The organism is Streptomyces sp. NPDC045955 (genome assembly GCF_056430805.1).
The window spans coordinates 103,635-153,226 of sequence record NZ_JBWKKY010000017.1 but is presented as its reverse complement, the minus strand read 5'-3'; the positions used below and the strand labels follow the sequence as shown (position 1 = coordinate 153,226).

The 49,592-nt window shown below is 70.9% G+C and carries 46 protein-coding genes, 1 tRNA gene and 4 pseudogenes; 16 read left to right on the top strand and 35 right to left on the bottom strand.

Annotation, left to right across the window (positions count from 1 at the left end; translation table 11 throughout):
• Nucleotides 1–102: 102 nt before the first annotated feature.
• Nucleotides 103–552 (bottom strand): hypothetical protein, encoded by a 450-nt coding sequence (locus tag AC07F0_RS30235; RefSeq protein ID WP_478983194.1) that lies wholly within the window; start codon nucleotides 550–552, stop codon nucleotides 103–105.
• A 531-nt stretch (nucleotides 553–1,083) separates the two neighbouring features.
• Here AC07F0_RS30235 and AC07F0_RS30230 point away from each other — a divergent pair.
• Nucleotides 1,084–1,158, top strand: a tRNA-Leu gene (locus AC07F0_RS30230).
• Nucleotides 1,159–1,203: 45 nt separating this feature from the next.
• Here AC07F0_RS30230 and rdgB read toward each other — a convergent pair.
• From rdgB to AC07F0_RS30210, 4 genes are all read right to left on the bottom strand, one after another.
• On the bottom strand, nucleotides 1,204–1,806 hold the full coding sequence (gene rdgB, locus AC07F0_RS30225) for an RdgB/HAM1 family non-canonical purine NTP pyrophosphatase (protein WP_478983193.1): 603 nt from the start codon (nucleotides 1,804–1,806) through the stop codon (nucleotides 1,204–1,206).
• A gap of 133 nt (nucleotides 1,807–1,939) precedes the next feature.
• Complete coding sequence (locus AC07F0_RS30220; protein ID WP_010039997.1) at nucleotides 1,940–2,338, bottom strand: hypothetical protein; 399 nt, start codon at nucleotides 2,336–2,338, stop codon at nucleotides 1,940–1,942.
• Nucleotides 2,339–2,480: 142 nt separating this feature from the next.
• A complete protein-coding gene (rph, locus tag AC07F0_RS30215) occupies nucleotides 2,481–3,218 on the bottom strand; it encodes a ribonuclease PH (protein WP_478983192.1) in 738 nt (245 codons plus the stop codon).
• Between the two features lie 114 nt (nucleotides 3,219–3,332).
• On the bottom strand, nucleotides 3,333–3,566 hold the full coding sequence (locus AC07F0_RS30210) for a PTS sugar transporter subunit IIB (protein ID WP_020270294.1): 234 nt from the start codon (nucleotides 3,564–3,566) through the stop codon (nucleotides 3,333–3,335).
• A gap of 354 nt (nucleotides 3,567–3,920) precedes the next feature.
• Here AC07F0_RS30210 and AC07F0_RS30205 point away from each other — a divergent pair, with 354 nt between their 5' ends.
• The gene (locus AC07F0_RS30205; protein ID WP_436728326.1) at nucleotides 3,921–5,183 is read left to right on the top strand and encodes a PTS transporter subunit EIIC; all 1,263 of its coding nucleotides are present in this window, start codon (nucleotides 3,921–3,923) and stop codon (nucleotides 5,181–5,183) included.
• A 101-nt stretch (nucleotides 5,184–5,284) separates the two neighbouring features.
• Here AC07F0_RS30205 and AC07F0_RS30200 read toward each other — a convergent pair whose 3' ends face one another.
• Complete coding sequence (locus AC07F0_RS30200) at nucleotides 5,285–6,037, bottom strand: MBL fold metallo-hydrolase (RefSeq protein ID WP_478983191.1); 753 nt, start codon at nucleotides 6,035–6,037, stop codon at nucleotides 5,285–5,287.
• A 212-nt stretch (nucleotides 6,038–6,249) separates the two neighbouring features.
• On the opposite strand from AC07F0_RS30200, the gene AC07F0_RS30195 reads away from it, so the two are divergent.
• Nucleotides 6,250–6,693, top strand: a complete 444-nt coding sequence (locus AC07F0_RS30195; RefSeq protein ID WP_478983190.1) for a type II toxin-antitoxin system PemK/MazF family toxin — start codon at nucleotides 6,250–6,252, stop codon at nucleotides 6,691–6,693.
• A gap of 671 nt (nucleotides 6,694–7,364) precedes the next feature.
• Here AC07F0_RS30195 and AC07F0_RS30190 read toward each other — a convergent pair.
• From AC07F0_RS30190 to AC07F0_RS30150, 9 genes are all read right to left on the bottom strand, one after another.
• The gene (locus tag AC07F0_RS30190; protein WP_478983189.1) at nucleotides 7,365–8,315 is read right to left on the bottom strand and encodes a PLP-dependent cysteine synthase family protein; all 951 of its coding nucleotides are present in this window, start codon (nucleotides 8,313–8,315) and stop codon (nucleotides 7,365–7,367) included.
• A 6-nt stretch (nucleotides 8,316–8,321) separates the two neighbouring features.
• On the bottom strand, nucleotides 8,322–8,600 hold the full coding sequence (locus AC07F0_RS30185) for a MoaD/ThiS family protein (RefSeq protein WP_030241696.1): 279 nt from the start codon (nucleotides 8,598–8,600) through the stop codon (nucleotides 8,322–8,324).
• A 113-nt stretch (nucleotides 8,601–8,713) separates the two neighbouring features.
• Nucleotides 8,714–8,809, bottom strand: a complete 96-nt coding sequence (locus tag AC07F0_RS30180; protein ID WP_020270288.1) for a putative leader peptide — start codon at nucleotides 8,807–8,809, stop codon at nucleotides 8,714–8,716.
• A 108-nt stretch (nucleotides 8,810–8,917) separates the two neighbouring features.
• On the bottom strand, nucleotides 8,918–9,340 hold the full coding sequence (locus tag AC07F0_RS30175) for a M67 family metallopeptidase (protein ID WP_010039980.1): 423 nt from the start codon (nucleotides 9,338–9,340) through the stop codon (nucleotides 8,918–8,920).
• Between the two features lie 134 nt (nucleotides 9,341–9,474).
• Nucleotides 9,475–10,899, bottom strand: coding sequence for an amino acid permease (locus AC07F0_RS30170; protein WP_478983188.1), 1,425 nt, complete (start codon nucleotides 10,897–10,899; stop codon nucleotides 9,475–9,477).
• A 340-nt stretch (nucleotides 10,900–11,239) separates the two neighbouring features.
• Nucleotides 11,240–11,848 carry a DUF2017 domain-containing protein gene (locus AC07F0_RS30165; protein ID WP_478983187.1) on the bottom strand — a complete coding sequence of 203 codons (609 nt, stop codon included), beginning with the start codon at nucleotides 11,846–11,848 and terminating at the stop codon, nucleotides 11,240–11,242.
• Nucleotides 11,849–11,881: 33 nt separating this feature from the next.
• Nucleotides 11,882–12,199, bottom strand: a complete 318-nt coding sequence (gene clpS / locus AC07F0_RS30160; RefSeq protein WP_392045299.1) for an ATP-dependent Clp protease adapter ClpS — start codon at nucleotides 12,197–12,199, stop codon at nucleotides 11,882–11,884.
• 173 nt (nucleotides 12,200–12,372) lie between these two features.
• Entirely contained in the window at nucleotides 12,373–12,558 is a 186-nt protein-coding gene (locus AC07F0_RS30155) for a hypothetical protein (protein ID WP_478983186.1), read from the bottom strand.
• Between the two features lie 9 nt (nucleotides 12,559–12,567).
• The gene (locus AC07F0_RS30150) at nucleotides 12,568–13,350 is read right to left on the bottom strand and encodes a hypothetical protein (protein ID WP_478983185.1); all 783 of its coding nucleotides are present in this window, start codon (nucleotides 13,348–13,350) and stop codon (nucleotides 12,568–12,570) included.
• A 255-nt stretch (nucleotides 13,351–13,605) separates the two neighbouring features.
• Here AC07F0_RS30150 and AC07F0_RS30145 point away from each other — a divergent pair, with 255 nt between their 5' ends.
• Both AC07F0_RS30145 and AC07F0_RS30140 read left to right on the top strand, forming a co-directional pair.
• On the top strand, nucleotides 13,606–14,952 hold the full coding sequence (locus AC07F0_RS30145; protein ID WP_478983184.1) for a nicotinate phosphoribosyltransferase: 1,347 nt from the start codon (nucleotides 13,606–13,608) through the stop codon (nucleotides 14,950–14,952).
• A gap of 115 nt (nucleotides 14,953–15,067) precedes the next feature.
• Nucleotides 15,068–15,658 (top strand): isochorismatase family protein, encoded by a 591-nt coding sequence (locus AC07F0_RS30140; protein WP_436728320.1) that lies wholly within the window; start codon nucleotides 15,068–15,070, stop codon nucleotides 15,656–15,658.
• Nucleotides 15,659–15,702: 44 nt separating this feature from the next.
• Here AC07F0_RS30140 and AC07F0_RS30135 read toward each other — a convergent pair whose 3' ends face one another.
• Together AC07F0_RS30135 and AC07F0_RS30130 are read right to left on the bottom strand one after the other, a co-directional pair.
• Nucleotides 15,703–16,047 carry a hypothetical protein gene (locus AC07F0_RS30135; protein WP_436728319.1) on the bottom strand — a complete coding sequence of 115 codons (345 nt, stop codon included), beginning with the start codon at nucleotides 16,045–16,047 and terminating at the stop codon, nucleotides 15,703–15,705.
• A gap of 134 nt (nucleotides 16,048–16,181) precedes the next feature.
• Nucleotides 16,182–18,539, bottom strand: coding sequence for an immune inhibitor A domain-containing protein (locus AC07F0_RS30130; RefSeq protein WP_478983183.1), 2,358 nt, complete (start codon nucleotides 18,537–18,539; stop codon nucleotides 16,182–16,184).
• Nucleotides 18,540–18,982: 443 nt separating this feature from the next.
• On the opposite strand from AC07F0_RS30130, the gene AC07F0_RS30125 reads away from it, so the two are divergent.
• Nucleotides 18,983–19,255, top strand: coding sequence for a hypothetical protein (locus AC07F0_RS30125; RefSeq protein WP_478983182.1), 273 nt, complete (start codon nucleotides 18,983–18,985; stop codon nucleotides 19,253–19,255).
• A 44-nt stretch (nucleotides 19,256–19,299) separates the two neighbouring features.
• Here AC07F0_RS30125 and AC07F0_RS30120 read toward each other — a convergent pair whose 3' ends face one another.
• Together AC07F0_RS30120 and AC07F0_RS30115 are read right to left on the bottom strand one after the other, a co-directional pair.
• Nucleotides 19,300–19,995 carry an RDD family protein gene (locus AC07F0_RS30120; protein WP_478983181.1) on the bottom strand — a complete coding sequence of 232 codons (696 nt, stop codon included), beginning with the start codon at nucleotides 19,993–19,995 and terminating at the stop codon, nucleotides 19,300–19,302.
• Between the two features lie 118 nt (nucleotides 19,996–20,113).
• Nucleotides 20,114–21,844: an RDD family protein gene (locus tag AC07F0_RS30115; RefSeq protein ID WP_478983180.1), complete on the bottom strand. Its 1,731-nt coding sequence runs from the start codon at nucleotides 21,842–21,844 to the stop codon at nucleotides 20,114–20,116.
• A gap of 242 nt (nucleotides 21,845–22,086) precedes the next feature.
• Between AC07F0_RS30115 and AC07F0_RS30110 the strand changes: the two genes are divergently transcribed.
• Entirely contained in the window at nucleotides 22,087–22,497 is a 411-nt protein-coding gene (locus AC07F0_RS30110; protein WP_478983179.1) for an SsgA family sporulation/cell division regulator, read from the top strand.
• 13 nt (nucleotides 22,498–22,510) lie between these two features.
• Here AC07F0_RS30110 and AC07F0_RS30105 read toward each other — a convergent pair whose 3' ends face one another.
• Nucleotides 22,511–23,932, bottom strand: a complete 1,422-nt coding sequence (locus tag AC07F0_RS30105) for an FAD-binding oxidoreductase (RefSeq protein WP_478983177.1) — start codon at nucleotides 23,930–23,932, stop codon at nucleotides 22,511–22,513.
• Between the two features lie 91 nt (nucleotides 23,933–24,023).
• Between AC07F0_RS30105 and AC07F0_RS30100 the strand changes: the two genes are divergently transcribed.
• Nucleotides 24,024–24,407, top strand: coding sequence for a hypothetical protein (locus AC07F0_RS30100; protein WP_478983176.1), 384 nt, complete (start codon nucleotides 24,024–24,026; stop codon nucleotides 24,405–24,407).
• A gap of 199 nt (nucleotides 24,408–24,606) precedes the next feature.
• Here the strand turns inward: AC07F0_RS30100 and hppD are convergent, their stop codons facing one another.
• Entirely contained in the window at nucleotides 24,607–25,752 is a 1,146-nt protein-coding gene (gene hppD, locus AC07F0_RS30095; RefSeq protein ID WP_478983175.1) for a 4-hydroxyphenylpyruvate dioxygenase, read from the bottom strand.
• A gap of 124 nt (nucleotides 25,753–25,876) precedes the next feature.
• On the opposite strand from hppD, the gene AC07F0_RS30090 reads away from it, so the two are divergent.
• Nucleotides 25,877–26,362 (top strand): Lrp/AsnC family transcriptional regulator, encoded by a 486-nt coding sequence (locus tag AC07F0_RS30090; protein WP_478983174.1) that lies wholly within the window; start codon nucleotides 25,877–25,879, stop codon nucleotides 26,360–26,362.
• On the opposite strand, the pseudogene AC07F0_RS30085 reads toward AC07F0_RS30090, so the two are convergent.
• Nucleotides 26,359–27,634 (bottom strand): annotated as a pseudogene (locus tag AC07F0_RS30085) (RNA-guided endonuclease InsQ/TnpB family protein). The gene AC07F0_RS30090 and the pseudogene AC07F0_RS30085 sit on opposite strands and share 4 nt — an antisense overlap.
• 230 nt (nucleotides 27,635–27,864) lie before the next feature.
• On the opposite strand from AC07F0_RS30085, the gene AC07F0_RS30080 reads away from it, so the two are divergent.
• From AC07F0_RS30080 to AC07F0_RS30055, 6 genes and pseudogenes are all read left to right on the top strand, one after another.
• Nucleotides 27,865–28,512 (top strand): ABC transporter permease, encoded by a 648-nt coding sequence (locus AC07F0_RS30080; protein ID WP_478983173.1) that lies wholly within the window; start codon nucleotides 27,865–27,867, stop codon nucleotides 28,510–28,512.
• The gene (locus AC07F0_RS30075; protein WP_478983172.1) at nucleotides 28,505–29,764 is read left to right on the top strand and encodes a betaine/proline/choline family ABC transporter ATP-binding protein; all 1,260 of its coding nucleotides are present in this window, start codon (nucleotides 28,505–28,507) and stop codon (nucleotides 29,762–29,764) included. Before AC07F0_RS30080 ends, AC07F0_RS30075 begins: the two co-directional genes overlap by 8 nt.
• The gene (locus AC07F0_RS30070; protein WP_478983171.1) at nucleotides 29,761–30,582 is read left to right on the top strand and encodes an ABC transporter permease; all 822 of its coding nucleotides are present in this window, start codon (nucleotides 29,761–29,763) and stop codon (nucleotides 30,580–30,582) included. Before AC07F0_RS30075 ends, AC07F0_RS30070 begins: the two co-directional genes overlap by 4 nt.
• Nucleotides 30,583–30,654: 72 nt before the next feature.
• Nucleotides 30,655–31,344 (top strand): annotated as a pseudogene (locus AC07F0_RS30065) (glycine betaine ABC transporter substrate-binding protein).
• Between the two features lie 68 nt (nucleotides 31,345–31,412).
• The gene (locus tag AC07F0_RS30060; protein WP_478983170.1) at nucleotides 31,413–31,997 is read left to right on the top strand and encodes an ArsR/SmtB family transcription factor; all 585 of its coding nucleotides are present in this window, start codon (nucleotides 31,413–31,415) and stop codon (nucleotides 31,995–31,997) included.
• 1 nt (nucleotide 31,998) lies between these two features.
• Nucleotides 31,999–32,181: a hypothetical protein gene (locus AC07F0_RS30055; protein WP_478983169.1), complete on the top strand. Its 183-nt coding sequence runs from the start codon at nucleotides 31,999–32,001 to the stop codon at nucleotides 32,179–32,181.
• Here AC07F0_RS30055 and AC07F0_RS30050 read toward each other — a convergent pair.
• From AC07F0_RS30050 to AC07F0_RS30035, 4 genes and pseudogenes are all read right to left on the bottom strand, one after another.
• On the bottom strand, nucleotides 32,178–32,969 hold the full coding sequence (locus AC07F0_RS30050; RefSeq protein ID WP_478983168.1) for a S16 family serine protease: 792 nt from the start codon (nucleotides 32,967–32,969) through the stop codon (nucleotides 32,178–32,180). The genes AC07F0_RS30055 and AC07F0_RS30050 overlap by 4 nt on opposite strands.
• A 99-nt stretch (nucleotides 32,970–33,068) precedes the next feature.
• A complete protein-coding gene (locus AC07F0_RS30045; protein WP_436728303.1) occupies nucleotides 33,069–33,710 on the bottom strand; it encodes an IclR family transcriptional regulator in 642 nt (213 codons plus the stop codon).
• A 279-nt stretch (nucleotides 33,711–33,989) separates the two neighbouring features.
• Nucleotides 33,990–35,789 carry a DEAD/DEAH box helicase gene (locus tag AC07F0_RS30040; protein ID WP_478983167.1) on the bottom strand — a complete coding sequence of 600 codons (1,800 nt, stop codon included), beginning with the start codon at nucleotides 35,787–35,789 and terminating at the stop codon, nucleotides 33,990–33,992.
• A 115-nt stretch (nucleotides 35,790–35,904) separates the two neighbouring features.
• A pseudogene (locus AC07F0_RS30035) lies at nucleotides 35,905–36,615 on the bottom strand (MFS transporter); the annotation flags it as partial.
• A gap of 160 nt (nucleotides 36,616–36,775) precedes the next feature.
• Between AC07F0_RS30035 and AC07F0_RS30030 the strand changes: the two are divergent.
• Nucleotides 36,776–37,396: a dihydrofolate reductase family protein gene (locus tag AC07F0_RS30030; protein ID WP_478983165.1), complete on the top strand. Its 621-nt coding sequence runs from the start codon at nucleotides 36,776–36,778 to the stop codon at nucleotides 37,394–37,396.
• Nucleotides 37,397–37,492: 96 nt separating this feature from the next.
• Here the strand turns inward: AC07F0_RS30030 and AC07F0_RS30025 are convergent.
• From AC07F0_RS30025 to AC07F0_RS29985, 9 genes and pseudogenes are all read right to left on the bottom strand, one after another.
• A pseudogene (locus AC07F0_RS30025) lies at nucleotides 37,493–37,624 on the bottom strand (DUF6083 domain-containing protein); the annotation flags it as partial.
• A gap of 170 nt (nucleotides 37,625–37,794) precedes the next feature.
• Nucleotides 37,795–38,961, bottom strand: a complete 1,167-nt coding sequence (locus AC07F0_RS30020; protein WP_478983164.1) for an SUKH-4 family immunity protein — start codon at nucleotides 38,959–38,961, stop codon at nucleotides 37,795–37,797.
• 170 nt (nucleotides 38,962–39,131) lie between these two features.
• Nucleotides 39,132–39,665, bottom strand: coding sequence for an AAA family ATPase (locus tag AC07F0_RS30015; protein ID WP_478983196.1), 534 nt, complete (start codon nucleotides 39,663–39,665; stop codon nucleotides 39,132–39,134).
• Between the two features lie 5 nt (nucleotides 39,666–39,670).
• Nucleotides 39,671–41,980 (bottom strand): xanthine dehydrogenase family protein molybdopterin-binding subunit, encoded by a 2,310-nt coding sequence (locus AC07F0_RS30010; RefSeq protein WP_478983163.1) that lies wholly within the window; start codon nucleotides 41,978–41,980, stop codon nucleotides 39,671–39,673.
• The gene (locus tag AC07F0_RS30005) at nucleotides 41,977–44,820 is read right to left on the bottom strand and encodes a 2Fe-2S iron-sulfur cluster-binding protein (RefSeq protein WP_478983162.1); all 2,844 of its coding nucleotides are present in this window, start codon (nucleotides 44,818–44,820) and stop codon (nucleotides 41,977–41,979) included. Before AC07F0_RS30005 ends, AC07F0_RS30010 begins: the two co-directional genes overlap by 4 nt.
• Nucleotides 44,817–45,710 carry an FAD binding domain-containing protein gene (locus tag AC07F0_RS30000; RefSeq protein ID WP_478983161.1) on the bottom strand — a complete coding sequence of 298 codons (894 nt, stop codon included), beginning with the start codon at nucleotides 45,708–45,710 and terminating at the stop codon, nucleotides 44,817–44,819. Before AC07F0_RS30000 ends, AC07F0_RS30005 begins: the two co-directional genes overlap by 4 nt.
• A 259-nt stretch (nucleotides 45,711–45,969) precedes the next feature.
• On the bottom strand, nucleotides 45,970–47,601 hold the full coding sequence (locus tag AC07F0_RS29995; protein ID WP_478983160.1) for a beta-N-acetylhexosaminidase: 1,632 nt from the start codon (nucleotides 47,599–47,601) through the stop codon (nucleotides 45,970–45,972).
• Nucleotide 47,602: 1 nt separating this feature from the next.
• The gene (locus AC07F0_RS29990; RefSeq protein ID WP_478983159.1) at nucleotides 47,603–48,448 is read right to left on the bottom strand and encodes a carbohydrate ABC transporter permease; all 846 of its coding nucleotides are present in this window, start codon (nucleotides 48,446–48,448) and stop codon (nucleotides 47,603–47,605) included.
• Complete coding sequence (locus AC07F0_RS29985; RefSeq protein WP_478983158.1) at nucleotides 48,445–49,458, bottom strand: carbohydrate ABC transporter permease; 1,014 nt, start codon at nucleotides 49,456–49,458, stop codon at nucleotides 48,445–48,447. Before AC07F0_RS29985 ends, AC07F0_RS29990 begins: the two co-directional genes overlap by 4 nt.
• Nucleotides 49,459–49,592 lie beyond the last annotated feature (134 nt).

The window sequence follows — 49,592 nt, the reverse complement described above, 5'->3', positions numbered from 1 at the left end:
TGGGGGGGGGTGTTGTTTTTTTTTTTTTGGGTGGGGGGGGGGGCACGAGGGGGGTTTTTTTCCCCCCCCCCCCCCCCCCCCCCCCACGCTGCAGATCACTGATCAGGAATCGGCGAGAGAGGTGTCGACTCCCGCGTAGGTCGCCCACAGCAGGCAGCACGCGTTGCTTCCGCCGCCGACGTTGTCGAGCTGGAAGAAGTAGTCCGGCTCCTGGGGCAGGCCGTAGTACTCGCCCCGGCTCGCGTAGGTCGAGCCGTTGAAGCAGTTGGTGAACGTCTTCTCACCGTAGAAGTCGTTGGACGACAGCGCGTCGTAGTCCCACAGCTCGACCCCGGTGGTCTTGCTGCCGCCCTGCACGGTGCAACCCTTGAAGATGATCTCCGAGTAGCTCTCGTCCGCCCAGTAGCGGGACTGGCCGTTGCTGCCGCCGCCGTCCGTCCACGAGTTGATGCTGCTCGACCAGTTGGCCCAGGCACCGGAGGACAGCGCGAGGGGGAAGGCTGACGCCATCGCGACCACGGCGGATACGCGCTTGGAGGATCCGCCCGACATGCGGGAACTCCGAATCTCCCGCCCGATGCGGCCCCCCATGAGGCCTGTCCACATCAGGCGAGGCGTGGAAGCTACCGAACAGATGATCTTTAAGTCAATGTGACGTAAAAATCTTGTGCCTCTCACCGTCGGTCCGAGAGGGCCTGGTGAAGGGTATGGGCGGCCTGCACGAAGAGGGTGATCCAAGGGGTCGAGCACCGCGGCTCGCGAAGGAACCGCCAGGTCCCGCGGGTGGCAACGGCGGTCCGGCACCGTGGTCGCATCGCCCGGCCGCACGATGATCCGGCTCGGACAGTGGCGGAGTGGCAGGTGCCCCAGACCTCCTGAAGCGCCGGCTCCGGCAAGACCGACCGCAACATTTCGGCCTCTCCTGATTTTCGCGAACTGCCAGCTGTGGTAAGCGAATTCGGCCCCCAGCGCCCGTCATGCAGGGCTGCTGCCCGGGGCAAGGGGGGCCACACGATCACGAGGACGTGGTGCCGAGGAGGCCGCCGAGCGGTCCAGGACTCCAAGTAGAGTAGGCAGCGCTGTGGGCCCGTACCCCAGCTGGCAAGAGGGCGCCGGTTTAGGTCCGGTGTGTCGTGGGTTCGAGTCCCACCGGGCTCATCCACGAAGGGCGCACCACTCAGTGGGGCGCCCTTCTCTCTGCCGTCAGCCGAGCAGCTCCCGCACCACCGGCACCAACGCCCGGAACGCCTTCCCCCGGTGGCTGATCGCGTTCTTCTCCTGCGGGGTCAACTGCGCGCACGTCCGCGTCTCGCCCTCCGGCTGGAGGATCGGGTCGTAGCCGAAGCCGCCCGTACCTGTCGGCTCGTGGCGTAGGACGCCCCGCAGTCGGCCTTCCACCACCCGCTCCGTGCCGTCCGGCAGGGCCAGGGCCGCCGCGCAGGCGAAGTGGGCGCCGCGGTGCTCTTCGGCGATGTCGGAGAGCTGGGCGAGGAGCAGGTCGAGGTTGGCCTTGTCGTCGCCGTGGCGGCCGGACCAGCGGGCGGAGAAGATGCCGGGGGCGCCGTTCAGGACGTCGACGCAGAGGCCGGAGTCGTCGGCGACGGCCGGGAGCCCCGTCGCCCGGGCCAGGGCGTGGGCCTTCAGCAACGCGTTCTCCGCGAAGGTGACGCCGGTTTCCTTGACGTCGGGGATGTCCGGGTAGGCGTCGGCGCCGACGAGTTCGTGGGGGAGGCCGGCTTCGGCGAGGATCGCCCGGAGCTCGGTGATCTTTCCGGCGTTGCGAGTGGCGAGGATCAGGCGGGTCATGGCTCCCAGTATTGCCGGGCCCGAGGCGCGACCCGTGAGGGGCGCGGGGAACTGCGCGACCAGCCCCCACGGACCCGTACCCACCCACCGGCAAAACCCGGCAGACGAGAAGCCCAGCCCAGCCGGCGCAGCGCTACGGCGTGCAGACCTTCGTCAGTTCTCCCGCCGCGTCCGTGACCGGGCTGATGTCAGGCGTCTCGTCGCCGTTCTTGACCGCCGTACGGACGTTGCCCACGGCCTGGTTGAGGTCGTCGACCGCCTTGTTGACGTCCGCGTTGTCGGTCTTGTCGCCGATCTTGTCCAGGTTCTTGTCGATGGAGTCGAGGGACTCGTCGAGCTGCGTCGGGTCGTTCGCGGCGTTGTCCACGGCCTGCTGGAGTTCCGTGACGCTGTCGGCGATGGCGTCGGCGGTCTGGACGCAGTCCAGCGCCTTGTCGACGGCGGCGCAGCCGGTGGTGAGTCCGGCGGTCAGCGCGACGGCCGCCAGGGTGGCGGCGACGGCTGCGGTGCGGCGTCGGCGGCTCGCGGCCATGGAACGGTCCCTCTCGTCGGTCGGGCCGGGCGGCCCGTGTGGCTGGCCGGACGCACAGGGATGAGCCGTGCGCCCGTACTCCTTCAGACGCGAGTGTGCTCGGCGCGGTTGCCCGCGCCGAGCACCTGTCTTGGCGCGCCCTTTACTTTTCGAGGACGGTATCAAGCGCCGTGCGCTGGTGGGCGGCGAGTTCCGTGCAGCCGGCGACGGCGAGGTCGAGGAGGGCGTTGAGTTCGTCGCGGGCGAAGGGTTCGGCCTCGGCGGTGCCCTGGACCTCGACGAAGCGGCCGTCGCCGGTGCAGACGACGTTCATGTCGGTGTCGGCCTTGACGTCTTCTTCGTAGCAGAGGTCGAGGAGGGGGACACCGCCGACGATGCCGACGGAGACGGCGCTGACGGTGCCGGTGAGGGGCTGGCGGCCGGCCTTGATGAGCTTCTTGCGCTGGGCCCAGGCGACCGCGTCGGCCAGCGCCACGTAGGCGCCGGTGATCGCGGCGGTGCGGGTGCCTCCGTCGGCCTGGAGGACGTCGCAGTCGAGGACGATGGTGTTCTCGCCGAGAGCCTTGTAGTCGATGACGGCACGCAGGGAGCGGCCGATGAGGCGGCTGATCTCGTGGGTGCGGCCGCCGATGCGGCCCCTGACGGACTCGCGGTCGCCGCGGGTGTTGGTGGAGCGGGGCAGCATGGAGTACTCGGCGGTGACCCAGCCTTCACCACCGCCCTTGCGCCAGCGCGGGACGCCTTCGGTGACGGAGGCGGTGCAGAAGACCTTGGTGTCGCCGAAGGAGATGAGGACGGAGCCCTCGGCGTGCTTGCTCCAGCCGCGTTCGATGGTGATCGGGCGGAGTTGCTGGGGGGTGCGGCCGTCGATTCGAGACATGCCGCTGAGCCTATCCGTACCTGCGGAAGGGGCCCCTCCCGCGGTGGGGAGGGGCCCTCACGACTGGCCTTCGGGGATCTGTCAGGGGGTGGAGCCCGGGACGATCCCCGCGCTTCACATCAGGTCTTCGATCTCCGCGGCGATGGGGTCGGCGTCGGTGCCGATGACGACCTGGATCGCGGTGCCCATCTTGACGACGCCGTGGGCACCGGCGGCCTTCAGGGCGGCCTCGTCGACCTTGGCGGGGTCCACGACCTCGGTCCGCAGGCGGGTGATGCAGCCTTCGACCTCTTCGATGTTGTCGATGCCGCCGAGCCCGGCAACGATCTTCTCAGCCTTGGTGGCCATCTTCGTTCTCCCTGATCCGAACCGCTTTGTCGCAGTAACCCACAGTTGGCGCAACTTTGCGAGCGGTCATGTCGTGCGTCCCGAATGAAGGCGTCACGCCAGTGTGCGACCGTCCGTTCGACTGGTCTACACCACGAGCCCGCCTCTCGACAAAGAGGGTTGCCGGGCCAGGGCCTCCGGTTCGCCGCGGCAGGCGGAATTCACGGGTTCCACTCGTTCGGCCTACCGTGCTACAACTGGTCTACACCACTCACTGGTGGAGGTCGCGCGGTGGAGACCGCGTTCCCCTTTTGAGACGCCGCCGTCCCCCGTCGAACTCTTCCTGGGCGGCGCCGTGCCCCATGGAGGAAGTTCATGTCCACAACCACAGCCGCGCCCGCGAGCCCGAAGAAGGGGTCTGCGGTGATGGCGGTCCTGCAGCGTATCGGCCGCAGCCTCATGCTGCCCGTCGCCGTGCTGCCGGCCGCCGCGCTCCTCGTCCGCCTCGGCAACACCGACATGCTCGGGCGGGAGTCGTTCCCGGAGTTCATCACCAAGATCGCCGGCTTCATGACCGCGGGCGGCAACGCGATCCTCGACAACATGCCGCTGCTGTTCGCCGTGGGCATCGCGATCGGCTTCGCGAAGAAGTCGGACGGCTCGACCGCTCTCGCCGCCGTCGTCGGCTACCTGGTCTTCAAGAACGTGCTGGCCACGTTCACCGACCCGAACCTGCCCAAGGTGGCCACCGCGGTCGACGGCAAGGTCGTCATGACGGACGCGCCGGTGGACGCCAAGGTGCTCGGCGGTGTGGTGATGGGACTCGTCGTCGCCCTGCTCTACCAGCGCTTCTACCGCACCAAGCTGCCCGACTGGGCGGGCTTCTTCGGCGGTCGCCGCCTGGTGCCGATCCTGTCCGCCTTCGCTGGTCTGGTCATCGGCATCGTCTTCGGCTACATATGGCCGGTCCTCGGCACGGCCCTGCACAACTTCGGTGAGTGGCTGGTGGGCTCGGGGGCCGTCGGCGCGGGCATCTTCGGCGTCGCCAACCGCGCGCTGATCCCGATCGGCATGCACCACCTGCTCAACTCCTTCCCCTGGTTCCAGGCCGGCACCTACGAGGGCAAGAGCGGCGACATCGCCCGGTTCCTGGCGGGCGACCCGAGCGCCGGACAGTTCATGACCGGCTTCTTCCCGATCATGATGTTCGCCCTGCCGGCCGCCTGCCTGGCGATCGTGCACTGCGCCCGGCCCGAGCGCCGCAAGGTCGTCGGCGGCATGATGGTCTCCCTCGCGCTGACCTCGTTCGTCACGGGTGTCACAGAACCGATCGAGTTCACCTTCATGTTCATCGCCCCGGTGCTCTACGCGATCCACGCCGTGCTCACCGGTGTCTCGATGGCGCTGACCTGGGCACTGGGGATGAAGGACGGCTTCGGCTTCTCGGCCGGCGCGGTGGACTTCTTCCTGAACCTCGGCATCGCGACCAACCCGTGGGGGCTGGCGCTGGTGGGCCTGTGCTTCGCGGCGGTCTACTACGTGGTCTTCCGCTTCGCGATCACGAAGTTCAACCTGCCGACGCCGGGCCGCGAGTCCGATGAGGAACTCGCCGAGCTGCAGAAGGCGGAGGCGAAGTAGCCCCCCTGCACACGGTGAAGGCCCCGGAACCGCTTCGGTTCCGGGGCCTCTTCGGTTCCGGGGCCTCTTCGTGCGGGTGATCGAAGTGCTCGGACAGCCCCTCAGACCTCGTACGTCTGCCGCGGCGCCGCGAGATCCACCGGACCGTCGTAGACCGCGCGGGCGTCGGCCAGGTTGGCCTGCGGGTCCGTCCACGGCGGGATGTGCGTGAGGACCAGGCGCCGGGCACCTGCCCGGGCCGCCGTCTCGCCCGCCTCGCGGCCGTTGAGGTGCAGGTCGGGGATGTTCTCCTTGCCGTGCGTGAACGCCGCCTCGCACAGGAACAGGTCGGCGTCCCGGGCGAGTTCGTCCAGGGCGGGGCTCACGCCGGTGTCGCCGGAGTACGTCAGGACCTTGCCGTCGTGTTCGACGCGGATGCCGTACGCCTCCACGGGGTGGGCCACGCGCTCGGTGTGCACCGTGAACGGGCCGATCTCGAAGGTGGACGGCTTGACCGTGTGGAAGTCGAAGACCTCGCTCATGGAGGAGGCGGAAGGGGTGTCCGCGTAGGCGGTGGTCAGCCGGTGTTCCGTGCCTTCCGGTCCGAAGACGGGGAGCGGATCGCAGCGGCCGCCGTCGTGGCGGTAGTAGCGCGCGACGAAGTACGCGCACATGTCGATGCAGTGGTCGGCGTGCAGATGGCTGAGGAAGATCGCGTCGAGGTCGTAGAGACCGCAGTGGCGCTGCAACTCGCCCAGGGCGCCGTTGCCCATGTCGAGAAGCAGCCGGAAGCCGTCGGCCTCGACGAGGTAGCTCGAGCAGGCCGATTCCGCGGACGGGAACGACCCCGAGCAGCCGACGACGGTGAGCTTCATGAAGCAGAAACCTCCGCTGGCGGGATAAGTCTGAGAGGGGCGTCGGGGGTCGTGCGGTGCGTCGAGCGTAAGGCGCAAAACCTCCGGTCGCTCCTCCGCCAAGGGCTGTTGTGGGCGAACTCACCTGTGCTGTCACCGGTTCGGCTGGCAGCGCCGGGGGTGATCCTCGGGAGAAGGGCGCGGGGGAGGGATGGCGCCGGTAACGTCTCAGTATGGACACGTCCTGGTGGCTGGCGCTCGCCGCGGTGGTACTGCTCGCGCTCGTCGCCACGCTCGTCGACGGCTGGGGGCGGCGGTCGTCGGCGCGGCGGGGCCGGACCGCGGCCGGGAGAGCCGCGGTGGCGGGGCTGCCGCAGCCGGCGGAGATCTGGTGGGCGGACGTCCCCTACGAGGACGAGGCTCGCACGAAGGACCGGCCGTGCCTGGTCCTGGCGGTGCGCGGGGAGCGGGCGACCGTCGCGAAGATCACCACCCGGTTCCGGCACGAGCGCACGGGCGTGATCCCCCTCCCCCCGGGCTCGGTCGGCGACACCCAGGGCCGCGCGAGTTTCCTGGAGACGGACGAACTGCGGGAGGTCCCGATGTGGGGCTTCCGGCGACGGATCGGGGTGGTGGACCCGGCGCTGTGGGACCAGGTGCGGTATTTGGCCGGCTAAGAGCCGGGCTTCTCTGCGCGGCGTCCCTGCGGAGCCTGGCGCGACGGCCGACCGCGGCGACCGGGGCCCGGGCGGGTCGACCCGGCACAACAGCCGGGACCGGGGCGGGTGGCCGGGCTCGACGACCGAGGCTCGGGCAGGTCAGCCGCGCGCGAGCAGCCGGGTGCGACGACCGCGCCGCAGCCCGAGCGGTGGTCCCGGCCGTCGGCCGCCGCCCTCGCCGCAGCCAGGGGAACAGCAGGTGCGGCACCAGCGCGGCAGCGGACGACCGCCCGACACCTGGCCGGGTCCGGTTCGGCGTCCCCGCGGGGACATACCGCAGAACGGACGCGACGGCAAGGGTCCCGGCAAGGCCCGGCGACCGCGCACGGGCGACCGGCGCGAGCGGCCGGTGCGACGATCGTGCCACCCCGGGCCGCGGTCCGGGCCGTCGTCTGCCGCCACTTTCGTCGCGGTCGTGGGAGCGGCAGACCCGGCACCAGCGCGGCAGCCGCGGTCGGCGCCCCGCAGGGCAACCCGGCCGCCAGGAGCGGTCCACCAAGCCGGTCCAAGACCGGGGACCGGCCCATGCCCGGGCCTCCGCCGTGACCGCGGGGTGGAAACGCAAAAGGGCCGGAGTCTCACTCCGGCCCTGCTGCGTCTGGTCGTCTGGTCCTGTGGTCTGCCGTCGGTCACGCCCAGAGCTGGCCCTGGAGCGTTTCGATGGCCTCCTCCGTCGTGGCCGCCGTGTAGACGCCCGTCGACAGGTACTTCCAGCCGCCGTCGGCGACGACGAAGACGATCTCGGCCGGCTCGCCGGCCTTGACGGCCTTCTTGCCGACGCCGATCGCGGCGTGCAGCGCGGCGCCCGTGGAGACGCCGGCGAAGATGCCCTCCTGCTGGAGCAGTTCGCGGGTGCGGGTGACCGCGTCCGCCGACCCGACCGAGAAGCGGCTGGTGAGGACCGACGCGTCGTACAGCTCGGGGACGAAGCCCTCGTCGAGGTTGCGCAGGCCGTAGACCAGGTCGTCGTAGCGCGGTTCGGCGGCGACGATCTGGACGTCCGGCTTGTGCTCGCGCAGGTAGCGGCCCACTCCCATGAGCGTGCCGGTCGTGCCGAGGCCCGCCACGAAGTGGGTGACGGAGGGCAGGTCCGCCAGGATCTCGGGGCCCGTCGTCGCGTAGTGGGCACCCGCGTTGTCCGGGTTGCCGTACTGGTAGAGCATCACCCAGTCCGGGTGCTCGGCCGAGAGCTCCTTGGCGACGCGCACGGCGGTGTTGGAGCCGCCCGCGGCCGGGGAGGAGATGATCTCGGCGCCCCACATGGCCAGCAGGTCGCGCCGTTCCTGCGAGGTGTTCTCCGGCATCACGCACACGATGTGGTAGCCCTTGAGCTTCGCCGCCATGGCCAGGGAGATGCCGGTGTTGCCGGACGTCGGCTCCAGGATGGTGCAACCCGGGGTCAGACGGCCGTCCTTCTCCGCCTGCTCGATCATGTGCAGGGCCGGGCGGTCCTTGACCGACCCGGTCGGGTTGCGGTCCTCCAGCTTCGCCCAGATACGGACGTCGGCGGACGGCGACAGCCGCGGCAGGCGCACCAGGGGGGTGTTGCCGACCGCGGCCAGGGGTGAGTCGTATCGCATCGGTGATCAGACCATGCCGCCGGCCACCGCCGGCAGGATCGTGACGTTGTCGCCGTCCGACAGCTTGGTGTTGATGCCGTCGAGGAAGCGCACGTCCTCGTCGTTCAGGTAGACGTTGACGAAGCGGCGCAGCTGGTCGCCGTCAACGATGCGGGCCTGGATGCCCGGGTGCCGGGTCTCGAGGTCGTTGAAGAGCTCGGCGAGGGTGTCTCCCTTGCCCTCCACCGCCTTCTGACCGTCGGTGTAGGTGCGGAGGATGGTCGGGATGCGGACCTCGATGGCCATGGCTCAGGGCTCCTGTCGGGAGTAGTCAGTCGGGCGCGCGGCAGCGCAAGAACAGCGGGGTGGTGCGTGTGTGCAGCGCCGCGGCTCACGGCCGTACGGCGGCAGGGATCGCGTCAACAGATGGCGCTGGCGAGCCTGCACAGGTCGACGTGCAGCCGCGCCACGAGCAGCATGCCCGGCGTCTTGTCGCTCACGTCGTGGAAAACCATGCGCTCATCGTATCGATTCCCGGTCCGGGTTCTGGAATGTGATCCCACATCGCGGACGTTTTCCGGCCGGAGAGTGAGACCGCCCTGTTCAGCCCCGTCCGGGCCCGCTCAGTACGCCTCTACGATCTCGACCTCTTCCTCCGTTACCTCGCCCTCGACGATCCGGAACGAGCGGAACTGGAACTCGCCGGCCCCGTCGGTGTCGGCCGTGGAGACGAGGACGTAGTGCGCGCCGGGCTCGTTGGCGTACGAGATGTCGGTGCGGGAGGGGTAGGCCTCGGTCGCCGTGTGGGAGTGGTAGATCACCACCGGCTCCTCGTCGCGGTCGTCCATCTCGCGGTAGAGCTTGAGCAGGTCGCCGGAGTCGAACTCGTAGAACGTGGGTGACATGGCCGCGTTCAGCATCGGGATGAAGCGCTCGGGGCGGTCCGAGCCCGCGGGGCCCGCGATCACGCCGCACGCCTCGTCGGGGTGGTCCTTGCGCGCGTGGGCGACGATCTGGTCGACGAGGGCCTGGGTGATGGTCAGCATGCTCGTCAGGATAAGCAGAAGGGCCGTTCCGTACCGATGGATGGTACGGAACGGCCCATATGCCGGACGCCCTGAGCGGCAGCCGCAGGGGGTGCCACGAGTACTCCCTGCGGCTGGACGTCCTGGCGGGCTGGTCAGCCGACCTTCTCGAACTCCGCGTCGCGGCGCTCGGCGATCTGCGGGTTGCGGCTCTTGAGGACCGCCCAGCCGATGCCGAGGGCGACGGCCCAGCCGGCCGCGACGTACAGGCAGACCCGCGCGTCCTTGTCGTACGCGATCATGCCGGTCACGCCGATGAGGAAGAGCAGCGCGACCCAGCTGAAGAGCGCTCCGCCGGGGGCGGGGAAGGCCGAGGCGCGCAGCCGGCCCGCGTCGACCGCGGCGCGGTAGCGGATGTGGCTGACGAGGATCATCATCCAGGTCCAGATGCCGGCCGCGGTGGCGACGGAGGTCACGTAGAGGAACGCCTTCTCCGGGACGACGTAGTTCAGGACGACGCCGATGCCCATGAGCGCCACGGAGACCGTGATGCCGACGGCGGGCGTCTTGCGGGCGTTGAGCTTGCCGAACGCCTGCGGCGCCTCGCTGTTGGCGGCCAGGTCGCGCAGCATCCGGCCGGTCGAGTACATGCCCGAGTTGCAGGACGACAGAGCCGCGGTGAGCACCACGAAGTTGACGATGCCCGCGGCGAGCGGGATGCCGATCTCGCCGAACGCGTGGACGAAGGGGCTCTCACCGGCGGAGAACTCGGTCCACTTGACGACGGAGAGGATCACCAGCAGCGCGCCCACGTAGAAGACGATGATGCGCCAGGGCAGGGTGTTGATGGCCTTGGGCAGGGTCTTCTCGGGGTTCTCGGACTCGCCCGCGGTGACGCCGACGAGCTCGACGGCGAGGTAGGCGAACATGACGCCCTGGAGCGTCATCAGGCTGGAGCCGATGCCGTTGGGGAAGAAGCCGTCGTGCGACCAGAGGTTGGAGACGGTGGCGGTGTCACCGGCGTCGGAGAAGCCGAGGGTGAGCACGCCGAGACCGATGACGATCATGCCGATGATGGCCGTGACCTTGATCATCGAGAACCAGAACTCGACCTCGCCGAAGATCTTGACGGAGATCAGGTTGACGCCGAAGAGCACCACCAGGAACACCAGGGCGCTGACCCACTGCGGGATCTCCGGGAACCAGAAGTGGATGTAGATCGCGGCGGCCGTGAGTTCGGCCATGCCGGTGACCACCCACATGAGCCAGTACGTCCAGCCCGTGACGAACCCGAAGAACGGGCCGAGGAACTCGCGGGCGTACTCGGCGAAGGAGCCGGAGACGGGCCGGTAGAGGAGCAGTTCGCCCAGCGCCCGCATGATGAAGAAGATGACGACGCCCGCGAGGGCGTACATGAGGATGATGCTGGGGCCGGCCTTGGCGATGTTCGCTCCGGCACCCATGAACAGGCCGACGCCGATGGCGCCGCCGATGGCGATCATCTGGACCTGGCGGCTGCCGAGGCCGCGCTCGTACCCCTCTTCAGGGACGTTTTCCGTGTCGACCTGCGCAGAGGTCATGTGTGGTGCGCCTTTCTCCATGCCGACCCGGACCTTCGTCGGCCTCGGATCGGGTCTCGATCCCCCCGGATTGATGGAGCGGTGCCTGGCCGACGGTTGTCGGCTCGGTGGCGCACCCGGCCGGACATTCGGGTGGTGTCGGCCGGGCGGTCGTGAAGATTTATCACGGCCGCAACACTGATCACCCGGGGGAATTGTGACGCACCACACAGGGAAAACGGACAAAACGCCGCCCAACGCGGCATAGAAGGCGAGCACGGTGACGTGATCGTTATCCGGATTTGAGCGTCCTCTGAGCGAACACCGATCGGTCACCCGGCGGTCACAGAACCTGCACGGATCAGGGCATAAGGGTTCCGACCAGCGTCTCCTGGAGTCCACCCAGCCACAGGTAGGCCATCACCATCGGCTTGCGCGGATCCTCGTCGGGGAGGCGGTAGAGGAGGTCGGTGTCCTCCTCGTCGGCGATCTCCAGCCGCGAGCCGATCGCCAGCCGCAGGTCGTTCAGGGCGCTCAGCCACCGCTGGGACTCCTCCACCGACAGCTTCAGCACCGCGCCGCCCTCGCCGGCCGAGGCCGAGGAGAGCGCGTCCAGGGAGCGGATCACCGCGAGGGCGTTGTCCCGCTTGCCGGCCCGCAGGTCGTTCTCCGTGTAGCGGCGGAACTCGGCGGAGTACGCCCGCTGCTCCTCGGCGTCCCGGGGCGAGGCGGGCTGCTCGGGGTCGCTGTATGCGTCCGGGAAGAGGCGCCTGAGCACCGGGTCGGCGGGCGGCTCGCTCGGCCCTTCCGCGAACAGCTCGGCGAGCGGGTCGTCGGGGGCGTCCTCGGCCGGGCCGGGGCCGATGAGCTCCAGGAGCTGGACGGCCAGCGACCGGATGATGGAGATCTCGACGTCGTCGAGGGCGACGGCAGCGCCGCCGCCGGGGAGCGGTTCGAAGGTTCCGGGCATGAACGCCTTTTCGCTGCTGGGCGGGGAGCTGGCCTACTTGCGGTCCTGCTGGAGGGTGGCCCACAGGCCATAGCCGTGCATGGCCTGCACGTCGCGTTCCATCTCCTCGCGGCTGCCGCTGGAGACGACCGCCCGGCCCTTGTGGTGGACGTCGAGCATGAGCTTGGTGGCCTTGTCCTTGGAGTAGCCGAAGTACGTCTGGAAGACGTACGTCACATAGCTCATGAGGTTGACCGGGTCGTTGTGGACGATGGTGACCCAGGGGAGGTCCGGCTCCGGTACGGCGAAGACCTCCTCCGCCGACTCGGTCCGTTCGATCTCCAGGGGCGCGGGTGACGTCACATCTCCCATGCTGCCACGCGCGCCCTGATGGTGTGGCACCCCTCCCCGGTTGCCGGACGGGGGCTTACCCGGCGCCGGCTCATGACCAGACCAAGGGTTGAAGGCCGGTATTGCTCCCTTTCTAAAGGGAGCAATACCGGCCTTCAATCGCGCGATGAATTCACGGAAATCGGAGACAAGCGCTAGTGTTTGTGAGCTCCTGCGCCGACCCTGCTCTTCCTGTACCCCATGAAGAAGTAGGCGATGACAGCGATTTGGACCACGAGCCAAACAGAGAGCTCTAGTGGACCGAACCGCCCGCCGGCTGCCGTCAGGATCGCAAAGAATACGGCGACAGTCAGGGCAATTTTCAGGATGAGCATTTTCATGAAGTCCCCTCAGGACCCGGTGCTGAACGTAACTTTCCCGTTACCCTTTACCTTCGTCTTCACCCAAGGGTACGTGTGGGCGCACGCGATTTGACCCACGAAGCAGTGACCAATCTTCCGCTTCATGTAGGACGTGGCGGAAGATGCTGGAACAGCGCTCTTCTCGTTCTTCTGACGCTCCTTCACTTCGATGAAGTCCAGAGCGTTGGTCACGTCGTCGGCCCGGTACCGCCACGCCCTGACCTTGCCGTCCTTGTAGTTGAACTCGGCCCAGTGGTGGTACTTGTAGATGACCGAGTTCGAGTAGCTGTAGTGCGTCCGGATGACGTGGGTCTTCCGCCACTTGCCGCCCGTGATCTGGATTCCGAACGTGCTGTGTGCCGCCGACTCGGCCTCGGCCGGCGTCGTCACCGCGTCCCCGCTGGAGCTGTCCGCGTCAGCGGACGGCGTCAGGTCTGCGAGTTCCTGGGCGCTGAGAGGCTCGCCATTAGCGGGAGAGACGAGCTGACCACCATCGGTAAGCTCGGCTTCCTTCACCACGACCGTCGGCTCCTTGCGCGGGTCGGGCAGCGCGGCAGCCAGATCGGGGTTGGTCATGATGAGATTGACGTCAGCCTGCGTCCAGCCACCCTCAAGGGTTCGCTTGATCGCGGCCTGCACGGCCGGGTCCGCCGGATCGGCAACCTTTTCAGCAGCAGAGCTTGCAGGCGCCAAAACCGTCATCAAGACGGCGAAAGTCGAAAGCGCCCCGGTGGCCAGGTACGACTTTCTACGAGGCGTATACGCCTTCATGGAATTTCCCCCCATAAATTGATGCAACATACAGAGGTCTGGTCAGGACCCCTTTGCGTCGCTCATGTGTTCACCACCCTAAGTGGTCGGCCCGCAACTTAGCAATACCTTTCTTCAACCCTCAGAGAAAGGTTTTTCCGGTCGGACCGCCTTGCTCCTCAGAGAATATATTTGATTCCGATTTGACCGCTTCGACTCATAGTTCGGCGGGCGAAAATCGTCAGAGTGACGAGATGAGGGGTACCATCGGCTGCCATGGACACAGCGGACCTTGGGCTGCCGGTGGTTGTTCCCTCGACGGCGCTCTTCACGGACCAGTACGAGCTGACGATGCTGCGGGCCGCCCTGGAGGCGGGCACGGCCGAGCGGCGGAGCGTGTTCGAGGTCTTCACCCGCCGCCTGCCGAACGGGCGCCGCTACGGCGTCGTGGGAGGCACCGGGCGGGTGCTGGACGCGGTGGAGAACTTCCGCTTCGACGCGGGCGTCCTCGACTTCCTGCGCGAGCGGGAGATCGTCGGCGGGGAGACCCTCGAGTGGCTCGCCGGCTATCGCTTCAGCGGGGACATCTGGGGCTACCCCGAGGGCGAGGTGTACTTCCCCGGCTCGCCGATCATGCGGGTCGAGGGCACCTTCGCCGAGTGCGTGCTGCTGGAGACCGTGATCCTGTCGATCCTCAACCATGACTCGGCGATCGCCGCGGCGGCCTCGCGCATGGCGTCGGCCGCCGGGGACCGGCCGCTGATCGAGATGGGCGCCCGGCGCACGCACGAGCTGGCGGCGGTGGCGGCGTCGCGGGCCGCCTACGTGGGCGGCTTCGCGACCACCTCGGACCTGGCCGCCGGATTCCGCTACGGCATCCCCACCGTCGGCACCTCCGCCCACGCCTTCACCCTGCTGCACGACAGCGAGCGGGACGCCTTCCAGGCCCAGGTGAACACACTGGGGCGGGGCACGACGCTGCTGGTGGACACGTACGACGTCGCCGAGGCGGTCCGCACGGCCGTGGAGGTCGCCGGACCCGGACTCGGGGCCGTGCGGATCGACTCGGGCGACCTGCTGCTGGTGGCGCACCGGGTGCGGCAGCAGCTGGACGAGCTGGGCGCGACCGACACGAAGATCATCGTGACCTCGGACCTGGACGAGTACGCGATCGCCTCCCTGGCGGCGGCGCCCGTGGACGCGTACGGCGTCGGTACGCAGCTGGTGACCGGGTCCGGGCACCCGACGTCCTCGATGGTCTACAAGCTGGTCGCACGGGCCGAGTCGGCGGAGCCGGACGCGCCGCTGGTGCCGGTGGCGAAGAAGTCCAGCGGGGGCAAGACGTCGGTGGGCGGACGCAAGTGGGCCGCGCGGCGGCTGGACTCCTACGGCGTCGCCGAGGCCGAGGTGGTCGGCACCGGGCCGGTGTCGGCGGAGCTCGCGGACCGGCAGCTGCTGGTGGAGCTGGTCAAGGGCGGCGAGGTAGTCGCCCGGGAGCCGCTGGACGCGGCGCGTGACCGGCACGCGGCGGCGCGCGCGGGGCTCCCGATGTCGGCGACGCAGCTCTCGCGCGGGGAGCCGGTCATTCCGACGGAGTACCTGCACGAGGCCTCGGGTAGCTAATTGCGGTGTGCCGCGATGCGCCGAGCCGTGCCCCCTCCCGTCTTCTCCGCCATGTCAATAGGCTCGGAAGTTCACCGGCCGGGCTTGCCGACCTCATAGCCGAAGGACACCGACCATGCGCCGCGCCTTGATCGTCGTAGACGTGCAGAACGACTTCTGCGAGGGGGGCAGCCTCGCGGTGGCCGGCGGTGCCGACGTGGCTGCCGCCGTGACCGAGCTGATCGGCCAGGCGGCCGGGTCCGGCTACCAGCACGTCGTGGCCACCCGCGACCACCACATCGCCCCCGGAGGCCACTTCTCCACCAACCCCGACTTCGTCCGCTCCTGGCCCGCGCACTGCGTCGCCGGCACGGAGGGCGTCGGCTTCCACCCGAACTTCGCCCCCGCCGTCGCGTCCGGCTCCGTCGACGCCGTCTTCGACAAGGGCGCGTACGCGGCGGCGTACAGCGGCTTCGAGGGCGCGGACGAGAACGGCACGCCCCTGGCCGACTGGCTCCGCTCCCGCCAGGTCACCGAGGTCGACGTGGTCGGCATCGCCACGGACCACTGCGTCCGCGCCACGGCCCTGGACGCCGCGAAGGAGGGCTTCCGCACCCACGTCCTGCTCGACCTCACGGCGGGCGTGGCCCAGGAGACCACCGAGCGGGCCCTGGAGGAGCTGCGCGAGGCGGGCGTGGAGCTGTCGGGCAAGCCGGTCGTCCAGTGACCCCGTAGCCCGGAAGCGCCTGGTAGCCCGGGAGCGCCTGGGGGTCAGGTCTGGGCCGTCGGGCGGCGCAGGAGGGCCCTGATCGGGCGCCACAGCTCCAGGGCGAGGTCCGGGCCGGCAACGACACCGTTGTCAGGGGCCGTGCGCCATATCAGGCCGTCGGGGTGGTGCAGGACCGCCGTGATCTCGTCGGGGGACGGCGGCGCGGCGTTGCCGCGCAGGTAGACAGCGCGCAACCCCAGGTTGCGGAGCCTGGTCAGGGCTCGGGCGCGGTTCACCGCGTGGACGAGTACGCGGACGGAGCCCGGGCCGTCGGCGGCGGGGCTGGGCAGGTTCAGCGCCACCACCACGGTGCCGTTCGGCAGCTTGCAGAAGCCTCCTGCGGCCATGCGGTCATACCCCCGTGTCGGTCGGTGTGTCGGTCGGTGTCAATAAGAGAACCACAGGACGCACCTAAACACGGATCGGCGGTGACCCGCCAGGGGGTCACCGCCGATCATGCTCTGACCTGGTAAAACGTGTCTTACTTCGCCGCGGGGCCTACTTCGAGCTCGATCGTCGAGCCGTCCTTGGCCTCCTTGGTGATCTTGATCTTGGTGTTGGTGTCAGTGATCTTGACACCCCCGGTCGGGTTCGACTCGTCGTAGTAGTCGTTCTTCCGGTCGTTGAAGACCGAGACACCCTTCGAGCCCGGGATGTACTTCGCCACGTCCGCCTTGTGAAGCGTCATGCCGTCGGTGCGGTAGAGGCTGAACGGCGAGTCGTAGGACTGGATCCGGTTGCGCATCAGTGTGCCGTCGGCCCACTTCAGCGCGTCCGGGTGCGAGTCGATCGGCAGGACCAGACCGGTGCCCTTGTGCTGGCTGGTGTTGTTGTCCGCCTGGGAGGTGTCCCACTTCCAGATCAGCAGACCGTTCTGGTACGGGTAGTGCTCGACCCAGTCCGGGCGCTCCGTGAAGCCGAAGTTGTACGGGCCGACCTTCAGCGTCTTGTCGTACGACACGTACTGCCGGTTCTCGGCGATGTAGTACTGCGCGTAGTCCTCCGTGAAGGATCCACCGATCCGGGTGAAGCCGTTCGCCTTCCAAGCCGCGTCCACGGTTTCGGCGTTGTCGGAGAAGACGGGGCTGCCGTCGGCGGTCACCGTCACCGAGTCGGCCGCGAAGCCCTTCTTCGACACACCGCTGTCCGTCGCGTAGCGGAAGCGAAGGTCGATCTTCTTGCCCGCGTAGGCATCGAGCGGATAAACGAGCTTCTGGTACGAATCGGCCGTACCGTCCAGCGCGGGGTTGTCGCTGCCGTCCCGGCTGATCGGCTTACCGTTCGCCGTACCGTCTATCGCCGTCCAGTTGGCGCCGCCGTCGGTCGACACCTCGGTGTAGAGGAAGTCGTACTTCTTCTCGGTGTCCCACCAGCCGTCGAGGCTGAGGGTCGCCGAGGACTTGCCCGTGAGATCCACGGAGCGGGCGAGCGTGTTCTTCAGGTTGTTGCCGCTTCCGCTCCACCACTGGGTGGCGCCCTGGGCCGGGGTGACGAGCTCGGTGGTCACCCGCTTCTTGGGCAGGTCGACCACCAGGGCCTGCTTGTGCTTGGTGTTGTACTCGGCCAAGCCGAGCTTGTGCCAGGAGTTGACTCCGGCCTTGGCCTTGTCGTAGTTCAGCCAGCCGAGCTGGAGCTTGTCCCAGGCGGTCATGTCGCCCGGCAGGTCACCAATCTCCTTCTTGCCGGTGCCGAGCCAGGAGCCCGATGACATCAGGGTCCAGAAGCCGGTGGAGTTGTCGCCGCCGCCGGTGGTGTCGTAGTGGTCCGGCAGGCCGAGGTCGTGACCGTACTCGTGGGCGTAGACGCCGAGTCCGCCGTTCTCCGGCTGGACGGTGTAGTCGCCGACCCAGATGCCGGTGTCGCCGATCTTCGCGCCACCGAGCTTGTTGTTCTCGGGGCCGGTGGCGCCGGCGTCGGTGCCGAAGGCGTACCAGCGGTGGGCCCATATCGCGTCCGTGCCCTGGGCGCCGCCGCCGGCGGACTCATCCTCTCCGGCGTGCACGATCTGGAAGTGGTCGATGTAGCCGTCGGGCTCGTTGAAGTCGCCGTCGCCGTCGAAGTCGTAGCGGTCCCACTCGTCGAACCGCGCGACGTCCGCCTTGATCTGGGCGTCGGTCCTCCCCGCTGCCTTCTGCCGGGAGACCCAGGCGTTCAGACCGTCGCTGACGACGTTCCACACGCTCGAGCAGTTGGTGTCACCGCAGGCGTTGTTGCCGTAACGGGCCTCGTTGTACGGCACCTTGACCCAGTCGGAGACCTCGCCGTCGACCGAGTAACGCCCGGAGGACTGCTTCTCGTAGTAGGTCTTGACCGAGTCGACGCCCTTGCCGGAACCGAAGTACAGGTCCTGGAAGTAGTCCCGGTCGTAGTCGGCCCTCCACGCCGTGGAGTTGTCCTTCTTGCGGTCGGGCTTGGGTATCGCGTTGTGCAGCGGGCCCGGGGTGCCGCCGTAGCGGCTGTCGACCTTGTCGCCGAACTCGACCAGGATGGTGAAGATCTTGTCGGTCTTCTCGCGGCCGAGCTCGACGTACTTGCTGTCGCCCTTCTTGCTCTTGAGCTGGACGACCTTCGAGCCTTCACGCTTTGTGATCTTGGACTTCCCTGATATGACCTGCTCTAGCGCCTCCTGCCGCTGGGCCTCCTGAGTCTTGCTCAGCGGGCCTTCGAGGTCGTGCTCGCCGTGGTGGCGATCCGCCGGGTCGTGCTGGTCCACGGTGGTGGACCTGGGAGCGGAGGTGTCGTCGGCCTGGGCCACGCCGTATGCGGAGACGGTGGCCGTGGCCGCCGCGAGGGCCACGCCTATGGCGGCGGCTCTGAACGTCCAGGGTCTACTGGTCACTTGAGTTCCTCCCCCGCGTTCGAGCGCGCGGAAGGAAGGGGTCCTGGTCGTGGAAGGCCCGCGCGCGCGTGATCAACGCGTGTAGTCAAGTGACGACATTTGACTAGAGGTTTAGAAGAAAAGACAGACCTTGACTTGGACAGGTCAATTGCACTATGCGGAGTCGACGTTCGTTTTACGGACAACCGATCCGGTGCCCGACGGACACCTGCCCACGTCCGACGGGCACGTGCCACCGTCCGGTGGGCGCGCGCATATGTCCACTACCTGGACGCCATGACTCCGTGCGCCCCCTGTGCTCCGGCCCTGTTGATTAGGTCACGCTTACCGCTCGTTCCAGTCGGGCACCCTGGCGGTTAGAGTCGCTTGGCGGAACGCCCGGAAGCCGGCGGAATGCCAGGCCGACACCGCCGTGGACCCCCACTTTCGAGGACATGATGGCCATGCCCCGTCCGACTGCCGCACAGCTCGCCTACGGTTCCTGCACCGTGATCCTCTCGACCCTCGCCATGCTGCTGCTGTCACAGACGAGTTCGGGCGTGGGCATCGCGATCATCGCCGTCGCGGCGCTCGCCCTCGGGCTGCTGGTCGCCATGACGGTGCCGCTGCCCGGGAAGCGCCCGGCCGCGGTGGAACAGCCCGCGCCCCAGGAACCCGTACGGGCCCCGGTCGCCGCATCGGCTCCGGAGCCGATGCGGGAGCGGGCGGTCTCCTGACCTCCCACTGCCCCTTGTTTACCTCCGGTTGATACGTCTGTGCCTCAATTGGTGCTGACCACGACCGTTTTGGCCGCCTTGTCGTGCAGACCCTGCTTGTAGGGCCGGTCGAAGAAGCTCCAGCCGCCCGAGATCGCGGTCCAGACGCAGGCGCAGCAGAAGGCGAACGGGATCCACAGCACCGCCGCGCGCATCAACGCGTTCTGCACGGAGGGCGTGGCGCCGTCGTCGAGGTTGGCCACGCGCATGTGCAGCAGCTTCTTGCCGAGGGTCTGGCCGGTCCGCGCGGTCAGGAGGGTGTCGTAGGCGATGTAGAGGACGGCGGCGACCCCCGACTGCCAGAAGGACTTGCCGACCTCGATGCGGTCGCTGTCCACGTCGTACTCGTTGACGCCGAAGCCCCACGTGAGCAACCAGACGACGACACCCACCAGGATCATGTCGATGATGCGGGCGAGCGTGCGCTTGCCGCTGTCGGCGAGCGGGGGCATGCCGGCGAGGGGGTCGGTGGGATAGGAGCCGCCGCCATAGGGGGAGCCGCCGTAGGGGCCGCCGCCGGGAGGTCCTTCGTAGGGGCCTTGGCCGCCGCCGGGCGGGGTACCGCCGGGGCCGCCGCCCGGGTAGCGCGGGTCGTAGGGCGAGCCCGCGCCCTCGCCGGGCTGCTCGCCCGGGGGCCGCTTCCTGAACGGATCGTCTTCCGGGGGCTGCTGACCGGAGCCGGGGGGCGGTTCACTGCTCATGGCCCGAGTCGACCGCGAACCCTCCGGCTCCGCATCCGGCAGACGGCCGTCCGAGGTACGGATTCACCTGATGCCGCGGTAGTACGCGGCCGTCCCGTGCCGGACGTAGCCGTGCTGCTCAGCCGGCCACGAACGTGTGCGCGGCCTTGTCGTGCCAGCACTGGCGCCACGGCTTGTCGAACAGGCACCAGGCGATGCCGATGATCCCGACGACGAGGAGTCCGGGCACGCTGTAGACCAGCCAGCGGCGCAGGGCCGCCCCGAACTCCGGGGTGTCGTGGCCCTCGATGTCCCGCACGTCGAGACCCATCAGCTTCTTGCCGAGGGTGCGGCCCCACTTGGCGGTGGGCAGCACCTCGCAGACGACACCGACGAGCAGCAGGACGGCCAGGACGATGCCGAGGTACGCCGACGTGGTGCCGTCGAGCAGCCAGACCGTGACGGTCTCGCCGGAGAGCTTGGCCTCCTCGATCTTCTCGTTGACGTGATCGACCGCCTTGATGCCGAGCGGTACGGCGGCCCCGGCGGTGACGCCGGCGAGGACGAGGGTGTCCAGCAGCCGGGCGGCCAGCCGCTTGCCGAGCCCCGCGGGGCGGGCCGACGCCTGGCGCCGCGCGGCCGCCTGGAAGATGTCCTCGGTCGGCGGCTTCCAGGGCGCGACGGGCTGGTCATCGCCGCCCGCCCCGGCGAGCCGGTGCACCTGCTGTGCCCAGGAGGACTGGCCGCCGCCGGGACCGGCGCTGAGGGGCGTGGCGGAGGCGGCGGGGCCGGGCTGGGGCCCGCCGGACTGCGGGGGCACGGTGGGCACCGCCTGAGGCCCGGACAGCGCCGGCGGAGCGGCCGGGGAAGCCTGGACGCCGGGGTCTGCCTGGGCGGCGGCGCGGGCGGCGGCGGCCTTCCCGGCGGCGAAGCCGGGGCGGTTCGAGGCGTCACCGGAGGCGCCCGCACCGCCCTGCGCGCCGAAGGCGGGTCCCGCCGGACCGCCGGCCGGACCGGCCTGGGCCCCGAAGCCGGGACCGGGCGCCGCCCCCTGAGAGCCGAAGCCAGGCCCTGCCGCATTGCTGCCGGATCCGCCCGGCCCGCCCGGCGCACCGAACCCGGAGCCCGCCGGGCCGCTGCCCGGACCGCCGGAAGCCGAGGCCGCGGCCGGGCCCTGACGCGGCGGCACCGCGCGGAACGTCATCGTGCCCTCGTCGGGGGCATCGGCGGAGGCCGCTCCCCCGGCCTTCCCCGTCGGACGGCGGAAGACGAACGTGCTGCCGGCGGCCGCGGCGTTCGCCTCCTGGTCGGCCGCAGACGGTGGTTCCCCCTGCCGGGCGGACTCGCCGGGCGGCTGCCGGTCGGCGTGCGCCACCCTCGGGTCGGCACCCTGCTGGCGTGCTCCCTGCGGAGCCGCACCTTGCTGGGCTGCTCCCTGCTGAGCCGCTCCTTGCTGGGCCGCTCCCTGTGCCCCCTGCGGTGCGCCCCACGAGACACGACGGTCCTGGTCGCCGCCGAAGCCCGTCTGGCGGGAGCGGTCGGCGCCCCAGGCGGTCGCGGGTTCGGGACGGCTGCCGTGCTGGGCGTCGGCAGGTGACGGCTCGTCGGCCGGGTCCTCGTCGAAGAAGTGCGGACCGGTCTCCTCGACCGAGCCGGAGGCGGAGCCGGCGGTGCCGGGCTGTTCCGCCCCGGCCCCCGACCCCGCGCCGGGCGGCGGCGCGAGCGTCTCGCCGTCCTTGGGTGCGGGACGGCTGGTGCCCGGTACCCAGGAGGCACCGTTCCAGTACCGGACATATCCAGGAATGGACGGGTCCGGGTAATAACCTTCGCGGGGCCTGTCGTCACCGGGGGCCGGGGTTGGGGCGCTCATCTCCGTCGTCCCGTATCTGCTCGAGGGCCAAATGGGGGCCTCCACATCTATCAGACGTGCGCAAGCCCCACCGCCGCTCCCACCGGACCCACCCCTTTCGAGCACCGATGTGCTACGCATCGCGCGGCCCGGCGCCCCCTTGCGAAAAAAACTTCCGGCAACGCGCGTAATGCCGCCGCCCCGGCGCGCTCTCTCCTGCCGACCGGCCCTCAGGGCAGCCGTGCAGAGAAGGGAACACCGCCATGCGCACCGTGGTGGAACGCGAACTGGAGCTGAAACTCGTCCTGTCGCCGCAGCGCCGGATCCCGGTGCCGACCAGACTCGGGTACGTCACCGACGATCCGTACGCCGTCCACGTCACCTTCCACTTCGACTCCGCGCACCCGGTGCACTGGACGTTCGCCCGGGACCTGCTGGTGGAGGGCGTGTTCCGGCCGTACGGGCAGGGGGATGTGCGGGTGTGGCCGACGAAGGCGGAGGGGCGCAGCGTCCTGCTGGTGGCGCTGACCTCACCCGACGGGGACGCCCTGCTGGAGGCGCCCGCGGCCCCGGTGGCGGCCTGGCTGGAGCGCACGCTGCGGGTGGTCCCGCCGGGGACGGAGAGTGAGCAGCTCGGTCTGGACGACGAGCTGGCCGAGCTGCTCGCGCAGTGAGGACGCGCGACCTTCAGAACAGCTTGCCCGGGTTGAGGATGTTCAGCGGGTCGAAGGCCTGTTTGACGGCCCGCTGCATCTCCATCCCGACGGGGCCGATCTCGCGCGCCAGCCACTCCTTCTTCAGCACGCCGACGCCGTGCTCGCCTGTGATGGTGCCGCCGAGTTCCAGGCCGAGGGCCATGATCTCGTCGAAGGACTCGCGGGCGCGCCGGGACTCGTCGGGGTCGGCCGGGTCGAAACACACCGTCGGGTGGGTGTTGCCGTCCCCCGCATGGGCGACGACCCCGATGGTGAGCCGGTACTTCTCCGCGATCCGGTCGACGCCGTCGAGCATCTCGGCGAGCCGGGAGCGGGGCACGCACACGTCGTCGATCATCGTCACGCCCTTGACCGCCTCCAGCGCGGTGAGCGACAACCGGCGCGCCTGGAGGAGCAGTTCGGACTCGGCCGCGTCGTCGGCCGGGACGACCTGGGTGGCGCCGGCGGCCTCGCACAGCGCGCCGACGGCGGCGATGTCGGCGGCCGGGTCGGTGGTGTCGAAGGCGGCCAGGAGCAGGGCTTCGGTGGTCTCCGGGAGGCCCATCTGTGCCAGGTCGTTGACGGCCTTGACCGTCGTACGGTCCATGAGTTCGAGGAGTGACGGGACGTGGCCGCCCTCCATGATGCGGCACACGGCGTCGCAGGCGGCGGCCCCGGAGGCGAACTCGGCGGCCAGCACGAGCTGCTCGGGCGGCTTGGGACGCAGGCCGAGCACGGCCCGCACGACGACGCCGAGCGAGCCCTCGGAGCCGACGAACAGCCTGGTCAGGTCGTACCCGGCGACGCCCTTGGCGGTGCGGCGGCCGGTGGACATGAGCCGCCCGTCGGCGAGGACGACGTCCAGTCCGAGGACGTACTCGGCGGTGACTCCGTACTTCACGCAGCACAGACCGCCCGAGGCCGTGCCGATGTTGCCCCCGATGGTGCACATCTCCCAGCTGGAGGGGTCCGGCGGGTAGTACAGGCCGTGTTCGCCGACGGCCCGGGACAGGGCGGCGTTGATCACGCCGGGCTCGACGACGGCGACGCGGTCGACCGGGTTGATCTCCAGGATGCGGTCCATCTTGGTCAGGGAGAGCACGATGCAGCCGTCGGAGGCGTTCGCGGCGCCGGACAGTCCGGTGCGGGCGCCCTGCGGCACGACCGGGACGCGCAGGGCGGTCGCGGTGCGCATCACGTGCTGGACCTGCTCCACCGTGCGGGGCAGGACGACCACGGCCGGGGCGCCGGCCGGGCAGAAGCTCGCCATGTCATGGGCGTAGGAGGCCGTGACGTCGGGGTCGGTGAGGACCGCCTCGGCGGGCAGGCCGCCGAGCAGGAGGTCGACGAGGTTGCCGGTCGCTGCGGTGTCCGCGCCTTCGGAGCTGGGCGCTTCGATACGGCTCATGATCACAGGTTCGCACCCGGGGCCATCGGTGTGAACCCGTCGGCGGCGCCCTTCGCCTGCCCGGGTGTGGTCGTCGTACTGACGCACAGTGAGCGCCATGGAGAACCAGCGGAAGCCCCCTGAGGGCCGCTTGCGCACCCGGCGGGTGGTGCTCGCCTCCGTCGCGGGGTGTGCCGTGCTCGGCGGGGTGCTGGTACTGCTGCCGTGGGAGCGGCCCGCCGAGCCCGCTCCGCCGTCACCGGGGGCGCGGGCCATGGCGGCGGTCGGCGCCGGGGTGCCGGCGGCGCTGCCCGGCCTGGCGGAGCTGATCGACGAGCGGGAGCTGGAGCGGTACGGGGCCGCACGACGCCACCTCGCGGAGGCGCTGCGGATCAACCCGCACTTCTCGCCCCTGCATGCGCCTGCGGCGCGGGCGGCTGTGGAGGCGCTGGGTGAGCCGCCGGACGAGGGGGTGCCGGTGATGGACGGGGAGCCCGGCTGAATTCGGCGCCGCCGGACAGCGCAGTCGTGGTGGCGCCTCGTCGCGGCGGCCACGACACCGCCGTCGCCTGATCCGGCCGCGGCGGTGTCGTGGACGCCGGCACGGCCCGGCGGTGCCGGACCGGCCGTGGGCTCCCCGGGCATCCGCCGGGCGTGCGGGTGCCCCGTGACACCCGCACGAGCTCGGAGGGGCGATCGGATCACAGGTTGCCGCGGCGGGCCTGCTCGCGCTCGATCGCCTCGAACAGGGCCTTGAAGTTGCCCTTGCCGAAGCCCATCGAGCCGTGGCGCTCGATGATCTCGAAGAAGACGGTCGGGCGGTCCTGGACCGGCTTGGTGAAGATCTGCAGCAGGTAGCCGTCCTCGTCACGGTCGGCGAGGATCTTCAGCTCGCGCAGGGTGTCGATCGGGACCCGCGTCTCGCCGACCCACTCCCCCAGCGTGTCGTAGTACGAGTCGGGGGTGTTGAGGAACTCCACGCCGGCCGCGCGCATGGTGCGGACCGTCTGGACGATGTCGTTGGTGTTGAGCGCGATGTGCTGGACGCCCGCGCCGCCGTAGAACTCCAGGTACTCGTCGATCTGGGACTTCTTCTTGGCGACGGCCGGCTCGTTGATCGGGAACTTGACCTTGAGCGTGCCGTCGGCGACGACCTTCGACATCAACGCGCTGTACTCGGTGGCGATGTCGTCGCCCACGAACTCCTTCATGTTCGTGAAGCCCATCACCTTGTTGTAGAAGCCGACCCACTCGTTCATCCGGCCGAGCTCGACGTTGCCGACACAGTGGTCGATCGCCTGGAAGGTGCGCTGCGCGGGCGGCTCGACCATCGGCTGGGCCGCCACGAAGCCGGGCAGGTACGGGCCGTCGTAGCCGGAGCGATCGACGAGGGTGTGGCGGGTCTCGCCGTAGGTGGCGATGGCGGCCAGGACGACCGTGCCGTGCTCGTCCTTCAGCTCGTACGGCTCGGCCACCGAGCGGGCACCGTGTTCGAGGGCGTAGGCGTACGCGGCGCGCGCGTCCGGCACCTCGATGGCGAGGTCGACGACGCCGTCGCCGTGCTCGGCCACGTGCCGGGCGAGGAAGTGGCCCCAGTCGCTGGACGGCTTGATGACCGAGGTGAGGACGAAGCGGGCGGAGCCGTTCTCCAGGACGTAGGCAGCGGTCTCGCGGCTGCCGTTCTCCGGCCCGGAGTAGGCGACCAGCTTCATGCCGAAGGCGGTGGAGTAGTAGTGCGCCGCCTGCTTGGCGTTGCCCACGGCGAAGACGACCGCGTCCATTCCCTTGACCGGGAAGGGGTCGGCCTGCCGGGCGGTGTCGGGAGTGTGGTGTGTGGTCTGCGTCATAGCCGCAGGGTCTCCCCGCTCGGCAAGGTGCGCAATAGTTTGCTTTTCCGCTGGGCAATCTGTTCAGCAATACGGCCGTATCGACGGCGCTTCTGTACAGGATGACCATGCCAGGGAGGCTGCTGTGGCGATCGATCATCTGGACGGCCGGATCATCCTGCTGCTGGCCCGGGAGCCGCGGATCGGGGTGCTGGAGATGTCGCGCCGGCTCGGCGTGGCCCGGGGCACCGTGCAGGCGCGGCTGGACCGGCTTCAGTCGAACGGAGTCATCCGCGGCTTCGGCCCGGAGGTGGACCCGGCGGCGCTCGGCTACCCGGTCACGGCGTTCGCGACCCTCCAGATCCGGCAGGGCCAAGGCGCCGACGTACGCGCCCACTTGGCGTCCGTGCCCGAGGTGCTGGAGCTGCACACCACCACCGGCAGCGGGGACATGCTGTGCCGGCTGGTGGCCCGCTCGAACGCCGATCTCCAGCGTGTGATCGACCGGGTCGTCGGTTTTGATGGCATCGTCCGGGCCTCCACGGCGATCGTCATGGAGAACCCCGTTCCGCTGCGGATCATCCCGCTGGTGGAGCAGGCCGCGGAGGAGACGTCAACTACCCGGGACTAAGGTCCCGGGCTTGCACAACGGGCATCACTGGCTGTGATGCTGCGTTTGCGTCCAGCCCCACCCCGGGATGCCCGGGGTCGGGCGGGGGCCGTTGACTGGGCCCCGCGTCGCCACAACTCCCACGCGCGGGCGCGGATGTTGCGGGAGCCTCCCCCACTCTCGGCTTCGCTCGAGCGGGAGGTGCCCCCATCGGTCTGCGTGATCAACGAATCCGCAGTTCCGGCATGCGAAGAAGGCCTGGGAGACCCGGTTCGCCTTGTCGATGTGCCCGCATTCGGCGCAGGTGCGCGAGGTGTACGCCGGGTCGACGTGCACTACTGGCACCCCGGCCTTGCGGGCCTTGTACGCGACGAACTCTCCGAGCTGGTGAAACGCCCAGGAGGAGTGGGTGGCCCGTTGGGGCTTGCGAAGCCGTACCCGCTCACGGATGCCCGTCAACTCTTCCAGGGCGATTCCGCGACCGGTGCGTTCTGCCTCGGCCACCACATGCTTCGCGATCTTGTGGTTGATGTCCTTCGCCCGCCGCGCCTCCTTGCGCCTGCGTTTCTTCAGGCGCCGTTTCGCGGACGGGGTGTTCTTCTTCTGCAGTTTGGTGCGCAGGCCGCGCTCACGGACCCGGACGCGGTTGAGCTCGCACCCGGCCATGATCTCGCCGTCGGATGTGGTGGCGATGTTCACGATGCCCAGGTCGATGCCGAGGAAGTCCGCCGGAGCCGTGTTCAGCTCCGCCTCGGGGACCTCGCAGGTGGCGCTGAGGAACCACATGCCGTCGCGTTCCAGCAGGTCGGACTCGCCCTTGCGGCACAGGGCGAGCGTGGCGAGCTGCTCCACCGAGGCGGTGAAGGCCACGTTCTTGACGCGCCCCGACGTGGTCCAGACCGACACCGTGCGCTCGGCGATCTGTACGAGAGCATCCGGTCGTCGTAGGGCTGGGCGCCCTGGGGGCGGAAGGCGAGAGGCTTCTCGGTGGCCTTGCGGTAGCGCTTCGCGCCGGGCTTGCCGAGGTTGCCGGCCTTCAGGTTCGCCTTCAGCGTGGTGTAGGCGTCACAGGTCTTCTTGATCACGCGCTGGGCGGCCTGCGCGCCCGGGCTCCACCTCGACTTCACCTCGTCGTAGGTGTGCTTGCGCAGGGGGGAAGTTCTTGAACTCCCCGCGCTCGAAGGCGATCTCACTCACCCAGGTGGCGGCCTCGTTACAGGCTCGCAGGGTCGCCTCAAGCGCCGCCGCCTGTCCGGGCGTCGGCTCCAGTTTGACCTGCACCACCAGTTTCACGATCACTGATCGTAGGCAAACCGTACGAGATGCCACCACGCGTTCGGCCGCGTTCATCACATCGAGTGACTCAACCGACCACGCGCTCACATCACCCGACCGCTCCCCGGCCGAGCCGACACAGTGATGCTGCGGCGCTCCGCGCCGCAGCCACGGGGACGTGATTCCTCCCGGGCGTAAACGTCCGGGGTGCCTCGCAAGAATTCGCTGAAGTCTAGGGGTGAGCGCGTGTGAACTTCTGGGAGTACGTGGCGGGGCGGCACCAGCAGCTGCTCACGGACGCCTACCAGCACGCGAGCGCCGTCTTCCAGTGCATGGTCGTCGCGACCGTGCTCGGGGTCCTGATCGGCGTCGCCACCTACCGCAGCGAGTGGGCCGGGAACCTCGCGACCACGACCACCGCCACCGTCCTGACCGTGCCGGCGCTCGCCCTGATCGGCCTGCTCATCCCGGTCGTGGGGCTGGGCGTGCCGCCGACCGTGATCGCGCTGACGCTGTACGGGCTGCTGCCGGTCGTGCGCCACGCGATCGTCGGGCTGCGCGGGGTCGACCCGGCGCTGGTGGACGCGGCCACGGGCATCGGGATGTCCCGCCCGGCCCGGCTGCTGCGGATCGAGCTGCCGCTGGCCTGGCCGCCGATCCTGACCGGGATCCGGGTCGCGACCCAGATGCTGATGGGCATCGCGGCCATCGCGGCGTACGCCTCGGGCCCCGGCCTCGGCAACGTCATCTTCCGCGGCCTCGCCTCGCTGGGCAGCGCCAACGCGCTGAACCAGGTCCTCGCCGGCACGCTCGGCATCATCGTCCTGGCGCTGCTGTTCGACGCCGCGTACGTCCTGATCGGACGGCTGACCATTCCCAGGGGGATCCGTGTCTGAGACCGACGGCCACGGGGCCTGCATCGAGCTGGAGAGCCTGACCAAGCGGTACCCCGGCAGTGCGCAGCCGGCCGTGGACAACGTGAGCATGGAGATCAAGGCGGGCGAGGTCGTCGTCCTCGTCGGCCCCTCGGGCTGCGGCAAGTCGACCCTGCTCAAGATGATCAACAGGTTGGTCGAGCCGACCGGCGGCCGTATCCGCATCAATGGCGAGGACGTCACCGACATCGACCCGGTCGGGCTGCGCCGCGAGGTCGGCTACGCGATCCAGTCCGCGGGGCTCTTCCCGCACATGACGGTCGCGCAGAACATCGGCCTCGTCCCGAGGATGATCGGCTGGCCGAAGGCCCGGATCAGGGCGCGGACCGAGGAGCTGCTCGACCTGGTCGGCCTCGACCCCGGCGAGTTCCACGGCCGCTACCCGCGCCGGCTCTCCGGCGGGCAGCAGCAGCGCGTGGGCGTGGCGCGGGCCCTGGCCGCCGATCCCCCGGTGCTGCTGATGGACGAGCCGTTCGGGGCGGTGGACCCGATCACCCGCGACCATCTCCAGGACGAGCTGATCCGGCTCCAGCACGAGCTGCACAAGACGATCGTCTTCGTCACGCACGACTTCGACGAGGCCATCAAGATCGGCGACCGGATCGCCGTGCTGCGCGAGCGGTCCCACATCGCGCAGTTCGACACCCCGGAGGCGATCCTCACCAACCCGGCGGACGACTTCGTGTCCGGGTTCGTGGGCGCCGGGGCGGCGCTGAAGCGGCTCAACCTGACCCGCGTACGGGACGTGGAGATCACCGACTATCCGACGGTGACGATCGACGACCCGTTGCAGCAGATCTTCAACCGGCTGCGGGCCGGCGGCACCAACGAGGTCCTGCTGCTCGACCGGCGCGGCCGCCCCTACAAGTGGCTCCGGCGCGGCGACCTGATGCGGGCCCGCGGCTCGCTGGCCCGCGCCGGGACGCCGGTGCGCGACACGGTCACCCGGGACGCGACCCTGCGGGACGCGCTGGAGGCGGTGCTCACCGACAAGGCCGGGCGGGTGGCGGTGACCGGGCGGCGCGGCGAGTACACGGGCGTCGTCGACATGGAGACGCTGTTGAACTCCGTGCACGAGATGCTGGAGGCCGACCGGCTCGACGCGCTGGAGCACCAGCACGAGCTGGAGAACCTGCGGGCGTCCCAGACGCACGCGGAGCAGCAGGGCGGCGGGGACGTCACGCGCGTGGGCGGCTTCGGAGGGACGCGGTGACCGCTCCCGGGCCGGTGCGCACCGCCCCCGAGCCGGGGACCGGAGAAGAAGCCGGGGCACCCCGGACCTCACCCGGCTCCCCGCCCCGACGCGTCGGCTGGCAGAAACTGACCGTCCTACCCGCCGTCCTGGTGGCCGTACTGCTCGCCACCTGGCTCTGGTTCCGGCAGGCCGACCTGGACGCGCTGACCCGCAACGCCCTGTCGGACGGCCAGGTCTCCAAGGCCCTGTGGCAGCACATCCAGCTGACCGCGATCTCGACGTTCTTCGTGCTGGTCATCGCGATCCCGCTGGGGATCCTGCTGACCCGCCCGGCGTTCCGCAGGGCCACTCCGGTGGCGATGGCGTTCGCCAACATGGGCCAGGCGACGCCCGCGATCGGCCTGCTGGCGCTGCTCGTCATCTGGCTGGGCATCGGCCGCAGGGCCGCCCTGATCGGCATCATCGCCTACGCCGTGCTGCCCGTGCTGTCGAACACGATCGCGGGCCTGAAGGCGAACGACCCGACGCTGCTGGAGGCGGCCCGAGGCATCGGCATGTCCCCGGCGGGAGTCCTGACCCGGGTGGAGCTCCCCCTGGCGGTCCCGCTGATCCTGGCGGGTGTCCGCACGGCCCTCGTCCTGAACGTCGGCACGGCGACCCTGGCGGTCTTCGGCGGGGGCGGCGGACTGGGCGTACTGATCACGACCGGGATCACCAACCAGCGGATGCCGGTGCTGGTGCTGGGCTCGGTCCTCACGGTGGTCCTGGCGCTGCTGGTGGACTGGCTGGCCTCGGTGGCGGAAGTGCTCCTGCGGCCCCGGGGGCTCCAGCCATGAGGCGGCGGTTGTTCCTGGCGCCGGCAGCGGGGATTGTTGGTCGCGGGGTGCGGCCTGACGAGCGGCTCCCCCATGGCCGACGACGTGCGGCCCGGGTCGGTCGGGCGGGGCGAGCCGTTGAAGGGCGCGAGCCTGACGGTGACGTCCAAGTCGTTCACCGAGGGGTTGATCCTCGGCGCGATCATGGGCATCGCCCTGGAGGCGGCCGGGGCGGAGGTACTCGACCGCACGGGCATCCAGGGGTCCATCGGCAGCCGCGAGGCCGTCCGCAAAGGGGACGCCGACGCCGGGTACGAGTACACGGGCACGGCCTGGATCACGTACCTGGGGAACAGCAAGCCGGTCACCGATCCGCGCGCGCAGTGGGAGGCGGTGAAGAAGGCCGACGCGGCGAACGGGCTGGCCTGGCTGCGGGCGTCGTCCCTGAACAACACGTACGCGCTGGCGATGAACCAGGAGAGCGCGAAGAAGTACGGCCCGAGGACCCTGTCGGACGGGGCGAAGGGCGCATCAACTCCATGGACCTGGCGGTCATGGCGGACGACAGGAAGTTCTTCCCCGACTACAACGCCGCGCCGGTGATCAACGCGAGGACCCTCAGGCGGTGGCCGGCGATCACGGGTGTCCTGGACACCGGTGACGGCGCGGCTGAACAACACGGTGGCGCGGGCGCTGAACGCGAGGGTGGATGTGGAGGGGGAGGATCCGCACCAGGTGGCGCTGGAGTGGATGGTGGAGGAGGGGTTGGTCAGGGAGGGGTGACCGGGGCAGGTGGAGAAAGTTGCAAAGGAACCCTTGCAAGGATTCCTTTGCAAGGATAGCTTTGCACGGTGACCGAACCCCAGAACCCACAGGTACGGCAACTCGACGCCCGATCCCTGCGCGGCCTCGCACACCCCCTGCGGATGCAGCTGCTGGACGCCCTGCGCTTCGGCGGCCCGGCCACGGCCTCGCAACTGGCCGCGAAGCTGGGCGAGTCCAGCGGCGCCACCAGCTACCACCTGCGTCAACTCGCGGAGTACGGCTTCGTCGAGGACGCCCCCGAGCGGGGCAAGGGGCGCGAGCGATGGTGGCAGGCGGTCCACCACGGCCTGCGCTTCGACGACGCCCTGCTCAACGACGCGGACCCGGCCGTACGAGGGGCGGCGGACCTGTACCTCCATGAAATCGCCACCACGCAGACCCGGGAACTGTCGACGTGGCTGGGCAACCGCGACTCATGGCCCGAGGAGTGGAGTCGCGTCTGGGACATGAGCAGTTGGACGCTGCGACTGACGCCCGAACTGACTCGGGAGCTCGTCGAGAAGATGCACACGCTGATCGAGACCTACCGCGACCGCGAGGCCGCCGAGGACGCCTCCGGCGCCGAGCAAGTTCGCTTCCACACCCACGCTTTCCCCACCAGGACGGACTGAGATGCACCCGGACATCCACCTCGCCCTGCACCACGCCCGCGCCGCCGACCTCCGTGCCGAGGCCGGTGTCCCGCGCCCCGCCGCGCGGAACAGACATGGCCTCCGTACCCGCCTCGGCTGGACCCTCGTAGAGGTCGGTTTAAGACTCGCCACCCGGCCGGGGACGGCAGCCGTCGCCCACTAGCAGCTGGGCACGGACCCCTTCCCCGTCTCCAGGGCCACCAGGGAACTCACCGTGCTCTTCAGCGTGGTCACCGGGATCAGCCGCAGGCCCTTCGGCAGTTCGGCCCGCGCGTCCGCGCACTCCGCCTTGGGGACGAGGAACACGGTCGCCCCGTCCCGCTCGGCGGCCTGGGTCTTGAGGGCGACTCCGCCCACCGCCCCGACCGTGCCGTCGGCGGCGATCGTGCCGGTGCCGGCGATGACACGGCCCCCCGTGAGATCGCCTCCCGTGCCGTCGCCGTCGAGCTTGTCGATGATCCCCAGGGAGAACAGCAGCCCGGCACTGGGCCCGCCCACGTCCGCGAGCCTCAGGCCGACCTTGACGTCCTTGTCGTCGAGGCCGAGATAGTTCAGCGCGGCCTGCGTCGCCGCGTCCTGGGACTCCTTCATCTGCTTCTCGTTGTGCCGCTCGATCTCCTGGACCGAGTCGCCGCTCGGGTAGATCGCGTCGCGCGGCATGACCGCCCGGTCCGTGCGGAACCAGTTGTCGATGACGTCCGGGAGCGAGACGCGGGTGTCCGGTGAGGTCGCCACGATGGTGGTCATACGCAGCTGACCAGGCGTGTCCCGGGTCGGTGCGCCCTTGATGGTGATCACCGGGGCGCCCTTGTCCTCCCCGAGCACGTTCGTCGTCTGCCCGGGCTGCGCCACCGAGAAGGGCAGCGGCGCGAACACCGCCGTTGCGAGCAGAGCCACTACGGGCAGGGCACAGGCGGCGATGGCCTGGGGACGCGTGAGACGAGAGAACACGGAATCAATCTAACTCGGGTACGAAATCGGGCCGGTCCCAGGTCGCCCGGGGCCCGGCAGGAGCGATCCGCACACGTCAGCGCAGCACGTCCGCACACGTCAGCGCAGCGCGTCCGCGACCTCTCGTGCCGCCTCGACGACCCTGGCCCCCACCCGCTCCGGCACCACGTCCGCCAGCATCACGACGCCGACGCTGCCCTCGACGCCCGTCACGCCCAGAAGCGGCGCCGCCGCCCCGCACGCGCCGGCCTCCAGCTCCCCGTGGGTCAGGGTGAAGCCCGGGTCCGTCATCGGGTGCTGCCGGGCCGCGAGGATCGCCTTGCCCGCGGCGCCCCGGTCCAGGGGGTGGCGGAATCCCGCCCGGTAGGCGACGTGATAGTCCGTCCAGGTCGGCTCCACCACGGCCACGGCGAGGGCGTCCGCCCCGTCCACCAGGGTCAGGTGCGCCGTCGCGCCGATGTCTTCCGCCAGCGACCGCAGCGCCGGCATCGCGGCCTCTCGTACCAGGGGGTGGACCTGCCGGCCCAGACGCAGCACGCCGAGCCCGACCCGGGCACGTCCGCCCAGGTCACGACGTATGAGCGCGTGCTGTTCCAGCGTGGCGAGCAACCGGTACACCACGGTCCGGTTGACGCCCAGCTTGAGGGAGAGCTCGGTCACGGTCAGCCCGTGGTCCGTGTCGGCGAGCAGCTTGAGGACACGTAGTCCCCTGTCGAGCGTCTGGGAGGTCTCCGCGGTCACGACGCCCACTCCTTAGTGGTGAGGTCGACGGCCCCCTGGTCGGCGGATGCGTCACCGAGTCCCGTCGGCGACGCGCTTCAGAGGCCGCCGATCGGCCCGCGGCCCGGCCTGTCCGGGCCGCGTCGCTTCACGGCTGCGCTCCGCGGCGGCGCTGCCACGGGGCGTATGCGTAGCCGGACAGTAGCGAAGGGAGTTCGCTGAGCGGAAGGCTCCGTCCAGAATCCGGGCACCGTCCAGGACCGACTGGCACCCTTTGCCCGCATACGTACGCCCCGGGGGTCACTTCATCCGCGTGGCCCACTCCTGCACCTTGGCGATCCGCTGTCGTAGCTGTCCGGCCGTCGCCTCGGCCGCCGGAGGCCCCCCGCACACGCGCCGCAGCTCCGTGTGGATCACGCCGTGCGGCTTGCCGCTCTGGTGGACGTACGCGCCGACCATCGTGTTGAGCTGCCGCCGCAGCTCCATCATCTCCTTGTGCGAGACGACCGGCCGCCGCTCGGCGGGCACTTCGAGCAGGTCGGCCTCCTCGTCCGGCTTCTTGCGGCTGTGCGCGATCTGCCGGGCCTGCCGCTTCTGGAGCAGCAGCTGGACCTGGTCGGGCTCCAGCAGCCCGGGGATGCCGAGGTAGTCCTGCTCCTCCTCGCTGCCCGGGTGGGCCTGCATGCCGAACTCGGCGCCGTTGTACATGACCCGGTCGAAGACCGCGTCGGACTCCAGCGCCTCGAAGGGCAGCATGTCCTGCTCGCCGGTGTCCTCGTCCTGCTCCTTGTTCGCCTCCTCCATCTCCTTCTCGGATTCGGCGTACGGGTCCTCCTCGCCCTCCTTCTTGGGCTTGTCGAGGACGTGGTCGCGCTCGCGCTCCATCTCGTTGGCGAAGGAGAGCAGGTCCGGCACGGTCGGCAGGAACACGGAGGCCGTCTCGCCGCGCCGCCGGGACCGTACGAAACGGCCGACGGCCTGCGCGAAGAAGAGCGGAGTGGAGATGGTGGTGGCGTACACGCCCACCGCGAGGCGGGGCACGTCGACGCCCTCGGACACCATTCGTACGGCGACCATCCACCGGTCGTTGTTCGCGCTGAACTCGTCGATCCGCTCGGAGGCTCCGGCGTCGTCGGACAGGACGAGGGTCGCCTTGCTGCCGGTGATCTCGCGGATCAGCTTGGCGTACGCGCGCGCCGAGTCCTGGTCGGAGGCGATGACGAGCGCACCGGCGTCCGGGATGGCCTTGCGCACCTCGGTCAGGCGCTGGTCGGCGGCGCGCAGCACGGCCGGCATCCACTCACCGCGCGGATCGAGGGCGGTCCGCCAGGCCTGGCTGATGGCGTCCTTGGTCATGGGCTCGCCGAGCCGCGCCGCGACCTCGTCACCGGCCTTGGTGCGCCAGCGCATGTTGCCGCTGTAGGAGAGGAAGATGACGGGCCGGACGACGTTGTCGGCGAGGGCGTTGCCGTAGCCGTAGGTGTAGTCGGCGGCGGACCGCCGGATTCCGTCCTGCCCCTCCTCGTACGTCACGAAGGGGATGGGGTTGGTGTCGGACCGGAAGGGCGTGCCGGTGAGGGCGAGCCGGCGGGTGGCGGGCTCGAACGCCTCCAGACAGGCCTCGCCCCAGGACTTGCTGTCACCGGCGTGATGGATCTCGTCGAGGATGACGAGGGTCTTGCGCTGCTCCACGCGGTTGCGGTGCAGCATGGGCCGGACACCGACACCGGCGTACGTCACGGCGACCCCGTGGTACTCCCGGCCGAGCGGCCCGGCGCTGTACTCCGGGTCGAGCTTGATGCCTATCCGGGCCGCGGCCTCGGCCCACTGCTTCTTCAGGTGCTCGGTCGGGGCCACCACGGTGACCTGCTGCACGACATGGTGGTGCAACAGCCAGGACGCCAGCGTCAACGCGAAGGTCGTCTTGCCGGCGCCGGGGGTGGCGACCGCCAGGAAGTCCCGCGGCTGCTCCTGGATGTACTTCTCCATGGCGCCCTGCTGCCAGGCGCGCAGCTTGCTTGCGGTACCCCAGGGGGCGCGGCCGGGGAACGCCGGGGACAGGTGGTGCGAGGCAGAGCTGGTGCCGGCGGTGGTAGTCACGGTCTCCGTTGGGGGTCGGGCGGCTCGTTCGAGGGAGCCTGACGGCTCGGCTACGTATGACAACCGGGCCACCCTACCGGCGCCCCACCACTGCTCATGCGCGGACCAGCCCGGGTCATGCCAGGGTGGGATTCACGTCACAGCCCGGCAGGGCTCCCCACCGCTCCCGCAGCCGCGTGGTCACCCAGGCCCCCACCAGCGCGACCACCGCCATCGGCAGGAACACCGCGGTGAAGGCGGCCGGGTGGGAGGCGGTGGTGGGGTGGGTGGCGGTGTGGGTGACCGTGCCGCCGCCGAGGGTGGCGAAGGCGGCGCCGCCGGCGGAGAGCAGGAGGACGTTGGAGAGGCCGTCGGAGATCTGCAGGGCGGCGGAGTTGGTGCCGGCCTCCTCGGGGGCGGAGAGCTTGAGCAGGAACACGCTCGTGGAGGAGATGACGAGACCCATGCCGAAGCAGCCGAAGGCCCAGGCGACGGCCAGGGTCCACACGGGCACGGAGTCGAGCAGCACACTCGGCGCGGTGGCGATGGCCGCCGCCACCAGCAGCATGCCGAAGGTCGTCAACCGCTCCCCGTACGGCTCGAACCGCGGCCGCGACTGCACCCACGAGCCCAGCGCCCACGTCCCGCCACCCGCGGCGAGCGAGAACCCGGCCAGCGTCGGACTGAGCCCGCGCTGGGTCACCAGCATCAGCGGCACGAAGGATTCCGCGGCGGCGACGCCGCGCAGCAGCACGACAGAGGACAGCCCGCGAGCGGCCCGGTAGGTGCCGCGCGGCAGCAGCCCGGGCACGGCGGGCACGAGCAGGGCCAGTCCGGCCGCGCCCGGGGCGGTCACAACGGCCAGAGTAAGGGCCACGCGGCACTTTGACCCCTGTCCCGAGATGGTCCCCGCGTGGGACCTCGGTCGTACGCCTCCTTGTCCACGCCGCAGCTTGGCTGGAATCTCACCCGGAAGCGGCCAAGGCCGCTACGAGGAGGACAGAGCGATGACCGAACGAGCGGGCAGAGTGATCTGCGACATCACCATCACGGCCGACGGCTACTCCGCCGGGCTCGACCAGAGCGAGGAGCGCCCGTTCGGCGACGACGGCGGCGACGGCACGGGCGACAAGCTGCACGCCTGGATGTTCGACACCCCCGACGAGAACCGGGCCGAGGTCGACCAGTTGGCCGCCGCCGGAGCATTCCTCATGGGCCGCAACATGTTCGGCCCCGTGCGCGGCGCGTGGGACCGGCAGTGGAACGGCTGGTGGGGCGACAATCCGCCGTTCCACGCGCCGGTGTTCGTGCTCACCCACCACCCGCGCGAGCCACAGCCGATGGACGGCGGCACCACGTACCACTTCGTCACCGACGGAATCGCGTCGGCCCTGGCGCGGGCCCGCGCGGCGGCCGGCGACGGCGACGTCCTGATCCTCGGCGGCGCGACCACGATCAACCAGTACCTCGCCGCCGGACTGATCGACGAACTGCGGCTGCACATCGTGCCGTTCACACTGGGCGCCGGCACGCGGCTGTTCGAGGGCGTCCCGCCGCTGAAGCTGGAGCAGGTGCGGTCGCGGGCGGCGAGCCTGGTCACGCATCTGACCTACCGCGTACTGCCCTGAGCCGCGCGGCGGGTGCCTTCTAGCCGGCGTCGGGAAGCGCTCCCGGCGCGCGTTCTCCGCCCGTACGGCGTCCAGCCACCGCCAGAGGCCGACCTCCTCGATCCTCAGACCGGGGCAGGTGATCCGGTGCGGCACCCGGCACACCGCACCGGGCGCGGGCTCGTCCTCGCGGCTGTTCCAGGCCGTCCCGTTGGAGTCCACGTACCAGCGGTGCCAGGCGGGCACCATGTGCGCGGGCACCGGCATGTCCGGATCCCGTTACCCGACCCCGACGGACACCGGCAGCGGCCACCGGACGCCCCGCGGCCGTGGGAGAAGACCGACCGGGCCCAGGCCGCGATGGACGGCGCCACCGGCCCCGAACCGCCCGCTCCGCCCGTCTGCCCCAACGAGCGCCGTCAGAGCACCCCGCCCGCCTCGTCCCGGAACGCGTCCGTCCAGTAGTGGCGGCCCGAGCTGCCCGGTGTGACGCCCGTCGGGTCGACCGCCGAGAGGACCTGGAGCATCGTCATGGCCAACTGGTCGTACGTGTCGGTCGTCAGCTCGTGGTCCGACTGGGCGTCGATCGCCCGCTCGCGGTGCAGGAGCCAGAGGGTGAAGGCCAGGGTCGAGACGTCCGTGTTCAGCGGGGACAGCGTGGCCTCGGGCTCGCTCCAGTTCAGGACCGCGCCCGTCGCGCCGTCGACGACGAGGCTGTTGTCCTCGACGAGATGGCCGAGGCGTATCAGGCGGTGGGCTCCGGAGGGGAGCTCCGCCGGGCCGTCCGAGTCGGCGTGGTACTCGGCCAGCGTGGCCAAGGGGACGTCCGTGTCCAGGGAGAAGACGTGGGCCTCCTCCGGGAGGCCCACCTCGCGCAGGAAGCGGCGGGTCGGCTCGTGCGTGAGCGTCGCGGGGAAGTCGACGTCCTCGAAGCGGGCCACCTTGCCGGGGCCGAACTCCTGGTCCAGGAGGCGGTGCGGCAGGTCGAGGGACAGGCCGGACGCGCCGCCCCGGCCCGCGACCAGGGACAGCGGGCGGATCAGCGCCGCCATCTTCCAGAACGGGGCCGGCTCGCCGTCCGCCCCGTCCCGGAACACCGCCAGCAGGTGCTGGGAGGCCTCCGCCACCGCCTTGGGGCCGAAGCGGCCCGCGTAGGAGGCGAACTGGCCGCGCAGGCCCGCCAGTTCGTCCGTCGCCTCGGCGAAGCGCACCAGCGTCCGCAGCGAGGGTGCCAGGGAGCGGCGGTCCATCAGGTCGGGGCGGTCGTGCAGGAAGTACGTCGTCGAGATCTCGCCCGTCGCACCGTCCAGCAGGACCGACTCCGTCTCCAGGCCTCCGGGGCCGAGCAGCCCGCCAATCACGAGCTGCTCGCGCAGCTCCGCCGACAGCCGGTCCGACGGATCGCCCGTCGAGTCCGCCACCGTGCGCAGGCCCTTCCGGTCCAGCTCGGCGAAGCTCAGCACGCCGCTGTCGCCCGGGAGTCCGGGTCCGGTCAGCCAGTGCCGCGTCGACGCGTGCGTCACCCACGGATCCAGCTCGGACTCGGTCAGGGTGATCACCGCGGAACCGGCGTCGGTCGTACTCATGGGCTCCCCCGCATGTGCTTGCTCACCGTCCCCTGGCGGAGTACGGCAGACCGCCCGGCCAGGCCCGGCAGCCGTCCCCCACTGCCCAGAACAGTACGCCCCACCACTGACAACGCCCCGGAACAGCGACGCGCGCCCCGGCGACCACACGCGTCCACCTCACAGGACGCTCAGAGCACCCTCGCGCGTTCCCTTTCCGCCAGAATCGCCTCCACGGTCTGTCCCACCGTCAGTTCCGTGGTGTCGAGCCAGAGTCCGATGCGAAGGGTCCGAGCGTGCAGTGCTCCGCCCAGTGCCTCGATCGTCCAGGCACCGCCGTACCCGGTCTTCCCTCGTTCCGCCTCCCGGGCGGCCACGGCCTCGATCCGCGGCGCCAGGACGACCACGTACAGGGGGCGGGTGCGCACCAGACCGACGTAGGTTCTCAGGTCCTCGCCCAGCACCACGTCCTGCACGACGGCCGTGAACCCGGCCTCGGCGTACGCGTCCGCCGTCGCCGCCGACAGGCGGTGGCGGAGCAGGAGTTGGGCCCGGGCCTCGTCCCCGGCGCCGGGGACGTACTCCTCGCGCCCGGAGACGATCATGCGCCGGAACAGGTCACCCCTGACGTGCGCCGCCCGCGGCAGCGTCTCCGCCAGCGCCTGGGCGACGGTCGACTTGCCGGCCGCCATCACCCCGGTGACCAGGACGACGCCGGCCGGCACGGACGTCACGCCCGTTCCGTCACCACCGCCGCCTGCGGGCGGATCGGCAGCCGGTTCACGGGGCGCCCCGTGGCGGCCCGTACGGCGGACGCGATGGCCGCCGGGGACGTCACCACCGGCACCGCGCTGACCGCCTTCGCCCCGAAGGGGGCGACCACGTCCCGCTCCTCGACCAGCCGGACGATGCGGATGTCGGGCGCGTCGAGCGCCGTCGGGAGGGCGTAACCGGTCAGGTCCGGGTGGCGGATCAGGCCGCGCGGGGTGCGCAGGTTCTCGGTCAGCGCGATGCCCAGGCCCTGGGTCACGCCCGCCTCGATCCGGGCGGCCAGCTGGGTGGGGTTCAGGACCCGCCCCACGTCCTGGGCGACGGCCAGTTCCACGACCCGTACGGAACCGATCTCGATGTCGACGTCCACCACCGCGCGGATCGCGCAGAAGGACATGCCGACGAACGCGTCGCCCTGGCCGGCCTCGTTCAGCGGCTCGGTCGGGTGCGGGCGGCACTGGGCGGTGGCCCACAGCTCCTTGCCGTCCAGCGCCTCGGTGACGGTCGTCGACAGGACGCCGTCGTACGACGTGATCTTGCCGTCGGTGATCTGGAGCAGCTCCGTGGACATGCCGAACTTGTGGGCGAGCGGCTGCAGGAGCTGCGTGCGGACCATCTTGGCCGCGCGCTCCACCGCGCCGCCCGACACCCAGGTGTGCCGGCCGCGGCAGCCCGCGCCCGCCGGGGGCTGGTCGGTGTCGACCGGCGCCACGTGCACCTCGTCTATGCCGAGCGTCTCCTGCACGATCTGCCGGGCCAGGGTCGTGAAGCCCTGGCCGGTCTCGACGGCCGCGCACAGCACCGTCGCCACACCGTCGTGGACCTTCACGGTCGCCGTGGAGACCTCGTCCGCGCCCTCCGCGCCGAGCATGTGCACCATGCCCACGCCGTAGCCCACGCCCCGGCGCACCGCGCCCGGTTCGCCCGCGCCCTCGGGGCCACCGGGCAGCAGCCACTCCTCCTCGGGCGTGTCCTTGGGCAGCGGCGGGAGCGGGAAGTCGCGCACGGCCTGGAGCAGTTCGGCGACGGGGGCCGGGCAGGTCACGGTCTGGCCGGTCGGCAGCACGTCGCCCGTCGCCATGGCGTTGCGCAGCCGCACCTCGGCCGGGTCGATGCCGAGCCTCTTGGCGATCTTGTCCATCTGCGCCTCGTAGGCGGCGCAGACCTGCATGGCGCCCTCGCCGCGCACATGGCCGGACGGGGGGTTGTTGGTGCGTACGGCCCAGCCCTCGATGAAGGCGTTCGGGACGACGTACGGGCCGCAGGCGAACGCGACGGCGGCGGCCAGGGCGTCGGCGGAGGTGTCGGCGTAGGCGCCCGCGTCGAGCAGGATCTGCGCCTCCACCTTCACGAGTCTGCCCTCGGCGTCGGCGTGGTGGCGGTAGCGCAGCAGGGTGGGGTGCCGGTGGGTGTGCCCGAGGAAGGACTCCTCGCGCGTGGCCGTGAGTTTCACCGGGCAGCCGGTGCGCAGCGCCAGCAGGCCGAGCGGGAGCTGGAAGCCCTGGTCCTCGCGGTCGGCCGTGGCACCGGGGACGCCGGTGACGACGACCTTGACCCGCTCGGGTTCCAGGCCGAAGGCGGCGGCGGCCCTGTCGCGGTCGGCGTGCGGGTCGGTGGAGGCGAGGTACAGCTCCACACCACCGTCCGGTCGCGGTACGGCCAGGCCCGCCTCGGCACCGATGGGGGCCGGGTCCGCGCGGCCGATACGGTACAGGCCCTCGACGACGATCTCGCCGGCCGCCTCCGGGTCGCCGTGACGCAGCGGGATGTGCCGGATCAGGTTCCCGTCGGGGTGCAACGGCTCGGCCTCGAAGGCCTGTTCCGGGTCGGTCACCGGGTCGAGCACCTCGTACTCGACGATGACGGCGGCGGCGGCCATGCGCGCGGTGTCCGGGTGGTCGGCCGCGACGGCGGCGATGGGCTCGCCGTGGTGGCGTACGACCTCGGAGGCGAAGACCGGGCGGTCGGCCTTGCCGCGGCCGTGCAACGGAAGCCCGGGGACGTCCTCGTGGGTGACGACGGCGCGTACGCCGGGCATCTCGCGCGCGTGGGAGGTGTCGATGGACACGATGCGCGCGTGCGGGTGCGGTGAGCGCAGCACGGCCGCCCACAGCAGGCCCTCGGCCCACAGGTCGGCGGCGTACGGGAAGGTGCCCTCCGTCTTCGCGCGCGCGTCGGCGGGCGGGAGGGAGGCGCCCAGGCCGTGGGGCAGCGGTTCGGGGGCGGGGGCGGCCTCCGCGGCCTGCGCGGTGGCTGCTTCGTTGCTCACGCGGGGCCTCCGTCCTGGCCGTAGGGCTGGTCATGGGGGTCTGGAGTGTGCGGGTCCGGGGCGTGCGGTTCAGGGGCCGAGCCGAAGGCGGACGCGTGGACGCCGCCGGCGCCCGGGCCCGCCTGGTGCGGGATACGGGCCTCGTCCGAGTCGCCGTCGGCGGGCGCGCTGTGTGCCTGGCGTTCGGCGACGACCTCCTTCACGGCGTCCACCACGCCCCGGTAGCCGGAGCAGCGGCACAGGTTGCCGCACAGTGCCTGCCGGGTCTCCAGCTCGCTGGGCGCCGGGTTGCCCTCCAGGAGGTCGTGCACGGTCATCGCCATGCCGGGTACGCAGAAACCGCACTGCACGGCGCCGCAGCGCGCGAGCGCCCGCTGCACGTCCGACGGCCGGCCGTCCTCGGCCAGGCCCTCGACGGTACGGACCTCGCTGCCTGCGGCGGTCACGGCCGGGACCAGGCAGGACGCGACGAGCCGCCCGTCGACCTGGACGTTGCACGCGCCGCACTCGCCCTGCGAGCAGCCGTCCTTGGCCCCCGCGAGTCCGAGCCGTTCGCGCAGCACGTACAGCAGGGACTCGCCGATCCACGCGTCGGTGACGGGGCGGTCCGTGCCGTTGACGCGCAGGACGAAGGAAGCGAGGGGGTGTTCCTCCCGCGGAGCGGTGGAGGGCGCGTCCTGGGACGCCTCGCCCTCGGTGTCGCCCAAGTCGTGCGAGTCGTGCGAGTCGTGCGAGTCCGGCGAGTCGTGCGAGTCGCCGGAAGGGTCCTGCGGTGCCGGGTCGTCCGGGGTCTCGCCGTCGGCGGTCTCCGGCCCGGCGTCCGGGTCCGCCTCGGCCGGGAGGGGCCCGGCGGAGGGCTCGGCGGGAGCGTCAGCGGCCTCTGCGGCCCCCGGGGCGTCCTGGGCGCCCTCGGCGGCCTCACCACGGTCGGGGGCGTCCTGTGAGGCGTCCTGGGCGGTCTGCGGGTGCGCGGCGGCTTCCGCGTGCGGCTCGTCGTGCGCGGGCTCGCTGCGGATCTCACCGGGAGTCTCGGGGTACGGCTGGGGGGACGCGGACCGTTCGGGGCCGTTCGCCGCTGGCCCAGGGTGGTGCTCGGCCGGCTCACCGACAGGGCCCGAGGGCTGCGGCGCGTGTCCGGGTGGGCCGGAGGGCTCGGGGCCGTGGTGGTCGGTGAAGGGGTGCGGCTGCGGGCGGTGTTCGGTGAAGCCGGACGACTCGGAACCGTGGTCCGTGAAGGCGGACTGGGCCGACTCGTGGCCGGTCGCTTCGTGCGACTCCGGGCCGTGTCCGGGTGGGCCGGAGGGCTCCGGCCCTTGGCCGGGCACGCCGTGCGGGTCCGACCCGTGCTCCGTGAAGCCGTGCGGATCAGGGCCGTGGCCGGGCATGCCGTGCGACTCCGGGCCGTGATCGACGTAAGCCGACTGCTCCGGGCGATGATCGGCGAACGCGGACGGCTGCGAGCCGCGGTCCGCGAAGGCGGACTGGTCCGACCCGTGGCCGGGCACGCCGTGCGACTCGGAGCCCTGGCCGTGTACCCCATGCGGCTCCGGGCCCTGGCCTGGCACACCGTGCGGCTCCGGGCCGTGCCCCGTGAAGCCGTGCGGATCAGGGCCGTGGCCGGCAACGCCGTGCGGCTCCGGGCCGTGATCGACGTAAGCCGAATGCTCCGGACGGTGGCCGGTGAAGGCGGACGGATCCGAGCCGTGGTCAGTGAACTCCGGCTGCTCCGGCGCGTGGCCGCCGCCATCGGACGGCTGGGGTGCGTGACCGGCGCCGGGCATCTCCGGCCCCTGGCCGCCCGACCCGGACGCCTCCGGCCCGTGACCGCCGAACCCCGACGCCTCGTGCCCGTGGCCGGCGAACCCGGACCCCTCCGGTGTCTGCCCGGCCCCCTCCGACGGCTGCGGCGCATGACCGGTGCCGTCGGTCGTCGCTCCCGCCGCGTGGCCGACCGTCGGGTCCGCCTCCTGCGGCATGGGCCCGGCGGGCTGCTGCTCCGGGGCCTGGGGGCTGCGCGCACCGGGGTCCGGTGCGTACTCGGAGGCCGGTCCGGCAGCCCCCGGCTGCCCGTGCCCGTGCCCGTGTCCGCCGCCCTGGTCGTGCGGATAGCCGGGCCCGGTCTGCTCCTGCCCCGTCGTGTCCTGCGGGACCTGCTGGCCCCACGGCCGGCCCGCCGCCTGGGTCGCCCACGGTGCGGGCGCACCGCCCGGCAGCGTCGGCGGTGGGGTGCCGCCCCACTGTTCGACCAGCGAGGACGTGGTGAACTCGCCCGACTCGTCCGGAAGGTCGCCCCCGGCGACGGGGATGGACCACTGTCCGGTCACGTCATGGCCGGGCGCGGCCTCCGCCGCCCCGGCGTCCTCGAAGGTCCACTGCCCGGTGGCTCCGGGGGTGTGCGTGAAGCGGTCGTTCGCGCCGTGCGGCCCCGTCTGCGCGTCGGCGCCGTAGGGCGCGCCGGACCCGTACGGCGCCTGCGAGCCGTACGACTGCTCCCCCGTGTCGTGTCCGGGCTGCTGGTGGCCGCCCTGCTCGTGGCCCTGCTGGTGGGCGGCGTGCGGGTCGTGCCACTGGGCGCCGTCGACGGGCGCGCCGGCCACCGGCCATGCGCCGGGGGCCGCCGGGTCGGTCCCGGCGGTCGTGGCGGGGCCGACCGTTATCTGCGGCGGTACGTAGCCGTGGCCGGGCGCGGCGAGGGGACTGTCGGCGGCCAGCAGGGCGTCGACGCCCCCCTCGGGGAGTTCGACGAAGGCGGTGGCGCCGTCGTCGTACTCGCCCTGGGGCAGTGGGTCCCAGCGGCTCCCGCCCCGGGGCGTGCCCTCTCCGTGCTGGTCGTCGGTCACGACAGCGCCCTCCCCAGTGCTCGTCGGGCCAGCGCGGCGACGGTGCGCCGCAGGTGCAGTACGGCGGGCGGGAGCTGCGGTACGGAGCCGTCCTCGGCCGGGGCGGCGTCGGGGATGCAGGCCGCGGCGACGTACTCCCCGAAGGCGCTCAGCGCCTCCGGCACGAGCGCGCGGTTGTTGTCCCAGTCGATGAGCCGGCCCACCCACTGCTCGGCCTCCAGGGGCCGCAGCGGCATCGGCGCTATGGCGCCCACCGCGCAGCGCACACCCCGGCGTGCGGGGTCCAGGACCAGGGCCACGGACGCCACCGCGCGCCCCGGGCCGGTCCGGCCGGTCGCCTTCAGGAAGACCTGCGGGGCGTGCAGCAGCGGCACGCGCACGTAGCCGATGAGTTCACCGGCGCGCAGCATGTCCATCCCGGCCAGCAGGTGCGACACCGGAATCTCCCGGCGGGCCCCGCCCGGGCCCGCGACGATCAGGGTCGCCTCCAGGGCGGCCAGCACCGGGAGCGCGTCCCCGGTGGGGGCGGCCGAGGCGATGTTGCCGCCCAGGGTGCCCGCGTTGCGGATGTGCGGCGGGCCCGCGGCGCGCGCGGCGGCGGCGAGCGCCGGGATCAGGGCCGCGAAGTCGGGGCGGCCCATGCGCGCGTGCGTGAGGCCCGCGCCGAGCAGCGCGTGTCCGTCCAGGTACTGCCAGCCGCGGATCTCACTGATCTTGCCGAGTCCCACCAGCGCGGCGGGCCTGAGCTGTCCGGAGTTGACGGCGGCCATCAGGTCGGTGCCGCCCGCGACGGGCACGGCGGCGGGCACGGCGGTGAGTGCCGCGACGGCCTCGTCCAGCGTCGTGGGCAGCGTGACGGCCTGCGCCGCCTGCGGTGCGTGCGTGGTCAAACCGGCTGCCCCTTCCCGCTGCCCCACCTGGTCCCACCTGTGCTGCCGTACGGTACGTGCTGACAGGGCGGACGTGGCAACTCTGGCACATCTTGGCGAGAGCCGAAGACGCGGGTCCGCTAGGAGGCATTCGCCCACCTCACCGGCGAGATGGTCCGTTTTCGCACAGGTTCACCAGTGCATGGCGATTGGCACTTTCGGTGACCCTTGTGCGCTTTTTCCGTGGCCTGTTCGAGCTGTTCGGTAGCGGCGGCCGCGGCTACCGGTGAGGCGGCGGGCCGTCGATCGGGCGGCCCAGCACCCCCGGGCGCCGCTGCCAGGGCAGCGGGCCGGCGGGTGGCCGGTAGGCGACGCCGAGGGCGTCGAGCCGCCGGTAGTGGGCGGCCATACGGCGCTCGAAGCCGGCGAAGTCCCGTTCCGCCGGGGCGGGCAGGGCGCTCCACGCGACCTCGGCGAAGGCCGCGAGCCGGGGGAACGCCTGGTAGTCCACGCGCGCGTGGTCCTCCATCACCTCGGTCCACACGTTGGCCTGGGTGCCGAGCACGTGCCGGGCCTCCTCGGGCGTCAACTCCGGCGGCACGGGCTCGAACCGGTAGACGTCCTCCAGGGTGCGCACCCACCCGATCGGTACCGGCTCGTCGAGGCCCGGATCCTGACGGTGGTCCAGATACACCTGCTGCTCGGGGCACATGACGACGTCGTGGCCGGCCCGGGCGGCGGCGATGCCTCCGGCGTATCCCCGCCAGGAGGACACGGCCGCGCCCTCGGCCAGCCCGCCCTGGAGGATCTCGTCCCAGCCGATCAGCCGGCGCCCGCGCGCGGAGAGCCACGCGTCGAAGTGGCCGATGAACCAGGACTGGAGTTCGTCCTCGTCGGCGAGGCCGAGTTCCCTGATGCGGGCCTGGGCGGTCGCGGACCGGCGCCACTGGTCCTTGGGGCATTCGTCGCCGCCGACATGGACGAACTCCGACGGGAACAGCTCCAGCACTTCCTCGAAGACGCCCTCGTAGAAGCGCAGGGTGTTGTCAGTGGGGGCGAGTACGTTCGGGTTGATTCCCCAGGTGTCCCAGACGGAGAGGGCGGTGGTGTCGATGACGTCGGTGTTGCCGAGTTCCGGGTACGCGGCGATGGCGGCCTGCGAGTGGCCGGGTACGTCGATTTCGGGGACGACGGTGATATGCCGCTCGGCGGCGTAGGCGACGATCTCCCGGATGTCGTCCTGCGTGTAGTAGCCGCCGTGCGGCTTCTCCTCCCACAGGGGTGAGGCCCGGTGGCCGATTTTCGTCCGCGCCCGCCAGGAGCCGATCTCGGTCAGCCGTGGATGCCGCTCGATCCGGATGCGCCAGCCCTGGTCGTCCGTCAGATGGAAGTGGAAGACGTTGAGTTTGTGTGCCGCCATGAGATCGAGACAGCGCAGGACACCTTCCTTGGGCATGAAGTGCCGGGCCACGTCGAGCATCAGGCCGCGCCAGCGGAATCGGGGCGCGTCGTGGATGGTGACGGCGGGCACCTCCCACTCCTGCCTGCCGGTCACCGGCGCGCGGCGGAAGGCCTCGGGGCCGAGCAGTTGACGGAAGGTCTGGGCGCCCCAGAACAGGCCCGCCGGGCTCGCTCCTTCGATGAGGACGCGGTCGGCGCCGACCGTGAGGCGGTACGCCTCGGGTCCGCCGAGGGCGGGCAGGATCCGCAGCCGGACGCGCTGGGCGTCGCCGGTGTGCGGGCCCAGCGGCAGGCCGGTCGCGGCGCCGACGGTCGCGCTCAGCCACCGCGCGACCGGCTCGGCGCCGGGGCCCGCCTCGATGCCGGTGCGCGAGTCGAGGAGGAAGCCCTGGCCGTCCCCGGCCTCGACACGCAGGGGCGCCGGAATCACGTCCGTGTTCGGAGGAGTCACGTCAGTCCTTCACCGCTCCGCCCAGTCCGGAGACCAGGCGGCGCTGTACGAGTACGAAGAAGACCAGCACCGGAATCGTCATCACCGTCGATGCCGCCATCACCCCGCCCCAGTCCGGGTCGTCGGGCTTGTAGAAGACCAGCAGCGCCATCGGCAGCGTCGACTGCGAAGTGTCACTGATGATGAACGACTTGGCGAAGAGGAAGTCGTTCCAGGCGGAGATGAAGGAAAACACGCTGGTGGCCACGAGCCCCGGCAGGACCAGCGGAAAAAGGATCTGCCACAGGAATCGCGCCCGGCTCGCCCCGTCGATGTACGCGGCCTCCTCCAGCGCCTCCGGAACGGCTTTCACGAACCCCCGCAGCATCCAGATCGCGAAGGGCAGCGAGAAGGCGATGTGGGGCAGGATCAGCGAGCCAAGCGTGTTCAGCTGACCGAAGTCCCGCATGAGGAAGAAGAGGGGGATCGTCAGGGCCTCCACGGGCACCATCTGGGCCACCAGAAACATGATCAGCAACGTGGTCCGGAGGCGGAACCGGAATCGTGTCACGGCGGTCGCCGCGAGAAACGCGATCAGCGCGGAGGCGATCACCACACAGCCCGCGACGACAAGGCTGTTGAGGAAGTAACGGCCGAATTCCTGCTGCCCGAAGACCCGCCTGAAGGAGTCGAGAGAAGGCGCGAGAGTCCACGGCCTGGGCTCGCTCGACTCGATCTCCCCGGCCGGTTTGAAGGCGCTGAGCACCATCCAGTAGAGGGGGAAGGCGACGACGACGGCGACCAGCAGGGCCGAGGCCTCGGCGGCCAGCCGCCCCCGGCGGCGCACACGGACGCGCAGCGGATTCACAGTTCCTCCCCCTGGCGGCGCAGCAGCCGCAGGTACACCAGCGTGACGGCGAGCAGGATCAGCAGCATCACGACGCCGATCGCCGAGCCGAGGCTGTACCGCGAGGACGCGAACGCCTGCTGGTAGGCGTAGACGTTGAGGACCAGGTTCTGGCCGGCGATTCCGCCGCCGTTCGTCATGACGTAGATCTGCGTGAAGACCTTGAAGTCCCAGATGACCGACTGGATGGTGACGACGACCAGGATGGGCCGGAGCATCGGGGCGAGCACGGAACGCCAGATGCGCCACTGCGAGGCACCGTCGAGGGAGGCGGCCTCCAGGACCTCGGCGGGCACGGCGCGAATCCCCGCGTAGACGGTCACCATGACGAACGGGAAGGAGCACCACACCACTTCGAGCAGGACGAGGAAGAAGGCGCTGAGACGCCCGTACGTCCAGGAGTGGTCACCGAGGCCCAGCATATGGTTGACCGGGCCGAAGTCCGGGTCGAAGAGGAACAGCCACACCGTGGAGCCGGTCACGGCCGGGGTCGCCCACGCACCCAGGGCGGCCAGCATCAGCGCGAGCCGCGGTACGGCCCGGACGCGCGTGAGCAGCACGGCGAGGGCGCAGCCGACCGCGAGCGTGGAGACGACACAGGCGGCCGCGAACAGCACGGTGGCGAGCAGCACCTGCCAGAACTGCGGATCCCCGAACAGCTCGGTGTAGTTTGCGACCCCCCGGAACACCGTCGGTTCCCCGCCGCTGACCTGCGCCTGCGTGTACTCGAAGAACGAGATCAGCCCGAGCTGATAAATGGGGTAGACGAGCAGCCCGCCGAGCACGACGAGCGCGGGCGCGAGATAGAGCCAGGGAGTCCAGCCGCCGGACACCAGCGGCGACTTGCCGGCCCCACCCCGACGCGCCCCGCGCGGGCCCCCGGCCGACGCCCGCCCCGGCGCCCCACCGCGAGGCGCTGCGCGGCCCTCACCGAGACCGGCCGTGGCCGGGCGCGGTGCGGCAACGGACACGGGAGCGCCCGCGGAACCCCCACCGAACGTGCCACGCGCTGCTCCCACAGGACCGACGGCCCCAGCGGAACCGACCCCACCCGCACCGTTGCCGGCCGAGACGGCCCCACCCGCACCACCCCCGGCCGAACCGG

Excerpts from the sequence above, each read along its gene's own strand:
- AC07F0_RS30235 (WP_478983194.1), bottom strand. The coding sequence starts at position 552 with ATGTCGGGCGGATCCTCCAAGCGCGTATCCGCCGTGGTCGCGATGGCG.
- rdgB (WP_478983193.1), bottom strand. The coding sequence starts at position 1,806 with ATGACCCGCCTGATCCTCGCCACTCGCAACGCCGGAAAGATCACCGAG.
- AC07F0_RS30220 (WP_010039997.1), bottom strand. The coding sequence starts at position 2,338 with ATGGCCGCGAGCCGCCGACGCCGCACCGCAGCCGTCGCCGCCACCCTG.
- rph (WP_478983192.1), bottom strand. The coding sequence starts at position 3,218 with ATGTCTCGAATCGACGGCCGCACCCCCCAGCAACTCCGCCCGATCACC.
- AC07F0_RS30210 (WP_020270294.1), bottom strand. The coding sequence starts at position 3,566 with ATGGCCACCAAGGCTGAGAAGATCGTTGCCGGGCTCGGCGGCATCGAC.
- AC07F0_RS30205 (WP_436728326.1), top strand. The coding sequence starts at position 3,921 with ATGTCCACAACCACAGCCGCGCCCGCGAGCCCGAAGAAGGGGTCTGCG.
- AC07F0_RS30200 (WP_478983191.1), bottom strand. The coding sequence starts at position 6,037 with ATGAAGCTCACCGTCGTCGGCTGCTCGGGGTCGTTCCCGTCCGCGGAA.
- AC07F0_RS30195 (WP_478983190.1), top strand. The coding sequence starts at position 6,250 with ATGGACACGTCCTGGTGGCTGGCGCTCGCCGCGGTGGTACTGCTCGCG.
- AC07F0_RS30190 (WP_478983189.1), bottom strand. The coding sequence starts at position 8,315 with ATGCGATACGACTCACCCCTGGCCGCGGTCGGCAACACCCCCCTGGTG.
- AC07F0_RS30185 (WP_030241696.1), bottom strand. The coding sequence starts at position 8,600 with ATGGCCATCGAGGTCCGCATCCCGACCATCCTCCGCACCTACACCGAC.
- AC07F0_RS30180 (WP_020270288.1), bottom strand. The coding sequence starts at position 8,809 with ATGGTTTTCCACGACGTGAGCGACAAGACGCCGGGCATGCTGCTCGTG.
- AC07F0_RS30175 (WP_010039980.1), bottom strand. The coding sequence starts at position 9,340 with ATGCTGACCATCACCCAGGCCCTCGTCGACCAGATCGTCGCCCACGCG.
- AC07F0_RS30170 (WP_478983188.1), bottom strand. The coding sequence starts at position 10,899 with ATGACCTCTGCGCAGGTCGACACGGAAAACGTCCCTGAAGAGGGGTAC.
- AC07F0_RS30165 (WP_478983187.1), bottom strand. The coding sequence starts at position 11,848 with ATGCCCGGAACCTTCGAACCGCTCCCCGGCGGCGGCGCTGCCGTCGCC.
- clpS (WP_392045299.1), bottom strand. The coding sequence starts at position 12,199 with ATGGGAGATGTGACGTCACCCGCGCCCCTGGAGATCGAACGGACCGAG.
- AC07F0_RS30155 (WP_478983186.1), bottom strand. The coding sequence starts at position 12,558 with ATGAAAATGCTCATCCTGAAAATTGCCCTGACTGTCGCCGTATTCTTT.
- AC07F0_RS30150 (WP_478983185.1), bottom strand. The coding sequence starts at position 13,350 with ATGAAGGCGTATACGCCTCGTAGAAAGTCGTACCTGGCCACCGGGGCG.
- AC07F0_RS30145 (WP_478983184.1), top strand. The coding sequence starts at position 13,606 with ATGGACACAGCGGACCTTGGGCTGCCGGTGGTTGTTCCCTCGACGGCG.
- AC07F0_RS30140 (WP_436728320.1), top strand. The coding sequence starts at position 15,068 with ATGCGCCGCGCCTTGATCGTCGTAGACGTGCAGAACGACTTCTGCGAG.
- AC07F0_RS30135 (WP_436728319.1), bottom strand. The coding sequence starts at position 16,047 with ATGGCCGCAGGAGGCTTCTGCAAGCTGCCGAACGGCACCGTGGTGGTG.
- AC07F0_RS30125 (WP_478983182.1), top strand. The coding sequence starts at position 18,983 with ATGCCCCGTCCGACTGCCGCACAGCTCGCCTACGGTTCCTGCACCGTG.
- AC07F0_RS30120 (WP_478983181.1), bottom strand. The coding sequence starts at position 19,995 with ATGAGCAGTGAACCGCCCCCCGGCTCCGGTCAGCAGCCCCCGGAAGAC.
- AC07F0_RS30115 (WP_478983180.1), bottom strand. The coding sequence starts at position 21,844 with ATGAGCGCCCCAACCCCGGCCCCCGGTGACGACAGGCCCCGCGAAGGT.
- AC07F0_RS30110 (WP_478983179.1), top strand. The coding sequence starts at position 22,087 with ATGCGCACCGTGGTGGAACGCGAACTGGAGCTGAAACTCGTCCTGTCG.
- AC07F0_RS30100 (WP_478983176.1), top strand. The coding sequence starts at position 24,024 with ATGGAGAACCAGCGGAAGCCCCCTGAGGGCCGCTTGCGCACCCGGCGG.
- hppD (WP_478983175.1), bottom strand. The coding sequence starts at position 25,752 with ATGACGCAGACCACACACCACACTCCCGACACCGCCCGGCAGGCCGAC.
- AC07F0_RS30055 (WP_478983169.1), top strand. The coding sequence starts at position 31,999 with ATGCACCCGGACATCCACCTCGCCCTGCACCACGCCCGCGCCGCCGAC.
- AC07F0_RS30030 (WP_478983165.1), top strand. The coding sequence starts at position 36,776 with ATGACCGAACGAGCGGGCAGAGTGATCTGCGACATCACCATCACGGCC.
- AC07F0_RS30020 (WP_478983164.1), bottom strand. The coding sequence starts at position 38,961 with ATGAGTACGACCGACGCCGGTTCCGCGGTGATCACCCTGACCGAGTCC.